The following is a 57,309-nucleotide window of genomic DNA, read 5'->3' on the forward strand; positions in this document are numbered from 1 at the left end:
CGTGGCGGCCCCCGGCTCCTGGGGGGTGGTATTCTTTACCGCGGGGGGCACCATTTCCCCCTCGGGGGGGGGACAATGGGTGGGCGGGGGGGACGCCCCCCGGGCCCACCCGCTACTCCCGCTACTTCCGCTACTTCCGCTACTTCCGCTACTTCCGCTACTTCCGCCGCTCCCGCCCGAGCAGGAACCCAGCCGCGCTCGTCAAAGGCGTCGGGGCGATCTGTTCCGTGCGGGCGGCCGCTACTCGGCAGGTGCGGCGGCCGGAGCCACCGACTCCTGCTCATCGATGTCCGCGGCCTCCGGCTCCGTGACGGGCGCCTGCCGGAACGCGGCGAGGCATACCGCGCTGACCAGCGCCATCGCGGCGAAGGCGATGGCGACGGGGGTCCATGAGTTCCCGGCGGCGCTGAACAGCCAGGTGGCCGCCGCCGGGGCCAGCGTGCCGATGAGCCCCGCCGTCTGGTAGCTCATGGACAGACCCGTGTAGCGCGCCCGAGGAGCGAACCAGCCGGATATGAGGGTGCCGATCGAGGCGTACGCGACGGTGCTGGCGAGCATCGGCAGGCACATCGCGAGCCAGAGTCCGGGCACGGAACGGGTGTCGGCGAGCCAGAACATCGGGAAGGCCACGACGAGGTGCAGCAGGATCCCGGTCAGCGTCACGCGGCGCAGCCCCAGGCGGTCGGCGACCAGCGCGGCCAGCGGGGTGCACACGATGACGACGACGGAGGCGGCCGTGCCGGCACCCGCCACCTGCGAGTCGGTGAAGCCGAGTTCGGTGACGGCGTACGTCGACATGAAGGTGACGACCACGTAGTAGCCGCCGACGGTGATGAGGAAGGCGCCGGAGGCGAGCAGCCAGGTCTTCCATGCGTCGCGGACGACGGCGACGAGCGGCGCAGCCTGCTTCTCCTCGGCCGCCTCGGCCCGGCGCGCCGCCTCGAACTCGGGCGACTCCTCGATGGAACTGCGGATCACAAGGCCGACCAGGACCAGAACCGCGGACAGCAGGAAGGGCAGGCGCCAGGCCCAGCCGACGAGCGCGTCGTGGCCCGCCAGAGCCGCCAGGGCGAAGACGCCGGTCGACATGAAGTAGCCGACCCCGTCGCCGACTTGGGGGAAGGAACCGAAGAACGCCCGGCGCCGCGGCGGGGCGTGTTCGACGGCGAACAGCACGGCGCCGCCCCACTCGCCGCCGACCGCGAGCGACTGGACCATGCGGATGAGGACGAGCAGGAGCGGCGCGGCGACGCCGATGGAGGCGTAGCCCGGGAGCAGGCCGATGCAGAAGGTGGCGCCGCCCATGAGGGTCATGGACCAGATCAGGGCGCGCTTACGGCCGTAGCGGTCGCCGATGTGCCCGAACACGACCGCGCCGAGCGGGCGTCCGAGGGATCCGACGAAGAGCGTCGCGAACGACATGAGCGTGCCGAGTGCCCGGTTCATCTCGGGGAAGAACAGCTCGGGGAAGACGAGCGCGGCGGCGGTGGCGTAGATGCCGAAGTCGTACCACTCGACGCTGGTGCCGATCATCGAGGCCCCGGCGACCTTCCACGGCCCGGATCGGCGCCGCGCCCCCGGGTCCGTAGCGCCACCTGCGACTGTGCTCATGTGCGTACTCCTTCACGGCCAACGATTGGGTTCGCCATGGACCCAAAAACGTGGGGGCGACGCTAAGGCGCTCATCAGGGGCTGTCAATAGGGTTCACACCAAGTCCAATATCATGGTCACTCGGGGCATGACGGGACGCGCGTGACCCGCGAGCTGGGAGAGGGCCCTTGAGCAACAGCGAGAGTCGTGACGAATGGACGACCGGAACGCGCCAGGCGGCATCGCACGCCGTGGTGGCCGAGGCGCTCCGGCAGCGCATCGCGCTCGGCGGCTTCGGACCGGGCGACCGGCTGCCCACCGAGCGGGAGCTGTCCGCGGCCTTCGGGGTGGGGCGCAACACCGTCAGGCAGGCGGTGCGTGAGCTGGCCGACGAAGGCCTGGTCACGACCACATTGGGGCGCAACGGCGGCACCCGCGTGGCGCCCACCCGGCCCGGCAAGGATGGTTCACGGGCCGCGATCACCGCGACGATCCGGGCCTCGCTGCGCGACTACATGGAGTACCGGCTCGCGATCGAGCCGTACGCGGCGCGCCTTGCCGCCGAGCGCGGGGCGGGCACGGCCCGCCGCGAACTGCTGGCGATGCTCGCCACCGACGTCGCCGACCTCGGCGAGTACCACCGCTGCGACACCGCGTTCCACCTCGGCATCGCGACCGCCGGCGGCAACGAGGTGCTCGCGGAGGCGGTGACGCGGGCCCGCGCCGAGATGTTCGTGGGCGGCAACGCGCTGTGGCTCGGCTCCGACTGGAGCCGCGTGTATCCGGCGGAGCGGGACTTCGGCTCCGCGTTCCGGGAGGAACACGAGGCCATCGCGCTCGCCGTACTGTCCGGCGACGGGGACGCGGCCGAGGCGCGGATGCGGGATCACCTGCACGACTCGCACCGCCAATTCCTGGCGCTGCTCGACCAGTTCGCCGCCCAGGACTGACCCCGGGCGCGCTCCCGCGCCCCACGCGGACGGGCCCGGCACCCGTACTCCGTGCGCCCGTCGATTGACGCGCGCCCCTGGCGACGCCTACTCTCCGAAATGGGTCCAGCTGAGACCCAAAAGGATTCCGCAGCGCGCGACAGGAGAGACGCCCCGTGCACTCTTACGACGAGGACCTCACTCAGCAGGTCATGGACCACCTGCTGCACCGACTCCGGCTCGACCCGCCGCCGCTCGGCCGCCTCGGCGACCACCAGGAACTGACCCTGGCGCTCAAGGACGCGATCGGACCCGCCCCGCAGCCCCCCGCCGACGTGCTGCGCACCTACACCGACTCCCTTGAGCCCACGGTCGTCTCGTGCGACCACCCGGCCTTCCTCGCGTTCATACCCGGCGCCCCCACGAAGGCCGCCGCGCTGTTCGACATGGTGCTCTCGGCGTCCTCGCTGCACGGCGTCTCCTGGCTGGAGGCGTCCGGCGCGGTCGCGGCGGAGAACCAGGTGCTGCGGCTGTTCGCCGACCTGGCCGGGCTGCCCGCCGCCGCCGGCGGCTGCTTCGTGAGCGGCGGCTCCGCCGGCAACCTCTCCGCCCTCGTCGTCGCCCGGGACACCGGCCGCCACCGGCGCGGCCTGGACGAGCACGCCCAGGTCCGCGTCGCGGTCAGCGACCAGGTCCACTCCTCGGTCGGCAACACGCTGCGCATCCTCGGCGTCGAGCCCCTCGTCGTGCCCACCTCCGACCACCGCCTCACGGGCGAAGCCCTGCGCGCCGCGCTGGACGCCGCCGAGCGGGACGGCGGTGCGCCCGTCGTCGCCGCCGTGGCGACCGCGGGCACCACCAACGCCGGCATCATCGACGACCTCGAGGGTGTCGCCGAGCAGACCCGCGCCCGTGACCTGTGGCTGCACATCGACGCCGCGTACGGCGGCGCGGCGCTGTTCGTACCGGAGCTGCGCGAGCGGCTGCGCGGCATCGAGCACGCCGACTCGCTCGTCGTCGACCCGCACAAGTGGATGTTCGCGCCCTTCGACTGCGGCGCGCTGCTCTACCGCGACCCGAAGCTGGCCCGCGCGGTCCACACCCAGGACGCCTCCTACCTCGACGCCATCCACGGGGCGGACGGCGCCGACGACGAGACCGAGTGGAACCCGAGCGACTACGCGTACCACCTCACGCGCCGCCCCCGCGGTCTGCCGCTGTGGTTCTCGCTGGCCGTGCACGGCACCGACGCCTACCGCGACGCCGTCGCCCGGGGCGCCGACATCGCCCGTCGCACCGCCCGCCTCGTCGAGCGGACCGAGGGTCTGGAGCTGCTGCGCGAGCCCGAGTTGACGGTGGTTCTGGTGCGTCGCACCGGCTGGCAGCCGGAGGACTACTACGCCTGGTCCAAGAGGCTGCTCGCCTCGGGGACCGCCTTCGTCACCCCGAGCGTCTGGGAGGGCGAGACGGTCGCCCGCCTCGCCTTCCTCCACCCGGACATCACCGAGGAGACCGTCCGCGCCATCCTCGACTCGCTCGTCGACGAGGGGTAGTTCGAGCGCAAGGCCTCACGGCCGCGGGGCGCGTCACCGGGCCGTACAGGCGTCGACACGTGGACCAGGGTTCGTCACCGTGCCGTACAGGGGTCGGCACGCAGACAGCGACGCGTCACCGTGTCGACGTCGCCGCCTCGACCGGCTCCTTGCCTGTGCGGCTGCGGGCCGCGCGGACCGTGGACGCCGGCGTGGGGGCCAGCGTCCGGTGCAGGTTGGTGCGCATGGTCGACGCGGCGTCGAGCACGTAGTTCTGCCGGACCTTCCACGGGCTGCGGTCGCCCTGCCGGGGGAACGCGTCGATGGAGCGCTTCACGTAGCCGGAGGCGAGGTCGAGCAGCGGGCGCTCGTTCAGGGCGCCCGTCGGCCTCGGCTCCACCGCCGCGTAGTCGTGGCGGCGCATGTGGTTGAGCACCTTGCACACCAGCCGCGAGGTGAGGTCGGCGCGCAGCGTCCAGGAGGCATTGGTGTAGCCGATGCACACGGCGAAGTTGGGTACGCCGGTCATCATCGCGCCGCGCCACACGAACTGCCGGTTCAGGGGGACGGGTTCACCGTCGACACGTGGCGCGATGCCGCCGAAGGCGAGGAGCTTGAGTCCGGTCGCGGACACGATGATGTCGGCCTCCACGACGCGGCCCGACTTCAGGCGGATGCCCTCGGGGACGAAACGGTCGATGTGGTCGGTGACGATGTCGGCGTCACCCGAGTTGAGGACCTTGAACAGGTCCGCGTCGGGCACCGCGCACAGCCGCTGGTCCCACGGGTCGTACGACGGTGTGAGGTGCTCGTCGACCAGTCGGTCGTCCTTGACGATGCGCTTGTTGAGCCCGGTGAGTACGCGCCGTGCCACCTTCGGGCTGCGCCGGCAGAACTGGTAGACGCCGATGGTGAACAGGATGTTCTTGGTGCGCACCACCCGGTGGGCCGCTCCCGCGGGCAGGGCGGCGCGGATGCCGTCGGCGAGTCTGTCGCGCGAGGGCAGCGAGCTGATCCAGGTCGGGGAGCGCTGGAGCATGGTGACGTGGGCGGCGCTCCGCGCCATCGCGGGGACCAGCGTGACGGCGGTGGCGCCGCTGCCGATGACGACGACGCGCTTGCCCGCGTAGTCCAGGCCCTCGGGCCAGAACTGCGGGTGCACGACCGTGCCGGAGAAGGAGCCGGCGCCCTCGAACTCGGGGGTGTGGCCCTTGTCGTAGTCGTAGTAGCCCGCGCAGGAGTAGAGGAAGTCGCAGGTGACGGTGGACAGCGTGCGCAGGCCGTCCTCGTCGGTGCGCTCCAGCGTCAGGGTCCAGCGCGCCGCCTCCGTCGACCAGTCGGCGGCGAGCACCTTGGTGCCGTAGCGGATCCGCCGGTCGATGCCGAACTCGGCCGCCGTCTCCTTGATGTAACTCAGGATGGACCCGCCGTCGGCGAGCACCTTGCGGTCGCGCCAGGGCTTGAACGGGTAGCCCAGCGTGAACATGTCGGAGTCCGAGCGCACGCCCGGGTAGCGGAACAGGTCCCAGGTCCCTCCCATGGACTGCCGCGCCTCGACGATCGCGTACGAGCGTTCCGGGCACTCGGCCTGGAGCCGGTACGCGGCCCCGACACCGGACAGGCCGGCGCCCACGATCACCACGTCGATGTGCTCGGCCGGGGCCCCGGAGCCGGCGGTGCTGGAGTCTGCGGTGTGCGTCATGTTTCCCAGTGTCGGGAAGCACACCCCTCAGGAATTGACCTGGGACGACAGATCTTTGACCCTGGACGACATGTCCGTGATCAGATCGGCGGGGCTGCGCGGCTTTCGCGCCACGGTGGCGGAGCTCGGCGGTGACGCCGACTTGTACGCCCGGCAGGCCGGTTGCCCACCGGCCGCGCTCGACGTGGACGACCTCCTGGTGCCGGAGGAGGCGATGGCGACGGTGCTCGAACTCGCCTCAGCGGACCTCGGCTGCGCCGACCTCGGGCTGCGCATCGCCGCACGGCAGGACCTGGGCATGCTCGGCGCCCTGGCCCTCGCCATCCAGAACTCCGACACCCTCGGCGACGCCCTGGAATGCACGACCCGCTACCTCTTCGTCCACGCCCGCTCGGTGAATCTCAGCCTCGAACCCGATCCGTACGGCACTCCGGGAATGGCCGCGCTGCGCTACGGCGTGCGCGAGGGGATCGTGGCACCGCCGCAGGGCATCGACCTCTCCCTCGGCTTCATACACCGCGCCATCGGATATCTGGTCGGCCCGTACGGACTGGGCTCCGTGGAACTCCCCCACCCCCTGCTCGCCCCGCTGTCCGTGTACGAGGACTTCTTCGGCGTACCCGTCAAAGCCGACCGCCCCGCGGCGCTGCTGCGCGTCCCCCTGAGCCTGGCCAACCGGTCGCTCGGCGGCAGCAACTCACATCTGCGCCACCTCGCGCTCGCCTACCTCGACGAGCAGCTGCCGAAGGAGCCGGCGGACGTCGTGGGCAGCGTCCGGGCCGTCGTCGAGCAGTCGCTCGGCACGTCGTCGCCCGAGATCGGGGCCGTCGCCGGCCTGCTCAACGTCCATCCGCGGACCCTCCAGCGGCGGCTGCGCGCCGCGGGCACGACGTTCGCCGAGGTCATCGACGAGGAGCGCCGAACCGCCGCCCACCGCTATCTCACCGGCACCGACCTCCCCCTCGGCCAGGTCGCCCTGCTCCTCGGCCTCTCCGAGCAGTCGGCCCTCAACCGCTGCTGCCGGCGCTGGTGGGGCGCCACACCGCGCGCCATACGCCTGGGCCGGCAGGGACAACCGACAGACCAGTGAGCGGCCCTCGGCCCCGTCCGGCCGACGCGGGCCTTGGGCCGACTGCCCCACTGCGCCAGCCACCCCTACCCCGTCCCACTTATGGTGCTTTACGAGGATGATCCGGCCGTGAGGACGTAGGGAGTGCGCATGCGGCGTCTCACGTGGGCGCGAGCCGTACTGGCAGTCGTCCTGGGGAGCGTCCTCGTCGCCGGAATGCAGGCACCCGCCGCCCACGCCGAGAGCCGTCGCGCGGAGTGCGGCACGGACGCCTACCCGTGCGCCGGGGTGAATTGGCTGTACGAGTACAACTTCAGCCTCGGGCTGCATCCGTTCACCACCCCGCACGACGTCCGGTCCCAGCTCACGCACCACTTCTGGCTGTTCCCCGTGGCCGGCAGCGGCTGCCGGGGGACGGTGCGGCGGGGCGATCAGTGTTCGCTGGTGGGCGACAATCCCGTGTCCGTCGAGCGCGTGGGGAAGACCTACTTCCAGATCACCACACTGCCGGGACACAGCCTCGGGGACGGTCTCCACATCCGGTTCTCCTTCTCGCGGACCCTCGGCATGCATTTCCTGACCGTGCGCGCCTGGTACGACGAGGCGACGACATGCACCAACGGCTGCGGCATGGTGAGCGGGCTGTTCGCCCTGGCGGTGTGGCAGGTCCTTTCGGACACACTGAAGATCTCGGCGTTCGCCGCGTGAGATCGTGGGCCACGCCCGCCCGTTGCTCACTGGAGTCCAAGGAGAAGCGTCGTGACCGGATCGGCACCGACCTCTGATCTCACCGGCTGGCAGAAGGCACCGTTCACGGGCGCCGGGCTGACCTACGACGTGTACGAGAAAGGCAGTGGTCCCGGTGTCGTGCTGATCCCGGAGATCCCCGGCATCACGCCCGCCGTGCTCGGCCTCGCCGACCATCTGGTGGCGCAGGGGTTCACGGTCGCGATCCCGTCCCCGTTCGGCGAGCCGGGCCGCGAGGAGTCCGTCGGCTACGCGCTCAAGATCATGGCCCGGCTCTGCGTCGCCTCCGAGTTCCGCGCCTTCGCCACGAACGCGCGCCGGCCCATCGCGGACTATCTGCGTGCGCTGGCCCGCGAACTCGCGGCGCGCACACCGGGTCCCGGGGTCGGCGTCATCGGCATGTGCTTCACCGGAGGCTTCGCGCTCGCGGCCGCGGTGGACGACGTCGTGCTCGCGCCCGTGCTCAGCCAGCCGTCGGTCCCGTTCCCGGTCAGCGGGGCGCGGCGCGTCGACCCGGGCCTGTCCCGCGCCGAGTTCGACACGGTCGTCAGCCGCTCCAAGGAGTCCGGCCTGTGCGTGCTCGGGCTGCGCTTCAGCGAGGACAGAGCGGTGCCCGAGCAGCGGTTCCGCACCCTGCGCGAGCACCTCGGCGACGCGTTCGAGGTCATCGAACTGGACTCGTCCCCGGGCAACGCGGGCGGCTTCGCCAAGACCGCGCACGCGGTGCTCACCGCGGAGGTGCGCGAGGAGCCGGGCAACCCGGCGCTAGCCGCCCGCGAACGCGTCGTGTCCTTCCTGCGCGAACGGCTGGTCCCCGAGGGTTCTTAGATCCCGGGGCCTGGCGCGGGGCGCAACCTTCCTGCAACGTAGCGGGGAGTTGACTGTGGCCCCGCGACACCGTCCTACGGAAGGAGCCCGCCGTGAGTGACGAGGCCCCGCGTGTGGAGCTGACCCCTGCGGCCGCCGATCTGCTGCGGCGGCTGCGTACGGCCCATGGGCCCCTGATGTTCCATCAGTCCGGCGGGTGCTGCGACGGCAGCGCTCCCATGTGCTACCCGGAGGGCGAGTTCCGTACGGGCGGCAGCGATGTGCGGCTCGCGTCCCTGACCGTGGAAGGCGTCGCGGAGCCGGTCGCGTTCTGGATGTCGAAGAGCCAGTTCGAGGTGTGGAGCCACACGCGGCTGATCGTCGACGTGGTCGAGGGCCGCGGCAGCGGCTTCTCCCTGGAAGCACCCGAAGGTGTACGTTTCCTGATCCGTTCCCGGCTGGTCGGCACCTAGCCATCGACGTGCCCCTCCACGTCTGGTGAACTCCCTTGTGACAGGGGTGAGTTACGCGGACAGCAGGGGGTCACGTGAGACATCGCGACGGACGCTACAGATCGGCCCTGGCGGCCTGTGCCGCATTCGGCGCGCTGGCCGGCACCGTCCTCGCCGGGGCGGCGCCGGCCAGTGGCGCGGAGGGCGGCGGCACGGCGATCGCCCCGGGCGTCACGTACGAGGAGTTCGACATCCCCGCGGCCAAGGGCCTCACGCACGCCCATGTGCTGAGCGTCGACCTGCGCGACGCGCGGGTGCGGGTCGACCTGCTGCACCCGGACGCGGTCGGCGCCCGGGCCACCGTCTCCTCGCTGGCCGACGCGAGCGGCGCGGTCGGCGGCGTCAACGGCGACTTCTTCAACATCACCGAGTCCCAGCACCCCGGCGTAGAGGCCACCGGCGCCTCCGTCGGTCCGGCCGTCGCGAGCGGCCGGACGCTCAAGTCCGCCGTGCCGAACGGCCAGCGCTTCGGCCCCGCGCTCCCGCCCGGCACCACCACCGAGGACGTGCTCGGTGTGGGCGTCGACCATCGCGTCCGGCTCGACCGCATGGCCCTTGACGGCTCGGTCAGCGCTGACGGCCGACGGCTGCCGCTCGGCGGCCTCAACCAGTACGCCCTGCCGGTCGGTTCGGTCGGCGCGTTCACCTCCGACTGGGGCGCCGTGTCGCGGGTGCGCGCCACCTGCGGCACCGACACGAACCGGGCCGCGCCGTGCAGCACCGACACATACGAGGTGACCGTGCGCCACGGCCGCGTCATGTCATCGGCCGACACTCCCGGCAGCGGGCCCATAGCGTCCGGCACCACCGTCCTCGTCGGGCGCGAGGCGGGCGCGCAGGAGCTGCGGAAGCTGTCCGAGGGTGACCGCGTCCGGATCACGCACCGCCTGGTGGCGGCGACGTCGCACATTCCCTACCAGTTCGCGATCGGCGGCTACCCCGTACTGCGGGACGGCGCACCGCTGCCCGGCCTCGACGCCAAGACGGCCGCGGTCCGCACCGCCGCGGGCACCACGGCCGACGGCCGCCGCCTGTACCTCCTGGCTCTCGACGGCGCCCCGCAGTACCGCACCGGTCTGACCATCGCGGAAGTCGCCGACGCCATGAGCAAATTGGGCGCGGACGATGCCTCCAGCCTGGACGGCGGCGGCTCGTCGACCCTGGTCACGAGGGACCCGGGCGCCGCGACGACCACCGTGAGAAACCACCCGACGGACACCCCTGAGCGGGCCGTAGCGAATGGGATCGGGGTCTTCTCGCGGCGCTGACCGCCGCGCCCTACCCGGCCAGGATCTCGCCCCGGAGCGCCGCCCACCGAAGGGAGTCACGGATGCCGTCGGCGACCGAGTGCCGGGGCTGCCACCCGAGCAGCTCCTTCGCCCGGTCGCTGCGCGTATAGGCCCCCACGACGTCACCGGGCCTGCGCGCGGTGTCGACGGACGCGATCGGTGCGTCCGTCACGCTGTTGAAGGCGTCGAGGAGTTCACGCACGGTGGTGCCCGTGCCGGTGCCGAGGTTGACGGCCGTGGACGTGGTCGCCCCGGCGAGGAGGGTGTCGAAGGTCCCCAGGGCGGCCACATGGGCGGCGGCCAGGTCCCAGACATGCACGTAGTCCCGGATCCCGGAGCCGTCGCGGGTGGGATAGTCGGTGCCGGTGACCCGGAACGGCACGCCGTCCTCCTGGGCCAGGATCATCTGGCCCAGGGCATGGCTGGGGCGCGGCAGTTGCAGGCCCGTGCGCATCTTGGGGTCGGCGCCGATCGGGTTGAAGTAGCGCAGGGACAGTACGCGGATGGGCCGGGTGGCGGCGATGTCGGCGAACATCGCCTCGCACACGGCCTTGGTGCGGGCGTAGGGGCTCAGCGGCTCGACGGCGGACTCCTCGTCCACGGTCAGGTCGTCGTTCGCGCGGTAGATCGAGGCGGAGGAGCTGAAGATCATTCGGGGGCAGCCGTTGCGCAGGAGATGGCCGACGAAGTCGAGGCTCTTCGCCACGTTCGCCTCGTAGTAGCCCACCGGATCCGCGACCGAGTCCGGCACCACGATCAGGGCCGCGCACTGGATGACCGTATCGATGTCGGGATGCTCGGCGAAGACCCGGTCCACGAGCGTGCCGTCCGCGATGTCACCCTCGTAGAACACGCGCCCTTCGGTGAACTCCCGCCTCCCTGTCACCAGGCTGTCGAGGATGACCGGGGTGATCCCGGCGTCCAGACAGGCCGAGGCGATCGTGCTTCCGATGAATCCGGCGCCTCCGGCGATCAATACCTTCACAGCGAGCTCCTCCGTCGACCGATGCGTTCGGTTCTGTTGGATTCTGTTGAGAGGAGCCTACCCGGAGCGCGCCGCGCGTCTCATTTGCCGTCCCGCACCGCCACAAGCCCGTTGAAGACCCCCACGTACGCGGTGCCGTCCGGGCCGAGTGTGACCGGGGCCCAGTTGTTGTCGTAGGCGATTCCCGTGCCCGCCAGTTGCTTCCAGCGGGGCTCGCCTGTGCGGAAGTCGACTGCCGTGAGGTACCAGGCGTCTATGCCCAGGGAGTTGGGGTCCTTCGTGTAGAAGTACAGGAGGCCGTTCGCGGTGGAGAGTTTGGGGACCGTGGAGGGGGAACGGACCTTGCTCTCCCACACCGTGTCGCAGCCCGAGCCGTCCTTCCGTACGTCGACCCGGGTCACGCCACCGACCACGGAGCGGCCGAAGGTGAGCGAGGTGATGTTCTCGTAGCCGTAGTTGTTCTCGACGACGAGGCTGTTGCCGTAGCTGATCAGGGAGTTGTCGGTCGTGGAGGCGCCGGAGCCGAAGACGGGGACCTTGCAGACGAGACGCCGGCCGTCGGGGACGTCGCGGCCGCGACGGTAGACCAGGATGTTCATGCGGTCGTCCGCGTTGTCGGTGATCGCGACGTAGTCCTCGCCCACGCCGAACAGGTCGGGCGTGGTGCCCGAACCCTGGTTCACCGAGCCTGGCTTGGTGCCCGTGCCGCGGTCGTACGTCTGGCGCCACACGGCCTTGGGAGTGCCGTCCGGCGCCGCTTCGAAGCTGTAGAGCGCGTGGTCGGAGACGATCGAGACGCCGTCCTTTGCCACCGAGAAGGAGTTCTGGATCTCCTCCCCCGGCAGCTGCACGGACTTGATGGTGCCGTCGGCCGGATCGACCGTACCGACGCGCCCCTGCCGCGTCACCCACCAGATGCGGCCCTGCCAGTCGGGCATCACCGAGGTCACCGGGTCGCACGTGCCGCTCGGGTAGAGGTTCGTCCAGCTCACGCAGTCGTGCGGCACCCGTCCCGTCAGATCCCAGTCGTCGCTCACGCGGAAGCTCCAACTGCCGTCCGCCGCCTGCTCGTGCACGAGTCTGACGATGTGCTGCCGCGAGTCGGCGAGCACGAGCCGGTCCTCGTTGTCGAGGTACGAGTAGGCGCCGCCCGAGGTGTCCTTGAAGATCTTCGAGAAGTCGAGCCGGGTGATGGCCTCGACGGTGGACGGGCGCTGCGGGAGCTTGTACTCGGCGAGGGTCTCGAGGGTGTGCGGGTCGAGCAGTTTCACGAGGAAGCCGGTGAAGGTGCCGCAGACGGTGACGATGCGGCCGTCCTTGTCGAAGGTCACCGTCGCGCATTCACCGCCGAGCGCGGCCATCTTCTCGCTGCTCGCCGTGGGCGCGTTCCCCAGCGGTCCGCTCCAAGGGTACGTGCCGCTGCCGGCCGCGTCCGCGTGCATGCCACTGCGGCCGTTCGCCGCGAGATACGGGTGCTGCGGCGGCCCCTGCCCGGGCACGGGACGCGCCTCGGCGGGTGCGCCCGCGTACTGCTCGACGAGCCGGTGACCGGGCGCCTTGGGGATGTCGTCGGCCTGGGCGGGGTACGCGACGCCGGCCGCAGCGATCGTCATGATCAGGGCGAGGGCACGGCTCAGGGCTCTGCTCGTCATGGCGCGAAGCTAGGGCCACACCCTTGAAGTGTCCATGCACACAGGGGTGTTGTTCATGAACCCGAAACGATCACTCACCGCGTGGATGGCAGTGGAACGATCACGGATGCAGGCCGCTCACGATCCCCGCCGTCGCCGTCAGGCCGTTTTGCAGCGTGGGCGCCATACTTGTGCCGGCCAGCAGGAATCCCAGCAGCACGCAGACCATCGCGTGCGAGATCTTCATCGCGCCGTTGCGCAGGAAGACCACCGCCAGGATCAGAAGCAGCAGCACGACCGAAATCGACAGGGACATCGCCGAACCTCCTCCGCCACGCCAACACCGCGGCTTTCGGCCGCAAGTGTGGCGTAGCGGAGGCTGCGCCCGGGCGAGTGACGTGTCCCCCGAACGGGTGATGTGGCGGTGGCCGCCTACTTCTCGTGGGCGTCGAGGAACACTTCCAGGCCCGCGAGGTCGTCCGTGTTGAGGTGGTCCACGCCCGCGGCGAGCAGCTCGCCCCACACGGCGTCGCGCTCCGGACCCGCCACGTCGGGCGTGGCCCAGAAGCGGACACGGCGGCCCTCCCGGTGGGCGGCCGACACGATGGAGCGCAGCTTCTCGCGCTCGGCGGCCGGGAACGGTCCCGCGCCCTGCCAGGTGAAGTTGTTCGTCCAGTTGTCACTGATGAGCGGGGTGAAGGAGGCGGGCGCGGCGGCGCCGAGGTCGGTGAGGCGGCCGTCGTAGAACGCGCTGCGCACCCGCTGCCGCTCCATGGGCTCGCGGGCGGCGCGGTCCCCGGAGATCACGGCGGTCACCGCGCCGCTGCGGACCCGGCCGTGAGCGTAGGTGGTGAACAGGTTGCGGTGGTCGCGCAGTTGGCGGTCGAGTTCGAGGTAGGTGGCCGCGCCCTCGGTCTTGATGTCGACGAGGAGCTGGAGCGGCGTGCGGTAACCCCGGTACACGGAGCCGTGGTTGGCCTTGACGCGGGCCGCGAGCGGTTCCAGGTAGAGCGCCGCGAGGGTGCGCTTCGGGTCGAGGTCGACCGGGTCGTGGGCGACGAGGAGCTGACCTTCGACGAGGTAGATGTCCGCCTCGACGCTGGCGAAGCGGTGGTCGAGGGCGTCGAGGAGAGGCCGGGGATGCTCGTAGTCGTTGTGCGCGTGGGCGCGCAGCAGAGGGCGGGGGCCGCGTCCCCGCTCGGTCGCCTGCGCGTACCCGGGCACGGCGGCGGTCGCAGTGACCGCCGCGGCGAGGGTGGTGAGGGCTCTGCGACGGGTGAGGTGGGCCATGTTTTCCTCCCGGGGAGTGCCGTACGGGGCCTCAGCGAGTATGAGGTCCCATAGGTGTCAATGGGCAGGTCCGGGGCGGGAGTTGGCCGGACCTGCATGCCGCGTTCACCTGCCTGCTCAGGGTGAACGGCGGGCTGCCGGGCGGGGGCCGGCCCGGCACTCCCTCACCTGCCGTCTCCGGCGGAGCCCAGCGCGTCCCACTCCACCGTCCGGCCGCACCAGCGCTTCAGCAGGCGCCGGTCGTGGCCCACGGCCAGCAGTCCCGCGCCGGTCTCGGCGCGATAGCCCTCCACGGCGCCCACCAGGGACGCGGTCGTGGACGCGTCGAGCATCGCGGTCATCTCGTCGCAGATCAGCCAGCGGGGGCGCAGGGCCAGGGCGCGGGCGAGGCAGGCGCGTTGCAGCTGACCGTCGCTGACCTCGTGGGGGCGCCGTGACAGGAGGTCGGTGCCCAGGCCGACGGTCGCGGCCAGCTCGCCGACACGATCGTCCGGTTTCAGGCCGGAGGCCCGCAGCGGTTCGGCAATGAGGTCGGCGAGGCGCAGCCGTGGGTCGGCCGACATGCGCGGCTGCTGGAAGACCAGGCCGAACGCGGTGCGCTGCTCACGGGGCGCGCGGTGGCGCCAGCCGCGGGCCGGCTCACCGTCGATGACGACGCGGCCGGAGTCGGGGTGGTGGAGCAGAGCGGCGACGCGGGCAAGAGTGGACTTGCCGCAGCCGCTGGGCCCGAGGAGCCCGACGGCCTCTCCGGTGGCGATGGTCAGGCCGGCGTTCCGCACGACGGGGTTGCCGCGCTCGTACCCGGCGGTGACGGAGATCAGTTCAAGCACGCGGCGCCTCCAGCGGGACGGTCGAGGGATGGTGGCAGGCCACGCCGTCCGCGAGTGCGGGGCGGGTCCCGCAGATGTCGGTGGCGCGATGGCAGCGCGCGGCGAACGCGCAGGCCGCCGGGAGCGCGCCCAGTTCGGGCGGCATTCCTGGGATGGGCGTGAACTCCCTCTCCGGCAGGGCGTCGAGGAGGCCGCGGGCATACGGGTGCCGGGGCCCGGGGCTGCCGAAGAAGTCGGCGGCGTCGGCGAGTTCGACGATGCGGCTCGCGTACATCACGGCCACCCGGTCGGCGATCCGCTCGGCCGCCGCGAGGTCGTGCGTGATGAGCAGGAGCGCGCGCTCCGCCCCGATGTGGCGGCGCAGTTCGTCGACGGTGCGCTCCACGAGGTCGCGGTCGAGTCCGGTCGTGGGTTCGTCGGCGAGGAGCAGGGGCGCGTCGCCGACCAGGGCCAGCGCGGTCGCGGCCCGCTGGGCGAGCCCGCCGGACAGTTCGTGCGGGTGCCGGTCGAGATGCCCGGCGGGGAACGCGGCGCGCTCCGCAGCCTCCTCGGCGGCGGCCCGCAGCCTGGGCCCACGTCGTACACCGGTCAACTCGCCTACTGTTTCCTCCAGTTGGGAGCGGACGGTGCGTACGGGTGTGAGGTGTGCGGCGGGGCTCTGCGGTACGAGGCCGACGCGGCGGCCGCGGACGGTGCGGGCCAGGGTGCGCTCGTCGGCGGCGAGCAGGTCGAGGTCACCGATGTACGCGGACCCGGCGGTCTCCGCGTTGCCCGGCAGGAGCCCGAGGAGGGCCGACGCGAGCACCGACTTGCCGCAGCCGCTCTCGCCGACGAGGGCCAGGCACTCGCCGGCCGCGAGGTCGAAGCGTGCGCCGCTGACGGCCTGGACGTACGCGCCGTCGCGCATGCGGAAGCGTACGGACAAGTCCCTTACGGACAGCACGGGTTGGGGCCCGGTCACAACATGAGCTCCGATCGGCGTCGGGGGTTGAGGCGTTCTCGCCAGGCGCCCGCGAGGCCCGCGATCGCCAGGGTGGGCACGATGATGAACAGGCCGGGGAAGAGCGTCGGCCACCAGCCCCCGGCGAGCAGCGAACCCCGCGCGGACTGGACGAGGGTGCCCAGGCTCGCCTGGTGCGCGGGCAGGCCGAGGCCGAGGAAGGAGAGGGCGGACTCGTGCCAGATGGCGTGCGGCACCATCAGGACGGCGGCGAGCGCGGCCTGCGGCAGAACGCCCGGCAGCAGGTGGCGCACGGCGATCCGCCACCGCGACGAGCCCCCGGACACGGCCGCGTCGATGTACGGCCGTGAGCGCAGGGAGAGCACTTCGGCGCGCACGATACGGGCCGTGGACAGCCAGTGCGTGAGCGCCACGGAGACGACGACCGGCCAGATGCCCGGCCGGAACATGGCGACGACGAAGATGCCGAGGAGCAGGTGCGGCACCGACGAGAAGACGTCCACGAGCCGCATGACGACCCGGTCCGTCCAGCCGCCGACGGCGCCCGCGAGCGCCCCCACGGCCGTGCCGATGACGGTCGCCACGACGGCGGCGACGACCCCGACGAGGAGGGAGACGCGCAGCCCGTAAACGCAGCGCAGCATCAGGTCGCGGCCCACGTCGTCGGTGCCGAACGGGTGGACCCACGAGGGCGGTTGAAGTTTGGCGGCGAGGTCGACGGCCTGTTCGTCGAGGTGCGCGAGGGGCGGCACGACGAGGACGGCGAGGACGACCGCCGCGACCAGGACGGCGGACGTGCGCACCCGCCATGCGCGCGTGGAGCGGCGCGCGCCGCCGTAGGCGCGCCAGGTGAGCTCAGCCATCGAATCCCACTCTCGGGTCGGCGAGGCCGTACAGGAGGTCGGAGGCCAGGTTGCCGAGGAGCACGGCGAGCGTGGCGAGGACGGTCAGCGCGGCGAGCAGCGGGAAGTCCACGGACGTCGCGGCCTGCACGGTCGCCGCGGCGATCCCCGGCCAGCTGAACACGGTCTCCACCAGGAGCGCGCCGGTGATCAGTTCGGGTACGCGCGAGCCGATGAGGGTCAGAACGGGCAGCATTCCGGAGCGCAGGGCGTGGCCGATCAGGACGGTGCGCGGGGCGAGTCCGCGTGCGCGCGCCCCACGGACGCGGTCCTCCTCGAGGGCGTCGCCGACGCCCTGGCGTACGTACAGGACGAACCAGGGAAGTTGCGAGACGGCGAGGACGGCGGCGGGGAGCACCAGGTGCGAGGCGACCTGCCCGGCCGTGATCGTGGTGCTGGCGGTGTCGGTGAGTCCGCCGGCCGGGAGTACGCCGAATTTGAGGGCGAACAGCCATATGGCGAGCAGGCCGAGCCAGAACGGGGGCGCGGCTTCGAGGGTGTAGGCGACCGCGCTCACGGTCCGGTCGAGCCATCCGCCCTGGCGGCGCGCGGCGAGGACGCCGAGTGCCGTGCCGAGCAGGACGGCGGCGAGGAAGGCGGTGGCGGCGAGCAGGACGGACCAGCCGATGCGTTCGCCGACGACGTCGGCGACGGGCTGTCGCAGTACGGCGGAGTCGCCCAGGTCGCCCCGGAGGGCGGAGGTCAGCCAGTCCCACCAGCGGGTGACGAGGGGCCGGTCGACTCCGAGGTTGGCGCGGAGCTGGTCGAGGTTGTCCTGCGAGGCGGTGAGGCCCGCCGTGCCCGCGTAGGCCTTGACGGGGTCGAAGGGGGACGCGGCGGCGATCGCGAAGACGCCGAAGGTCACGGCGGCAAGGACCGGGACGGCGAACAGGATCCGCCGTCCCGTCAGGCGCGCCATCGGCCCCCAGGGCAGCCGCCCCTTCACGAGGCCGGCTGCCACTTCTCGACGTTCCACCAGGGGCCCGAGGCGAGCCCGTGGTCGTGCGGCTCGACCTGGGTGGTGAGGTCGCCGAACCGGTCGCCGACGACGTAGAGGTGGTCGATATGGGTGAGGAAGGTGTAGCCGGGGTTCTTCACGAGTTCGCGCTGCACGGTGTCGTAGGCGCCCTTGCGCCTGTCGCGGTCGTCGGTCCTGCGGGCCGCGTCGAGGGCCTTGTCGACACGCGCGTTGTCGTACCAGGCCATGTTGTTGAAGCCGTCGCCCGCGAGGGAGGACTTGAGGAGCGTGTACTGGTCGAAGTCGGGGTCCGCCGGGGAGCCGCCGCCCGCGAGGACCGCGTCCTTGGGCATGCGCGGCTCGATGACCTCCCAGGTACCGGACTCGACCTTGATCCGGATGCCGAGCTTCTTGGCGTCGGAGGCGTAGGCGAGGGCGTGGTCCTGGCGGAGCTTGTCGCCGGTCAGATACCAGAGCGGGAAGGAGGCGCGGACGCCGTTCCTGGCCCGGATCCCGTCCTTGCCGGTCTTCCAGCCCGCGTCGTCGAGGATCTTTCCGGCCTTCGCGAGGTCGTGGGTGCGCTCGGTGCCCTCGGTGAACCATGGGCTGTCGGTCGGGACCGGCCCGTACGCCTCCTTGCCGGCGCCGTAGAGGATCGAGTCGACCATGGCCTTGCGGTCGACGCCGATGTCGAGCGCGCGCCTGACGGCGGCGTCCCCGGCGACCTTGTTGCCGGTGGGCAGGGTCACGACGCGGTAGTCGAAGGTGCGGGCGGCGTACGTCTTCTTGTCGCCGTCGCTCTTGAACGTCGCAGCGAGGGCGGGTGGCAGGATGGCGCCGTCGAGGTCGCCGGAGCGCAGCCGGGTGGCGCGCACGTCGTCGTCCTTGATGATGGCCATGGTGAAGTTCCTGACCTTCGGCTCTCCGCCCCAGTAGCGGGGGTTGGCCTTGAAGGTGAGCTTCTCGCCCTTGGACCACTTCACGAGCGTGTACGGCCCGGTGCCGACCGGCTTCGTGGTGAAGTCGCCGGTGTTGACGTCCTGCTTGCCCGCTATGTGCTCGGGCGCGACGGGTAGGACGGTGCGCTCGGCGAACGGGGCGTAGGGGTACTTGAGGCGGAAGACGACGGTGTCGTCCCCCTTGGCCTCGACCGTGTCGACGGCGTCGAGCTCCGTCTTGGAGGCGTTGTTGGTCTTCTTGTCGAGGATCGTCTCGTAGGTGAAGACGACGTCCTTCGCCGAGAAGGGCTTCCCGTCGCTGAACCGCACGCCGTCGCGCAGCTCGTACGTGTACGTGCGGCCGTCGGCGCTCACCTTCGGCAGCGCGGCGGCGAGCGCGGGCTTCAGCTCCATGTCCGCGTCGTGGGTGAGCAGCCCGTCGAAGATCTTGGAGTTGCCGTCCTTGCCGTAGCCCAGGAGCGGGCTGAGCGTGTCCGGTTCATAGGCGATGCCCACGACCGCGCTCGACCCTGCCCGCCCCTTGCCGCCCCCGCCCGAGCCGCCGGGCGCCGAACAGGCCGCGGCGGTCACCGACAATGCGGCGACCGCCGCCACCGCTGTCGCACCTCGTGCCGGCCTGACCATCATGCCCACCCCTATTGAAGATCAACTCTTATTGCGAACAAGTCGCAATAGTGCCATCTCGTCAAGGGAAGGTAAAACCCGGCGTCGGACCCGGTGTCAGGGCGCCCGGAGGTCGACCAGCTCGGCCAGCTCCTCCCGGTGCCTGCCCGCGGAACCCAGGGCGATCGAGTCGGCCTTGGCCCGCTTGAGGTAGAGGTGGACGGGGTGCTCCCAGGTCATGCCGATGCCACCGTGCAGCTGGAGCGCCTCCTCCGCCGCACGGACGGCCGCGGGTCCCGCGTACGCCTGGGCGACGGCCACCGCGACATCGGCGTCGTCGCTCCCGGCGGCGAGGGTGTCCGCCGCGCTGCGGGCCGCGGCGCGGACGCCGACGACCTCCAGCCACACCTGGGCGAGCCGGTGCTTGAGCGCCTGGAACGAGCCGACGGGCCGGTTGAACTGGTGACGTTCGCGCGTGTAGCGGACCGTTTCGGTCAAGCACCACTCGGCGAGGCCGAGTTGCTCGGACGCGAGAAGTCCCGCTCCGGCCCGCAGCGCGCGGCGGACGGCCGGAACGGCGTTGCCGGTCAGCACCCGCGCGCGTGCACCGGCGAAGGTCACCGTGGCGACGGGCCGGGTGGGGTCGAGGGACGTCCGCGCCTCGACGGTGACGCCGTCGTCGGTCACGTCGACCGCGTACAGACCACTGCTCGTCGGTACGAGGAGCACATCGGCCGCCGCAGCGTCGGCGACTCCGGTGACCTGCCCCTCCAGCCGGCCGCCCTCCTCGCGTACGCCGCTGAAGGCCTGACCGGGCGCGGCCGACAGGGGCACGGCGAGCACGCCCACCGTGCGGCCCGACGCGAGCGCGCCGAGCAGCGCGGAGGCCTCGTCGCCCGCGCAGTCGAGGAGCGCCTCGGTCGCGACGACCGCGCTGGTGAGATAGGGGACGGGGGCGACGGAACGCCCCAACTCCTCCAGGACCACGGCCACTTCACGGTGCGTCGCGCCCTGGCCGCCGAGCTCCTCGGGGACCAGCAGACCCGCGAGCCCCATGCCCTCGGCCAGGGACTTCCACAGCGCGCGGTCGTGCGGCTCGTCCGTCTCGACGCGGGCGAGCACCGAGGCGGCGTCACAGTGGGCGGCGAGAAGGCCGCGCACGGCGGACCGCAGCGCCTCTTCCTCCTCCGTGTACAGCAGATCGCTCATCGCGCGAGGTCCTTCCAGGCGACGTCCTTGTCGGTGCGCGGCTCGGACGGCAGCCCGAGGACGCGTTCGGCGACGATGTTGAGCAGTACCTCGCTCGTCCCGCCCTCGATGCTGTTGCCCTTGGCGCGCAGATAGCGGTATCCGGCGTCACGGGCCAGGAAGTCCACGACGGCCGGCCGACGCATGGTCCAGTCGTCGTACAACAGGCCATCGTCGCCGAGGAGTTCGATCTCCAGGCCGCTGATCTCCTGGTTGAGGCGGGCGAAGCCGAGCTTCATGCCGGAGCCCTCGGGGCCCGGCTGGCCCGCGGCGAGCTGCTGGCGCAGGCGCTCGCCGGTGAGGCGGGCGACCTCGGCCTCGACCCACAGCTTCAGGAGCCGCTGGTGCAGGTCGTGGGTGCGCAGCTCGGGGCGCTCGCGCCACGTCTTCGCGACCGCGGAGATCATGCCGCCCTCGCGCGGGATGCGGGAGCCACCGATCGACACACGCTCGTTCATCAGCGTGGTCTGCGCGACCTTCCAGCCGTCGCCGACCTCGCCGAGGCGGTGCGCGTCGGGGATGCGGACGTCGGTGAGGAACACCTCGTTGAACTCGGCCTCGCCGGTGATCTGGCGCAGCGGCCGTACCTCGACGCCGGGGTCGGTCATGTCGCAGATGAAATACGTGATGCCGCGGTGCTTGGGCACGTCCGGATCGGTGCGGGCGATGAGGATGGCCCAGCGGGCGGTGTGGGCGCCGGACGTCCACACCTTCTGGCCGTTGATCACCCAGTCGCCGGTGGCCTCGTCGCGTACGGCGCGGGTGCCGAGCGCCGCGAGGTCGGAGCCCGCGCCGGGCTCGCTGAAGAGCTGGCACCACACCTCCTCGCCGATCCACAGCGGGCGCAGGAAGCGCTGCTTCTGCTCGTCGGTGCCGAAGCCGAGCACCGTCGGGGCGGCCATGCCGAGGCCGATGCCGATGCGGCGCGGATCGTTGTCCGGGGCGTCCGCCGCGGCGAGTTCGGCGTCCACGACGGCCTGGAGCGAGCGCGGCAGACCGAGCCCACCGAGGCCCTGCGGGTAGTGCACCCAAGAAAGACCGGCGTCGAAGCGGGCCTTCAGGAAGTCGGCACGGTCCGTGGTCGCGGGCGGATACGCGGCCAGCAACTCCTGGGTGCGGCGGCGCAGTTCGGTGGCGTCGGTCATGCGCCCGCCCCCTCGTGGCCGGGCACCACGGCGACACGGCCGGTGGTGACACCGTCGGCTACGCGCTGGACCGCCGCCGCCGCGCCGGCCAGCGGCACGCGCTCACTAATCAGCGGCTTGATCGCGCCGCGCGCCGCGAGCTCGGTGAGCTGCTCGTGGCAGTGGGCGACCAGCTTCGGGTCCTTGGTGTTGTACAGGCCCCAGTGCAGGCCGAGGATCGCGTAGTTCTTCACCAGAGCGTGGTTGAGGCCAGGGCTGGGGATCGTGCCGCTCGCGAACCCGACGACGACGATCCGGCCCTCGAAGGCGACGACCTTCGTGGACTGCGTGTACGCGTCGCCGCCGACCGGGTCGTAGATGACGTCGGCGCCCCGGCCGCCGGTGGCCTCCTTCACGGCGGCGATGACGTCCTGCGCGCGGCGGTCGATGACGACGTCGCAGCCGAGGTCGCGGGCCACCTTCGCCTTCTCCTCGCCCCCGACGACGCCGATGACGGTGGCGCCGGCGGCCTTGCCGAGCTGGACGGCGGCGCTGCCGACGCCGCCGGCCGCCGCGTGCACGAGGAGCGTCTCGCCCGCCTGGAGGTGCGCCCTGCGGTGCAGGCCGAACCAGCCCGTCTGGTAGCCGATGTGCAGGGCCGCGGCCTCGGCGTCGTCGAGCGCGTCGGGCGCGGGCAGCAGGGCGGCGGCGTCCGCCACGGCGTACTCGGCGAAGCCGCCGTGCGGCAACGCGGGGTTGGCCAGGACGCGCCGGCCGTCCTCGGTCTCGCCGCAGATCTCCACACCGGGCGTGAACGGCATCGGCGGCCGCACCTGGTACTGGCCCCGGCACATCAGCGCGTCCGGGAAGTTGATGTTCGCCGCGCGCACCCTGAGCAGGACCTGCCCGTCCCCGGGGACGGGCCGCTCGACGTCGGCGAGCTCCATCACCTCGCTCGGCTCGCCGTTCCGGTGCACTTGCCATGCCTGCATGCGGGGCCTCCACGGGACTTCTTCGTCTTACCGGGCTCGCTCGCATACTAAGCGGTCGCTTGGATATCTGGGAACAGGCCGGGGACCCTTTTTCGCGCACGCCGTCGCGGGCTTGTCCCAGGCGACGCCCCAGGCGATGTCGCAGGCATGGAGCTTTCGGCGCCCACGCGGTATCGATACGGCATGACGGACTCGACCGGCCCCGCCCGCGCGACGACACCGGGTCTACCCGCTCCTCCCCCGGCCGGCACGACGGCACTCCCCCCGGGAACGTACCGGGGAAGCCTGGTCCTGGTCACCGGTGGCGGGACCGGGCTCGGGAAGGCCGTCGCCGCCGAGTTCGCGCGGCTCGGCGCGGACGTCATGATCGTGAGCCGCAGGGCCGCACACCTCGAGCCCGCGCTGGAGGAACTCGCGGGGCTCAGCCGCGACGGCGGATCGGTGACCGCCGCGGTCTGCGACATCAGGGACCCCGACCGCATCGCGGAGGTCTTCGACGCGGCGGAGGCGTCCCACGGGCGGGCCCCCGACGTCCTGGTCAACAACGCGGCGGCCAACTTCCCCGTACCCGCGGAGGACATGAGCCCGAACGCCTGGCGCACCGTCGTCGACATCACCCTCAACGGCACCTTCTACATGACCCGCGAGTTCGGCCGCAGACATCTCGCGGCCGGCACGCCGGGCTCGGTGATCGCCGTCGGCGCCTCCTACGCATGGACGGGCGGCCCCGGCTTCGCCCACAGCGCGGCGGCCAAGGCGGGCGTGAAGAACCTGGTGGAGACGCTGGCCGTGGAGTGGGGCCCGTACGGGATCCAGGTCAACGGCCTTGTGCCGGGCCTCATGCCGCACGAGGACATGACGGGGGACATCCGCGCCAACCTCAGCCTGGAGGCGGGTCACGGTGAGTATGACGCCCGGCAGCCCGCCCTGCGCGTCGGCGCGCCCCGCGAACTGGGCTGGGCCGCCACCTTCCTCGCCTCCCCCTACGCCCGCTTCATCAGCGGCCACACACTCGTCGTGGACGGGGCGAACTGGCAGCGGCGCGGACTGGTGAGCCCGCCCGTGGTGACCGTGCGGGAACAGATGGGGAGGGGGCCGTTCCGGGAGGGACCGTGAAGGGCTGCCCTCAAGCCAGCTCTACATCCCGTCCAAGCCCTACTCCCCGTCCACGCCCTACTTCCCGTCGAACCGCGGCTCGCGCCGCTCCGCCTTCGCCGTGTACCCCTCCCTGATGTCCTCCGAGGTGAGCGTGAGCGCCGCGCTCATCGCCACTCGGTCGAGCGCTGCCCCCATACCAGCGTCCGCGAAGGTGTCGATGTCCCGCTTGACGGTCTGCACGGCGAGCGGCGCGTTGGCCGCGATCTCCGCGGCGACCGAGTGAGCGGCCCCCTCCAACTCGCCTGTCCCGGTGACCTGTTGGACGAGTTGCAGCCGGTGCGCCGTCCCCGCGTCGATGCGGCGACCCGTCAGCGCGAGGAACTTGGCCCAGCCCGCGCCCGCCTCGCGCGCGATCCGCAGATCGCCGCCCGCGTCGACGGCGACCCCGAGCCGCGTCTCCGGCAGCGCGAACACCGCGTCGTCGGCCGCGATCCGCACATCGGCCATCAGCGCCAGCTCGAACCCGACGCCGAGGCAGTAGCCCTGTACGGCCGCGACGACGGGCTGCGGCAGGCCGGCGAACGCGCGGAACCGCTCATGGACCCAGCGGATGCCCTCGTAGTAGTTGCGCGTCCGCTCGGACCCCGAGCGCCCCGTGATCCCGCCGCCGGGCGCCTTGATGTCGATGCCCGCACAGAAGGCGCGCCCCTCGGCCCGCAGCAGCACCACCCGGATCGTGTCGTCGAAGCGGATCCGGTCGGCGAGCAGGCCGAGTTGACGGCTCGACTCCCAGCTCCAGGCGTTCAGCTTCTCCGGCCGGCACAGGGTGAGGACGCCGATGCCGCCCTCCTCGACGTGCAGCCGGAGCCGCCGTGCGCCGTCGCCGTCGCCTTCGCCGTCACCGGGGAGTTCGTTGCTCGTCGTGTCGATCATCTCGCCACCGCCCCCACTTTCCTGACGTGCCATCAGAAGGAGCAGGGTAGGCGACGGGCTCTACCGACTGAAGAGTTCGAACGGAACGGCCGGTGTGCCGCCGAAGCGCTCCGCGGTGGCCTCGACGTTGCCGGTGAGGAACGAGCGGCAGTAGGCCTCGGGGTCCTCGTCCGTCAACACCTCGATGTACGTGCGGTGTTCGAGCAGGGAGTGCACGGCCCGTTCGATACCGGGTGTCGCGTCGACCGCGTGCGTGGGCGACGACGAGCCCGCGACGGCGACCCAGCGCACGCCGTTCCACGGCTCAAGGCCCTGCTCGGTCAGTTCGGGGAAGATCCAGCGGTTGCCGGCGTCCGCCGCCGCGTCGAGGGTGGCGCGGCCGACGGCGACATGGTCGGGGGTGTTCCAGGCGACGCCGCCCCAGGTGTCGCGGTGGTTGAGCGTGATGAGGAGTTCGGGCCGGTGCCTGCGGATCGCGGCGGCGATGTCGCGGCGCAGCGCGGTCCCGTACTCGACGACGCCGTCCTTGTGGTCGAGGAACTCGACGGTGTCCACGCCGACGACGGCGGCGCTCGCGCGCTGCTCCTGCTCGCGCAGCGGCGCGCACTTGGCGGGTTCGAGGGTGTCGATGCCCGCCTCTCCGCGGGTGGCGAGGACGTACGCGACCTGGTGTCCGCCGTCGGTCCAGCCGGCGATCGCCGCGGAGCAGCCGTATTCGAGGTCGTCCGGGTGCGCCACGACGGCGAGGGCGCGCTGCCAGTCCTCGGGCATGGGCAGCAGCTGGTCGGGGGCGGCGGTCTGGATCTTCGGCTCGGTCATGGCCGCACCCTAGTGCGGCGCTGTCCGCGATGCGGGGGTGTTCGCCGGGCGGGGAAGGCCGTCTCGCCTCCCCCGCCCGTGCCCTCTCAGACGTCTCCGCGCAGCATCGCGAGCAGCCGGTCGAGGACACGCGGCGCTCCGGCCCGCAGTCCGTCGTGCTCGAACTCGTCGGTGACCCATGTGCGCAGGCCCTTGACGGTGCGGGCCGTGCGCAGGGCGTGGGCCGTGTCGACGTACATGTCGTCGTGGTAGACGGCGGCGACGGCCGGCACCTCGTTCACGGCCAGGCGCGCGGGGTCGTAGAGCGGGGCCCAGTCGGTACGAGCGGCGAGGAGTTCCGCGGTCTCGCGCAGGGGGCGCAGGGCCGGGTCGCAGTCGAACATCCACGGGTGCACGGACTCACCCGTGAAGAGCAGGGGCGCGTCACCGGCGAGGGTCTTCGCGGCGTCGAACTGGGGGAACTCGCCGCGTACGCGCTCGGCCGACCAGTTCGTGGGCCGGGCGCCCTGCCCGTAGATGGCCTCGTGAACGAGCGCGTAGAGCGGGTGTCCGGCGTAGGAGAGCGTGGCCTGTACGTCCTCCTGGAATGCGTCGGACAGTTCGACGCCGGCGGGCGTGCGGACGAAGGCGTCCTCGAGGAGGTAGTGCAGGCGGTCGCTGCCGCCGGTCCCGCCGAGCAGGATGCCCAGGGACTGGAACGCCTCGACGGTCAGCTGGTACCCGCCGTTCAGTACGGGCTCGTGCTCGGCCAGGTACTCGGCGATGCGGCGGGCGCGTTCGACGTCCTGCGGGTAGCGCGCGTAGTGGGCGGCGACCTTACGTTCGATGCGCGGGTACGCGGCACGGTAGACGTCGTCCGCGTGGCCGTCGAGCGTGGGCAGGCCGCCGGTGATGACAGCGGCGGTGAGGCCCTCGGGGGCCGTCGACAGGTAGTGGGTGGCGCAGAATCCGCCGAAGCTCTGGCCGAGAACGGTCCAGGGGGCGCCGCCGGTCACGTCGCCGCGGATCGCCTCGCAGTCGCGGACGATCGAGTCGGCGCGGAAGTGCGCGAGGTAGTCGGCCTGTTCGCGCGGGCCGCCGCGCAGCGGGAGCGTCTGCCGGTTGGCCGGGGTGGAGCTGCCGGTACCGCGCTGGTCGAGGAGGAGCACCCGGTGGTCCTGGAGCGCCCGGCCGAGCCAGGCCTGCTTGCCGGAGAACCGGTTGGCGCCGAATCCGGGGCCGCCCTGGAGGTAGAGGAGCCAGGGGAGGTTCGCGTGTTCCTTGCCGATGGCCACCGCCTCGCGGGCGAACAGCTCGATGCTCTCGCCTTCGGGGTGGTCGTGGTCGAGCGGCACTGAGAAGCGGCGGTCGGTGAGGACGACACCGGGCTGGCGGTATGTGGCGGTCGTCAAGGAGGCTCCTGAGCGGCGTACGGAATGCGGTGTGTGGTGTCCGCTCAGTTCAGCACATGTCAGCGCGAGCCCAGACTCGACCCCCTTACGACGAGCTCGGGCTGGAGGACGACCCTGCGGTGGCGGTGGGGCTCGCCGCTCGCGGGTTCCGTCTCCTCCAGGAGAAGTTCGGCGGCCATCGCTCCCATGGTGACGGCGGGCTGGCGCACCGAGGTCAGGGGCACGGTGGCGGCCGACGCGAACTCGATGTCGTCGTATCCAACGATAGCGATGTCCTCGGGGACCCGTACACCGGCCGCGTACATCGCCTGGAGGACGCCGAGGGCGAGCAGGTCGTTGGCGCAGAACGCGGCGGTCGGGCGATCGGCGAGGCCGAGCAGGCGGGCGCCGGCGTCGCGTCCCGCCGCGACGTCGAGCCGCTCGGTGGGCAGTTCGCGCAGCGCTCCGGCCGGGAGGCCCGCCTCGGCCAGGGCCTGGAGGGCGCCGGTGCGGCGGTCCTTGACCTGGTTGAGCGCGGGCGGTCCGCTGACGTAGGCGATGCTGCGGTGTCCGGCGTCGACGAGGTGACGCACGGCGAGCGCGCCGCCGGTGACGTCGTCCACGGACACGGAGCACTCCGAGGTGCCCTCGGCGACACGGTCGACGAGCACGAACGGGATGCCGTGCCGGCGGAAGCTCTCGATGTTGCGGCCGCTCGCCTCGGCCGGGGTGAGGAGCACGCCCCGCACGCGCTGCTCGGCGAACAGGGAGAGGTACTCGGCCTCCTCGGAGGGGTTCTGCGCGCTGTTGCACACCATGACGCCGAGCCCGGCCTCGCGCGCGGCACGCTCGGCGCCGCGCGCGACGTCCACGAAGAACGGGTTGCCCATGTCGAGCACGAGCAGCCCCATGATGCGGCTGCGGCCGGCGCGCAGCTGGCGCGCCGACTCGCTGCGTACGTAGCCGAGCCGGTCGATGGCCGACAGCACCCGGGCCCTGGTGTCGGAGGCGACGGAGTCCGGGCGGTTGATGACGTTCGAGACCGTGCCGACGGAGACTCCGGCGGCGCGGGCGACGTCCTTGATACCCACCGACTGGGCCATCGGGCGGGGACCTCCATGGGGCGATGAGCGACGGGAATGGTTCAGATTACCCGTGAATGCGCTGGTGGCTGTGGGGACGGGGGACTCAGAGGACGACGGCCTCAGAAGTGGTAGTCGTCGATGTTCTTCCGGTCGAAGACGGTGGGCTTGCCGAGGTCGATCACACCGTCCTTGCCGATGGTGAAGGTGCCCATGGCGCCGGCCTTGAAGGTCTCGCCCTCCTTGCCGGTGATCTGCCCGGAGGACAGTGCGACGGCGGTGCGGGCGGCGAGCTCGCCGAGCTTGGCCGGGTCCCACAGCTCGAAGCCCTCGACGGTGCCGTTCTTGACGTACTTGCGCATGTCGTTGGGGGTGCCGAGGCCGGTCAGGGCGACCTTGCCCTTGTACTTGGAGCCGGACAGGTACTGGGCGGCGGCCTTGATGCCGACGGTGGTCGGGGAGATGATCCCGGCGAGCTTGGGGTGTTCCTGGAGGAGGCCCTGGGTCTGCTGGAAGGACTGCTGGGCGTCGTCGTTGCCGTACGCGACCTTCACCAGCTTCATGTCCTTGTACTTGGGCTTCTTCAGCTCGTCCTTCATGAAGTCGATCCAGGTGTTCTGGTTCGTCGCGGTCTGCGCGGCGGACAGGATCGCGATCTCGCCCTTGTAGCCGGTCTGTTCGCCCAGGAGCTGGACCTGGGTGCGGCCGAGCGCCTCGGCGCTCGCCTGCGAGACGAAGGCGTTGCGGCACTCGGGCTTGGTGTCCGAGTCGTACGTGACGACCTTGATCCCGTTCTTCATGGCCTGCTTGAGGGCGGTGCACAGCGCGCCGGGGTCCTGAGCGGAGACGGCCATCGCGTCGACCTGCTGCTGGGTGAGCGTGTTGACGTAACTGACCTGCCCGCTGGTGTCGGTGGCGCTGTTGGGGCCGGTCTCCTTGTACGTCGAGCCGAGCTCGGTGACAGCCTTCTCACCGCCCTTGTCGGCGGTGGTGAAGTACGGGTTGTTGACCTGCTTGGGCAGGAAGGCGACTTTCAGGCCCTTCTTGGTCGCGGCTCCCGGGTCGGCCTTGGCGTGGGAGGACGTGCCGGCGTCGTCGTCCTTCGCCGAGTCCTTGGTGGTGCCGCCGCACGCGGTGGCGGCTAGCGCGAGGGAGGTGACGGCGGCGAGCGCCAGGCAGGCTCGGCGGAGTGCGGGTGCGGACATCGTGGGCCCCTTTCGGGCGGTACGTGAGGTCAGTGCGAGGGGGTGGTGGCCTGGCGGCCCGCTCGGGCGGTCGCCATCTGCCGGGCGACGCGGGGTCCGAGCACGGAGACGACCAGCAGGACGCCGGTGACGACGATCTGCGACTGGGCGGAGACGTTGAGCAGGCTCATCGCGTTCTGGAGGGCGCCGAGCAGGAACACTCCGGCGATCGCGCCGCCGAGTGTGCCCCTGCCACCGTCGAAGTCGATGCCGCCGAGCAGCACGGCGGCGACGACGGAGAGTTCGAGCCCGGTGGCGTTGTCGTAGCGGGCGCTGGCGTAATGCAGGGCCCAGAACACACCGGTCAGGGAGGCCATGAGGCCGGTGGCTACGAACAGCCACAGTTTGTGCCGCCGGACGCGGATCCCGGCGAAGCGTGCCGCCTCCTCGTTGGCGCCGATCGCGAAGAGCGAGCGGCCGAACGGCGTCGCGTGCAGGATGACGACCGCGATCGCGAGCAGCGCGAGGAAGGGCAGGAACGCGTACGGCAGGAAGGTGTCGCCGATGCGTCCCGCCGCGAAGTCCAGGTACTGCGAGGGGAAGTCGGTGACCGCGTCGGAGCCGAGGATGATCTGGGCGATGCCGCGGTAGGCGGCCATGGTGCCGATCGTAACGGCGAGGGAGGGCAGGCCGAGGCGGGTCACCAGGAGGCCGTTGACGAGCCCGCAGACCACTCCGAGGACGAGGCACAGCGGGATGATCGTCTCGATGGCCATGCCCGCGTTCCACAGGGAGCCCATCACGGCCCCCGACAGGCCGGCCGTCGAGGCGACGGAGAGGTCGATCTCGCCGGCGACCACCAGGAGGGTCATCGGGAGCGCGATCAGCGCGATGGGCAGTGCGTTGCCGAGCAGGAACGACAGGTTGAGCGCGTTGCCGAAGCCGTCGACGAACGAGAACGACGCCAGGAGGAGCACCACCAGGAGGGCGCCCACCACGGTGTCCCACCGGACGGCACGGGCGAGGGGGAGATCAGCCATGGCGGGCGTTCCTCTTCTTCAGTGCCTTGGCGACGCGCAGGGCGACGACCCGGTCGACGGCGATGGCGAGGACCAGCAGGACGCCGTTGATGGCGAGTACCCACACCGAGCTGACGCCCAGGGCGGGCAGCACGCTGTTGATCGAGGTCAGCAGGAGGGCGCCGAGCGCCGCGCCGTAGACGCTGCCGGAGCCGCCGGTGAAGGCGACGCCGCCGACCACGACGGCGCTGACGACGGTGAGTTCGTAGCCGTTGCCGGTGGCGGAGTCGACGTTGCCGAAGCGGGCCAGGTACAGGGCGCCCGCGAGCCCGGCGAGTGCTCCGCACGCGGTGTACGCGGCGAGGATCCGCCGGCGCACGGGGATACCGGCGAGGCGCGCGGCCTCCGGGTTGGAGCCGAGCGCGTACAGCTCGCGCCCGCCGCCGAAGTGGCGCAGGTAGTACGCCACCGCGATCAGGACGGCGAGGGCGATCAGCGCGAGATACGGCACCGCGGAGATGCCGCCGGAGCCGAAGTCGACGTATCCGCCCGGCAGATCGGACGCGGTGATCTGCCGCGAGCCGACCCAGATCGAGTCGATGCCGCGGATGACGTAGAGCGTGCCGAGGGTGACGACGAGGGCCGGTACCTGGCCGAGGCTGACGAGGGCGCCGTTGAGGAGCCCGCAGCCGACGCCGAGGGCGACGGCGAGCACGATCGCGACGACGGAGTTGCCGCCGCCGTGGAGGAAGTCACCGGCGGCGAAGGCGGTGATGCCGAGCGTCGAGCCGACGGACAGGTCGACGTTCCTCGTGATGACGACCAGCGCCTGCCCGGTGGCGACGAGGACGAGGATGGTGGCGTTGAGGAGCAGGTCCTTGATGCCCTGCTCCGAGAGGAACTCGGTGTTGCCGGCCTGGGTGACGCCGATCATCACCAGGAAGACCAGCAGGATGGCGAGTTCACGCATCTTGAAGACCCGGTCGACGAGCCGGGTACCGCCGGCCTTGTCGGGGTCGACGGCGGGCGCGGGCGGCTGCGCGGTGACGGTCATGGGGTCCTCCTTCCGGGGCTTCCGGGGTTCGCTTCGCTCGGGCCACGCATCACGCCGCCCTCCCCGTCGCCGCCGCCATCACGGACTCCTCCGTCGCCTCGGCGCGCGGGATCTCCGCCGTGAGGCGGCCCTCGTGCATGACGAGTACGCGGTCGGCCATGCCGAGGATCTCCGGCAGGTCGGACGAGATCATCAGCACCGCGACGCCGTCCGCGGCGAGTCCGGACAGCAGCCGGTGCACCTCGGCCTTGGTGCCGACGTCGATGCCGCGCGTCGGCTCGTCGACGATCAGCACGCGGGGGCCGGTGGCGAGCCACTTCGCCAGGACGACCTTCTGCTGGTTGCCGCCGGACAGGGTGCCGACCGCGTCGGCGATCCGCGCGTACTTGACCTGGAGCTTCACGGCCCAGTCCAGTGAGCGGCTGCGCTCGGCCCTGCGGTCCATGAGCCCGGCCCGCGCGGTCGTGCGCAGCCCCGTGAGCCCGATGTTGCGTTCGATCGACATGCCCATCACGAGGCCCTGGGCGCGCCGGTCCTCGGGCACGAGGGCGAGTCCGGCGGCCATGGCGGTGCTGGGGGCGCCGTTGACGAGCGCACGGCCGTCGACCTCGACGGTGCCCGCGTCCCGGCGGTCGATGCCGAAGACCGCACGGGCGACCTCGCTGCGGCCGGCCCCGACGAGCCCCGCGAGGCCGACGATCTCGCCGCGCCGCACGTCGAACGACACGTCGGTGAAGACGCCTTCGCGGGTCAGCCGGCGCACGCTCAGGGCGACCGCGCCGATGTCGGTGGCCTGCTTGGGGTAGAGCTCGTCGAGGTCGCGGCCGACCATGCGGCGTACGAGGTCGTCCTCGGTGAGGCCCTCGACGGGTTCGCTCGCGATCAGGGCGCCGTCGCGCAGCGTCGTGACGCGCTGGCAGAGCCCGAAGATCTCCTCCAGACGGTGGGAGATGAAGAGGATGGCGGAGCCCTGTTCGCGCAGGGTGCGCACCACGGTGAAGAGGCGGGCCACTTCGCTGCCGGTGAGCGCGGCGGTCGGCTCGTCCATGATCAGGACCCGGGCGTCGAAGGAGAGCGCCTTGGCGATCTCCACGATCTGCTGGTCGGCGATGGACAGGCCGCGCGCGGGCTGCTCGGGGTCGAGGTCGACGCCGAGGCGCGCGAAGAGCGCGGCGGCCGCGGCGTTGACCGCCTTGTGGTCGATCCGGCCGAGGGAGCGGCGGGGCTGGCGCCCCATGAAGATGTTCTCGGCGACGGAGAGGTCCGGAAAGAGCGTGGGCTCCTGGTAGATGACCGCGATCCCGGCGTCGCGGGCGTCGGCGGGTCCGTGCAGGGTGACGGGCTCGCCGTCGATGAGCACGGTGCCGGCGTCGGGCCGGTGGACCCCGGCGAGCGTCTTGATGAGGGTGGACTTCCCCGCACCGTTCTCTCCGGCGAGGGCGTGCGCCTCTCCGGCGTGGAGCTGCAGGGACACGCCGTGGAGGGCGCGCACGGCACCGAAGGACTTGTCGAGTCCCTCTATGGCCAGGACGGGGGGCTCTCTCATGGGAATGGCACCGATCGGGTGTGAAGAGCTGACTATGAAAGGTTTCAAACAGATTGCACGGAAGCTAGCCCCGCACCAACAGCGGCGTCAATGGTGGGGACTTGGAAATCTCTCGGAGCCTGCGCGTCAACCTTGACCGGATCAAAGTGCGCGCCAGGCAGCGGGCGCCCGACCGGCGATCAGCCGCAGGCGCCCGGGCCATCATGACGCTGCGGCAAACCCTTGACAGGTCACTTTCGCCACTCTAGTTTCCCTCCCTGAAACGATTCATAGCCGAGTCGTATGGAGCCGAGTGTGATCAGCAGAAGACGACTGCTCAGCACGACCGCGACAGCCGCCCTGGGGACGGCCATCGCCTCCGCCGCACCGGGAGCCGCACAGGCCGCCCCTCCCCCGAAAGCCGCCGGAGGGGCTCGGGCCGCGAAGTCCGTGCGTGTGAGCGCACCCACCGTCGAGTACGTGAGCCACCCGCTCGGCCTCGACGTATCTCACCCCAGGCTGAGTTGGCCCCTGGAGTCGGACGAGCCGGGCCGGGCCCAGAGCGCCTATCAGATACGGGTCGCCACCGCCGCGAGCCGCCTCACCGACCCCGACGTGTGGGACAGCGGCAAGATCGCGTCCCCCGAGTCCACCCTCGTCGCCTACGCGGGCCCCGCCCTGGCCGCGCGTACCCGCTACTACTGGTCGGTCCGCGTCTGGGACACCACGGGCCGCGCCTCGGAGTGGAGCGAGCCGTCCTGGTGGGAGACCGGCCTGACCGCCGCGTCCGACTGGTCCGCCCGGTGGATCGGCGCGCCCGCGGCGCTGATCGGAACGCCCGCGCTCGACGACGCCTCCTGGATCTGGTTCCCCGAGGGCGACCCGGCCACCGGCGCCCCGGCGGGAACCCGCTACTTCCGCGGCCGTGCCGACATCCCGGAAGGCCTGACCCGGGCCCGCCTGGTGATGACCGCCGACGACGGCTACACCGCGTACGTGAACGGCACCGAGGTGGCGCACACTGATCCGGACGGCCCGGCGGAGAACTGGCGCCGCCCGGCCGTCGTCGACGTGACCGCCCAACTCCACGCCGGGACGGCCGTGTTGGCCGTCTCCGCAGTCAACGCCACCGACAGCCCCGCCGGCCTGCTCGGCCTGCTGGAACTGACGACGGCCGACGGGGTGAGGACCTTCGTCACCGGCGCCGACTGGAAGGCCGCCGACCAGGAGCCCACCGGTGACTGGAAGTCGGCCGGGTTCGACGACACTTCGTGGAAGCCGGCGAAGGCCCTCGCGAAGTGGGGCTCGGGCCCCTGGGGCAAGGTCTCACCATCGCACGCCCCCGCCGCCCAGCTGCGCCACGAGTTCCGGCTCAAGGGCCGGTCGGTCGCGCGGGCGCGCCTCTACGCGTCGGCGCTCGGTCTGTACGAGGCCCACATCAACGGCGAGCGGGTCGGCGAGGACCGGCTCGCGCCGGGCTGGACGGATTACCGCAAGCGCGTCCAGTACCAGACGTACGACGTGACGAAGCTGGTGAAGTCCGGGGCCAACGCGCTCGGGGCGACTGTCGCCGCGGGCTGGTACGCCGGGAACATCGCCTGGTTCGGTCCGCATCAGTACGGCGAACGGCCCGCGTTCCTGGCCCAGTTGGAGGTCACGTACACCGACGGATCGACCGAGCGGGTACTGTCCGGCACCGACTGGCGCGCCTCGACCGGGCCCGTCACCGAGGCCGACCTCATGGCGGGCGAGGCCTACGACGCACGCCTGGAGACCGACGGCTGGACGCGCGCCGGGTTCGACGACTCCCGCTGGGTCGCGGCCACCGCCGTCGACAAGGTGAGCGCCACCCTGGTGGCCGAGGCAGGCGGCCCCACCCGCCTCGAACGCGAGCTGCCCGCACAGAAGATGACCGAGCCGAAGCCCGGCGTGTTCGTCTACGACCTCGGCCAGAACATGGTCGGGGCGGTCCGCCTCACCGTCGCCGGGAAGGCCGGCACCACCGTACGGCTGCGGCACGCCGAGGTCCTCAACCCGGACGGCACGATCTATACCGCCAACCTCCGGACGGCGAAGGCCACCGACACGTACACCCTCAAGGGCGGTGACAAGGAGACGTACGAGCCGCGCTTCACCTTCCACGGCTTCCGCTACGTCGAGGTGACCGGCTACCCCGGCAAGCCGCCGCTCAACGCAGTCGTGGGGCGGGTCATCCATACGTCGGCGCCCTTCACGATGGACTTCTCGACCAACGTGCCGATGCTCAACCAGCTGCACCAGAACATCACTTGGGGGCAGCGCGGCAACTTCGTCTCCATCCCCACCGACACCCCGGCGCGTGACGAGCGGCTCGGCTGGACCGGCGACATCAACGTCTTCGCGCCGACGGCCGCGTACAACATGGAGTCGGCCCGCTTCCTCACCAAGTGGCTGGGCGACCTGCGCGACGGCCAGAGCGACGAGGGCGCCTTCACGAACGTGGCCCCCGACATGCCCGGCGTCGGCGACGGCGTCGCGGGCTGGGGCGACGCGGGCGTGACCGTCCCGTGGGCGCTGTACCAGGCCTACGGCGACACGCGCGTCCTCGAGGAGTCGTGGCCGTCGATGCTGAAGTGGCTCGACTACCTGGAGAAGCACAGCAGCGGATTCCTGCGCCCGGCCGAGGGCTTCGGGGACTGGCTCAACCTCCAGGACGAGACGCCCAAGGATGTCATCGGTACGGCCTACTTCGCCCACGCCACCGACCTCGTGGCCCAAGCGGCGAAGGCGCTGGGCAAGGACCCGGCGCCGTACACGTCGCTGTTCGGCAGTGTGCGCGACGCGTTCCGCGCGGCGTACGTCTCGGACGGCGGCAAGGTGAAGGGCGACACGCAGACCGCTTACGTGCTCGCGCTGTCGATGGACCTGCTGACAGAGGCGGACCGGGGCCCTGCCGCCGACCGTCTCGTCGCTCTCGTCAAGGCCAAGGACTGGCACCTGTCGACGGGGTTCCTCGGCACACCGCGCCTGCTGCCGGTCCTCACCGCGGCCGGTCACACCGACGTCGCCTACCGGCTGCTCGTTCAGCGGTCCTTCCCCAGCTGGGGGTACCAGATCGACAAGGGCGCGACGACGATGTGGGAGCGCTGGGACTCCATCAAGCCGGACGGCAGCTTCCAGGACGCCGGGATGAACTCCTTCAACCACTACGCGTACGGCTCGGTCGGCGAGTGGATGTACGCGAACATCGCCGGTATCGCACCGGCCGAGCCGGGTTTCCGCAAGATCCTCGTGCGGCCACGGCCCGGGGGCGGGATCACACGGGCACAGGGACGCTACGACTCCGTCCAGGGGCCGATCAGCACCAAGTGGTCGGTGGACTCGGGCGGGTTCCGGCTCACGCTCACCGTGCCGGCCAACACGACCGCCGAGGTTTGGATCCCCGCGTCCGACGCGGCCCAAGTGGCCCACGGGGCCGCGAAGTTCCTCCGCATGGACGACGGCTGTGCCGTCTTCTCCGCGGCGTCCGGCACCCACCGCTTCTCCAACTGACGGACCGCGAGGCCGAGATGAGCCCATGCCTAGATCGATTCACTCCTGCGCGGTCCCGGCGCGGGCAGACGGAGGCACACAGACGTGAAGGATGACGTGAAGACAGCACAGGGGCCCGACAGGCGCGCCGTGCTCGGAGCGGGTGTGGGCGGGGCGGTGCTGGCCGCGGCCGGGCTGCCCCTCCTGGGCGCGGGAACGGCCGCGGCAGCGACAGCGGTTCAGGGCCCGGCTCCCGGACAGGTCCCGGACGCGGCCTGGCACCGCTACGTCCAGGCGCCGTCCGGCCGCACGGTGCGGCCGGTGCGGATCGTCCGGTCGGCCGGAGACGTGACGCGTCCCGACGCCCTCCTCAAGCCCGGCGGCCAGGTGACCGTCCTGCGCCGCCCCGAACCTCCGGCGCCACCGCGCTGGCCCGACGGCACCACCGCGGAGGGATCCACCACCCACGCCGGTAACAACGGAGGCGACGGCCGACCGCGCACGTACGACGCGCAGCACTCCGTCGACGGTGACCTCGACACCTTCTGGAACGACGACACCGAGCGCGCCTTCCCCGACACCCTGACGGTGACGGCGCCCGAAGCGCTCACGCTCTCGGGCCTGACCGTGGTGTCCGACACGGACGGCGTTCCCACGGACTTCACGGTGGACGCCTGGGTGGACTCGGACTGGCGGAAGGTCGCCGCCGTCACCGGCAACAGCGAGGTGCAGCGCGCCGTCCGCTTCGACGCGCCGGTGTCCACGGCGCGGGTGCGGATCACGGTCACCTCGGCCCAGGACCTCGGGCAGGGCGTGTTCACGCGGATCAACGAGGTCTGGCCCGAGGCCGTGGACCCGGTCGTCGCGCCGAGCGTGACGCTCGACTTCGGCAAGGTCGTCGTCGGCTACCCGAAGGTCACCTTCGCCTCTGCGTCCGGCAACAGCCCCGGGGTGCGCCTCGCCTTCTCCGAGACACTCCAGTTCCTCACCGAACGCTCCGACTTCACCCGCAACGACCAGGCGGGCGGCGCCTCGAAGGGAACCGACCAGTACGCCGTGCCCGCGGGCGGCGCCAAGTGGACGGACAAGAAGGGCTACGCCTCGGGCGGCGACAAGGTGTACGCGGACGGCCTGCACGGCTTCCGCTATCTCAAGATCACGCTGGACGCGCTGCCGTCCGACGCGCCCGCCGCGCAGCCGTGGGGGACCGTCGCCGTGGACGCGGTGTCGCTCGACTTCACGGCGTATCTCGGCACACCGGAATCGTATCGCGGCTGGTTCCTCTGCTCCGACGAGGAGCTGAACCGCTACTGGTACGGCGCCTCGTACACGAACGAGCTGGTCGTCGACACCTTCCGCGCGGACGACGTGGACCCGCGGGGCGCCTTCAGCGCGTCGCTCGACGGGAAGCTCGTCCTGCACGACGGCGCGAAGCGGGACCGGGATCCTTACGTCGGTGACGTGGCGGTGGCGGGCCGCACCCTCTATCTCACGCACGACGACGCGGCCGAGGCCGCGCGCAACGTGCTGGCGGACCTCGCCGAGCACCAGCGGGCCGACGGCTGGATCCCGCCGGCCTCCATCAACCAGTACACGCTCCCGCTGTTCGACTACCCGCTGTGGTGGGTGACGTGCAGCTGGGACTACGTCCTGTACACCGGCGACAAGGACTACGCCGAGCGCTACTACCCGCAGCTCGTCAAGGTCCTCGACACGTGGTACCCGAGCGTGACGGACGACGCGGGCCTGCTGAGCAAGGGCCTCAACGGCACGTCGGGGTACGGGGATTACGCGTTCCTCGGGCGCACGGGCCGGATCACGTACTACAACGCCAACTATGTGCAGGCCCTGAGGGACGCGGCCCGTATCGCGGAGCACGTGGGTCATGACGCGGACGCGGGGCGGTGGCGGGAGCGGGCGGACAAGGTCGCCCAGGCGGTCAACACGCATCTGTGGGACGAGGCGGCGGGCGCCTATCTGGACTCCGCGACCGGCGCCGTCCGGCACGCGCAGGACGGCAACGCGATCGCCATCACGTCGGGCGTCGCGGGTGCGGAGCGGGCGGCGTCGGCGCTCGCCCACCTGGACGCGACGACGAAACTCCGGTACGGCAACGCCTTCATGGACAACGACACCCTCTTCGGTGGCGCTTCCCAGCGGGTGTACGCCTTCACCTCGTACCCGGAGTTCGTGGCACGCTTCGAGAGCGGCCTCGCCGACTCGGCGATCGACCAGATCAAGCGCACCTACGGATGGATGGAGAGCCACGACCCCGGCATCACGCACTGGGAGGGCATCGGTCCGAACGGCTCGTTGTACGAGGGCGCGTACACGAGCATGGCGCACGGGTGGTCCACAGGAGTGCTGCCCGCGCTCACCCATCAGCTGCTCGGCGCGAAGCCGACGTCGCCGGGGTACGCCGCCTGGGAGGTGCGTCCGTTCACCGGCTCGGTGCGCTGGGCCCGGGGTGAACTGCCCACACCTCATGGGCCGTTGAGTGTGGAGTGGGAGCGTCAGGGCGGCACGTTCACGTTGACCGTACGTGCGCCGCGGGGCACTCGGGGGGTCGTCGCGCTGCCCACGGACGGCCGGGGCGCGACGGTGCGCTCGGGCGGGCGGACGCTCTGGCAGGACGGCAGATCCGCGGCGTCCGGGGTGCGCCTGGACGCCGGACGCGTGACGGTCTCCGCTCTCACCCCGGGCACCCACCGCTTCACGCTGACGCACGAGGGCTGAACTGTGCCTGCGGCCTGGGAGATCGGGCCGCGGGCATCGTCACCGACAAGGCCGTGCGGGGCCGTTGACACGCCCCGCACGGCCCTTTAGCGTCAGGCTTTGAATCGTTTCACAACGATCGTTCGTTCACAGGAGAGACATGACCGGGTCCACAGCACACGAGGCGCGGACAGCGGCCGCCAAGGCCGTCCTGAAGCGCCAGTCGATCGAGACACCGTCCTGGGCTTACGGAAACTCGGGCACCCGCTTCAAGGTGTTCGCCCAGGCCGGCGTGCCCCGCACCCCGCGGGAGAAGCTCGACGACGCCGCGCAGGTCCACGCGTTCACAGGGGCCGCGCCGACCGTGGCGCTGCACATACCGTGGGACCGCGTCGAGGGCGGACCCGAGGGATACGCGAAGCTCGCCGCGTACGCCGAGGAGCGCGGTGTGAAGCTGGGCGCGGTCAACTCCAATGTCTTCCAGGACGACGACTACAAGCTGGGCAGCGTGACCAACCCGGACCCCGCGGTGCGCCGCAAGGCCGTCGGCCACCTCCTGGAGTGCGTCGACATCATGGACGCCACCGGCTCGCGCGATCTGAAGCTGTGGTTCTCCGACGGCACCAACTACCCCGGCCAGGACGACCTCCGGGACCGCCAGGACCGGCTCGCGGAGGCGCTGCGGACCGTGTACGACCGGCTGGGCGACGACCAGCGCATGGTGCTCGAGTACAAGCTCTTCGAGCCCGCCTTCTACGCCACCGACGTACCGGACTGGGGCACGTCGTACGCGCACTGCCTCAAGCTCGGCGAGAAGGCGCAGGTGTGCGTGGACACCGGGCATCACGCGCCGGGCACCAACATCGAGTTCATCGTCGCGTTCCTGCTGCGGGAGGGACGCCTCGGCGCGTTCGACTTCAACTCGCGCTTCTACGCGGACGACGACCTGATGGTCGGCGCGGCGGACCCCTTCCAGCTGTTCCGGATCCTGTACGAGGTGCGGCGGGGCGGCGGTCTGGAGGCCGACTCCGGGATCGCGTTCATGCTCGACCAGTGCCACAACATCGAGGCCAAGATCCCCGCGATCATCCGATCGGTGATGAACGTCCAGGAGGCCACGGCCAAGGCGCTGCTCGTCGACGCCGAGGCGCTCGCCGCGGCCCAGCGGGAGGGCGATGTGCTGGCGGCCAACGGGGCGCTGATGGACGCGTACAACACGGACGTGCGTCCCCTACTGGAGGAGGTCAGGGAAGAGCTGGGGCTGGACCCGGATCCCATGGGGGCCTACCGGCGGTCAGGATGGCAGGAGCGGATCGTGAAGGACCGCGTCGGAGGCGTACAGGCCGGATGGGGGGCATGAGCGACATGACGGAGCAGCACACGTGCGTGAGCGAACTCCTGGCCCGTTCGCACCGGTTGGGCGCGGATCCGCGCAATACGAACTACGCGGGGGGCAACACCTCGGCGAAGGGCACGTCGACCGACCCGGTGACGGGCGGTGACGTCGAGCTGATGTGGGTCAAGGGCTCGGGCGGCGACCTGGGGACGCTCACGGCCGACGGGCTCGCGGCCCTGCGCCTGGACCGGCTGCGCGCCCTGGAGGGCGTGTATCCGGGGGTGGAGCGCGAGGACGAGATGGTCGCCGCGTTCGACTACTGCCTGCACGGCAGGGGCGGCGCCGCGCCGTCCATCGACACCGCGATGCACGGCCTCGTGGACGCGGCGCACGTGGACCACCTGCACCCCGACTCCGGGATCGCGCTCGCCTGCGCCGCGGACGGCGAGAAGCTGACCGCCGAGTGCTTCGGCGACGCAGTGGTGTGGGTGCCGTGGCGCAGGCCCGGATTCCAGCTCGGCCTGGACATCGCGGCGGTCAAGAAGGCCAACCCGCGGGCGATCGGCTGCGTCCTCGGCGGTCACGGCATCACGGCGTGGGGCGACACGGCACAGGAGTGCGAGCGGCGCTCCCTGCACATCATCCGTACCGCGGAGGCGTTCCTCGCCGAGCGGGGCAGGGCCGAGCCGTTCGGCCCACTGCTCGCGGGGTACACCGGCGCCGGTCCGGCCGGCCGCCGGGAGCGGGCCGCCGCCCTCGCCCCGTTCATCAGGGCGCTCGCCTCCCAGGACCGGCCCCAGGTGGGCCACTTCGACGACGCGGACGTCGTGCTCGACTTCCTGTCGCGCACCGAGCACCCGCGCCTGGCGGCCCTCGGCACGTCCTGCCCCGACCACTTCCTCCGCACGAAGGTCAGGCCCCTGGTCCTCGACCTGCCGCCCACGGCTCCCCTGGACGAGGCGGTCGCACGCCTGAGGCAGCTGCACGCCGAGTACCGCGAGGAGTACGCGGCCTACTACGCGCGGCACGCGGGCCATGACTCGCCGGCGATGCGGGGCGCCGATCCGGCGATCGTGCTCGTCCCAGGGGTCGGCATGTTCAGCTTCGGCAAGGACAAACAGACGGCGCGCGTCGCGGGCGAGTTCTACGTCAACGCCATCAATGTGATGCGCGGCGCCGAGGCCGTGTCGGCCTACGCGCCGATCGAGGAGCCGGAGAAGTTCCGCATCGAGTACTGGTCCCTGGAGGAGGCCAAGCTCCGCCGGATGCCGAAGCCCAAGCCGCTCGCCACGCGGGTCGCGCTCGTGACGGGCGCGGGCAGCGGGATCGGGAAGGCGATCGCCCGCAGACTCGTGGCGGAGGGCGCGTGCGTGGTGGTCGCGGATCTGAACGGGGGCAACGCGGCCGCGGTGGCCGAGGAGTTGGGCGGTCCCGACAAGGCGGTGGCCGTCACGGTCGATGTGACGTCGGAGGAGCAGATCATCGACGCGTTCGGGGCGGCAGTCCTGGCGTTCGGCGGGGTCGACCTCGTGGTGAACAACGCGGGCATCTCCATCTCGAAGCCGCTCCTGGAGACCACGGCCCGGGACTGGGACCTGCAGCACGACATCATGGCGCGCGGCTCCTTCCTCGTGTCGCGCGAGGCCGCCCGAGTCATGCGGACGCAGGGCCTCGGCGGCGACATCGTGTACATCGCCTCGAAGAACGCGGTGTTCGCGGGCCCGAACAACATCGCGTACTCCGCGACCAAGGCCGACCAGGCACATCAAGTCCGCCTCCTTGCAGCCGAGTTGGGCGAACACGGCATCCGGGTCAACGGCGTGAATCCGGACGGTGTGGTGCGCGGCTCCGGGATCTTCGCGGGCGGCTGGGGCGCGCAGCGCGCGGCGACGTACGGGATCGGAGAGGACAAGCTCGGCGAGTTCTACGCGCAGCGGACCATCCTCAAGCGCGAGGTACTGCCCGAGCATGTCGCGAACGCGGTGTTCGCCTTGACGGGCGGGGACCTCACGCACACGACGGGGCTGCACATACCCGTGGACGCCGGCGTCGCCGCGGCCTTCCTGCGGTGAGCGCGGCCTTGGCGAATCCGGTTCCCGCCCGGACGGGCGCGTTCGCCGCGGTCGACCTGGGCGCCTCCAGCGGGCGCGTCATGGTCGGCCGGGTCGGCCCCGGCACCCTCGACCTGGCGGAGGCCCACCGCTTTCCCAACCGTCCGGTGCGGCTTCCGGAGGGGCTGCGCTGGGACGTGCTCGGCCTGTACGCGGGCGTGCTGGACGGGCTGCGCGCCGCCGGCGCCACGGCGGGCGGACGGATCGCGTCCGTCGGCATCGACAGCTGGGCCGTGGACTACGGCCTCCTCGACGCGGACGGCGCGCTGCTCGGCCACCCCGTGCACTACCGCGACGGGCGTACCGAGGGTGTGGCGGACAAGGTGTGGGCAAGCGTGCCGGCGGCGGAACTGTACGCGGCGACGGGGCTCCAGTACGCGCCGTTCAACACCCTCTACCAGCTGGTGGCGGCACAAGGATCGACTCAACTGGCCTCTGCACGACGCCTGTTGCTGATCCCCGATCTGATCTCGTACTGGCTGACCGGCGAACAGGGCACGGAGGTGACCAATGCCTCGACCACCCAGCTGATCGACCCGCGCACCGGTGACTGGGCGTCCTCGGTCGCCGAGCGCCTCGGGGTCGATCTCGGGCTCTTCCCGCCGCTGCGGCGCCCCGGGGACCCGGCGGGGCAGCTGCTCCCGGAGGTACTGGAGGAGACGGGACTGACGGGTCCGGTTCCGATGACGGCCGTCGGCTCGCACGACACGGCGTCCGCGGTGGCCGCCGTCCCGGCCGCACCCGGCGAACGGTTCGCCTATATCTGCACCGGCACCTGGTCGCTGGCCGGTCTCGAACTCGACGCCCCCGTCCTGAGCGAGGCAAGCCGCGCCGCGAACTTCACGAACGAGCTGGGTCTGGACGGCACCGTCCGGTATCTGCGCAACATCATGGGCCTGTGGCTGCTCCAGGAGTGCCTGCGCGCCTGGGGGGATCCCGAACTGGGGGCGCTGCTGCGGGAGGCGGGGGACGTGGCGCCGCTGCGGTCGGTGGTGGACGCGGGTGACGCCGTGTTCCTCGCCCCGGGCAGGATGCCCGAGCGCATCGCGGAGGCCTGCCGGGCCACGGGCCGGCCCGTGCCGCGCACCCCCGCCGAGACGACCCGGTGCATCCTCGATTCCCTGGCGCTCGCGCACCGGCGGGCGATCGCCGACGCGGCACGCCTGGCCGACCACCCGGTCGACGTCGTGCACATCGTGGGCGGAGGCGCTCGTAACGCGCTGCTGTGCCAGTTGACCGCCGACGCCTGCGGTCTCCCGGTCGTGGCGGGCCCCGCCGAGGCGGCGGCCCTGGGCAACGTACTCGTGCAGGCCCGCGCCCACGGCCTCGTCGGCGACCGGGCGGCGATACGCGAACTCCTCGCCCGCACCCAGCCCCTGACCCGGTACGAGCCGCGGGGGAACCACACCGCGTGGCGGGCCGCCGAGCAGCGCCTCGCCGAACGGTGACGCCAGGTGTCTCCCCTCCGGGCCGCCCGCCGCGTACCCTGCACCCATCCGATGATCGATACGAAGGGGCCGCGATGCGCGTCGCACTGTTCCTGACGTGTGTCAACGACACGCTCTATCCGGACACCGGCCGTGCGGTGGTGAAACTGCTGACCAGACTGGGTGTCGACATCGACTTCCCGATGGGGCAGACGTGTTGCGGGCAGGCGCACTACAACACCGGCTATCGCCATGAGGCGGAGCCGCTCGCCCGGAAGTTCTCCGATGTATTCGGTGAGTACGACGCGATCGTGACGCCGTCGGGGTCGTGCGGGGCGATGGTGCGCGAGCTGTACCCGCGCATGGGCGAGCGGGCCCGCGCGGAGGGCCGGGGCGACGGGCTCGCGGAGACGCTGGCACCGGTGATCCCGAAGACGTACGAGCTGACGGAGTTCCTGCTCGACGTGCTGGGGGTGACGGACGTGGGTGCGTACTACCCGCACACCGTCACCTACCACCCGACGTGCCACGGCCTGCGCTCCCTCGGGCTCGGCGACCGCCCGACTCAACTCCTCAAGGCGGTCAAGGGACTCGACCTCAAGGAGCTGCCGGGTGCGCAGGAGTGCTGCGGCTTCGGCGGCACCTTCGCCGTGAAGAACTCCGATGTCTCGGCGGCCATGGGCACCGACAAGGTCCGCAACGCCGCCTCGACCGGGGCCGACGTCCTGTGCGCGGCGGACAACTCGTGCCTGATGCACCTCGGCGGCACGATGTCCCGCCTGCACACCGCGATGCGCCCCGTCCACATCGCGGAGATCCTGGCGAGCACGGAAGAGGAGCCCCTGTCATGAGCGGCACATTTGTCGGGATGCCGGCCTTCCCGAAGGCGGCCCACGACGCCGTCGGCAACGCGACCCTGCGCGCCAACCTGAAGCACGCCACACACACCATCCGCGACAAGCGGGCCAAGGCCGTCGCGGAGCTCGACGACTGGGCGCTCCTGCGCGAGGCCGGCAAGCAGATCAAGGACCACACCCTCCGCCATCTCGACACCTACCTCGTGCAGTTGGAGGAGGCCGTCACCGCGGCGGGCGGCATCGTCCACTGGGCCGCCGACGCCGACGAGGCCAACCGGATCGTCACCCGCCTGGCCAAGGAGACCGGCGAGTCGGAAGTGGTCAAGGTCAAGTCGATGGCCACCCAGGAGATCGGGCTCAACGAAGCACTCGAAGAAGCCGGGATCGCCGCCTACGAGACCGACCTCGCCGAACTGATCGTGCAGCTCGGCCACGACCGCCCCTCCCACATCCTCGTCCCGGCCATCCACCGCAACCGCGCCGAGATCCGCGACATCTTCGCCAAGGAGATGGGCCAGTGGGGCCGCCCCGCCCCCGAAGGCCTCACCGACACCCCCGCCGAGCTGGCCGAGGCCGCCCGCCTCCACCTGCGCGAGAAGTTCCTGCGCGCCAAGGTCGGCATCTCCGGGGCCAACTTCATGGTCGCCGAGACCGGCACCCTGGTCGTCGTCGAGTCCGAGGGCAACGGCCGCATGTGCCTCACTCTGCCCGAAACGCTGATCTCCGTCGTCGGCATCGAGAAGATCGTCCCCACCTGGCGCGACCTCGAGGTCTTCCTCCAGACACTCCCGCGCTCCTCGACGGCCGAGCGCATGAACCCGTACACCTCGATGTGGACCGGCACCACCGACACCGACGGCCCGCAGACGTTCCACCTCGTCCTGATCGACAACGGCCGCACCGACACCCTCGCCGACGAAGTCGGCCGCCAGGCCCTGCGCTGCATCCGCTGCTCCGCCTGCCTGAACGTATGCCCGGTCTACGAGCGGGCCGGCGGCCACGCATACGGATCCGTCTACCCCGGCCCCATCGGCGCCATCCTCACCCCCCAACTCCGCGGCACCGCAAGCGAGATCGACGCCTCACTCCCCTACGCCTCCAGCCTCTGCGGCGCCTGCTACGAAGTCTGCCCCGTCGCCATCGACATCCCCGAGGTGCTGGTCCACCTGCGCGAGCGGGTCGTACAGGGCGGACCGGCCACCCGGCAGGGCAACAGGGTGGTCCTGAAGCCGGCGAAGGGCCATGCGGCGGAGCGGGCGGCCATGCGCGCCGCCCGCTGGGCGTTCGTCCACCCCGGAGCGCTGCGCGCGGGCCAGCGCGTGGCCTCGCGCACCCGCCGCTTCCATCCCCGTACGCTCCCCGGTCCCGGCCGGGCCTGGAGCGCGACGCGGGATCTGCCGCAGATGCCGGCGGAGCCGTTCAGGGACTGGTGGCAGCGCACGCACGGCAAGAAGGAGAGCGGCAAGTGAGCAGCAGGGACATCATCCTGGGCCGGGTCCGGCGCGCGCTGGGCGAGGCGCCCCGGGGCGATGCACAGGCGTCGTACGAGACGGCCGTGGACCGAGAGTACCGGCGCGAGCACGGCTCCCGGACCACCGAGGAGACCGTCGACCTGCTCGCCGAGAACCTGGCGGACTACCGGGCGATCGTGCACCGCTGCCAGGACGAGGAGGAGCTCCCGTACCTGATCATGAGGCTGCTCGCCGCGCGGGGGCCGCAGTACGTGCTCGTGCCCCCAGGCCTGCCGCCCGAGTGGATGTCCGCTGCCGATCCCACCCGGGTGCACGACCGTGCCGTGAGCACCACGCACGACTTGGACAAGGTGGGGAGCGTGGTCACCGGCTGCGCGGTCGCCGTCGCCGAGACCGGCACCATCGTGCTCGACGGCTCGCCCGACCAGGGCCGCCGTCGCATCACGCTCATCCCCGATCACCACATCTGCGTCGTGCGCGTCCCGGACCAGGTCGTCTCCTCGGTCCCGCAGGCCCTGGAGCGGCTCGACCCGACGCGGCCCCTGACGTGGATCTCCGGTCCGTCCGCCACCAGTGACATCGAACTCGACCGGGTCGAGGGCGTGCACGGCCCGCGCGCCCTGGAGGTGGTGCTGGTGAGCGGGGAGTGACCGTCGCGGTTAGCGTGAGGGAATGATCCGGTTCGACCAAGTCACCAAGCGTTACGCGGACGGCACGACGGCCGTGGACGATCTGTCCTTCGAGGTCGGCGAGGGCGAACTGGTCACCCTGGTCGGCCCGTCGGGCTGCGGGAAGACCACCACGATGATGATGGTCAACCGTCTCATCGAACCCACGTCCGGCCGGATCTTCGTCGACGGCGAGGACATCTCGAACGTCGACCCGGTCAAGCTCCGCCGCCGCATCGGATACGTCATCCAGCAGGTCGGCCTCTTCCCGCACCGCACGATCCTCGACAACACGGCGACCGTGCCCGCGCTGATCGGCTGGAAGAAGTCCAAGGCGCGCGCTCGGGCCGCCGAACTGCTCGACCTGGTCGGACTAGACCCGAAGCTGTACGGCTCCCGCTACCCGGAACAGCTGTCGGGTGGCCAGCGCCAGCGCGTCGGTGTGGCCCGCGCGCTCGCCGCCGACCCGCCGGTGCTCCTGATGGACGAGCCGTTCGGCGCCGTCGACCCGGTGGTCCGCGAGCAGTTGCAGGACGAGTTCCTGCGGATGCAGGCCGCCGTGCGCAAGACGGTTCTCCTGGTCACGCACGACATCGAGGAGGCTGTCAGGCTGGGCGATCGGATCGCGGTGTACGGGCAGGGCCGTATCGAGCAGTTCGACACTCCGGGTGCGGTGCTCGGCACGCCCACGACGCCGTATGTCGCCGAGTTCGTCGGCGCCGACCGTGGTCTGAAGCGGCTCTCCGTGACCGAGATCGAGCCGGACGACCTGGACCAGCCCGCCGTGGCCCGCGCCGGCGAGCCCGCCCGGGAGGCCGCCGCTCGGCTGCGTGACGAGGACGCGCGCTGGGCCGTCGTCCTCGATGCGGACAGCGATCTGCACGGCTGGGTCGGCATCGACGAGTTGTCGCTCGCGGGCGAGGAGGGGCTGGTCGGCGACCTGGCCCACCGCATGAACGCCTGGGTGCCCGTCGGCGCCCCGCTCAAGCAGGCGTTCGGCGTGATGCTTCAGCACGACGCGGGCTGGGTCGCGGTCCTCGACGGCGCCCGCTTCCTCGGCGTGCTGACCCCGGCGAAACTCCACGAGGCGCTGCGTCGGTCGGTGGACGCGGACGCCCAGGGCGTGGCACGGGACGAGGTGAGTTTCGACTCGGTCGCCGACGCGTGACCGATGCACCCCCTCATAAAAGTTCAGGTCTTGAGCAGACCCTTCGACTCCAGGTACGAGCGCGCCACGTCCTGGGGGAGCCTGCGCCAGCTGTCCACCTGCTGGTTCATGGACGCCAGGTCCTGCGTGGTCAGTACGGAGTTCAGCGCGCCGAGGACCTCGGCGACGCGCTCGCTGCCCGCCCGCGCCCGGTTGACCACCGGCACGATGTAGTCGGCGTTCTGCAGATGCCTGTCGTCGGCGAGCAGCACGAGGCCGAAGTCGGACAGGGTCGCGTCGGTCGTCGTGGTGAGCATCATCTGGTCCTTGCCGTCCTGCACCGCTTTCTTCGATTGGGTAGTGCCGACGCCCTTGGGGTCGATGCCGGTGACGTCGATGCCGTACGTCTTCTTCAGGCCCGGCTCGCAGTACGGCCGTTGGACGCATTCGTCGCCCGCAGCGAGGCGTACCTTCAGGCCGGACGCGCCGAGGTCGCTGAGGGTCTTGAGGCGGTGCTGCTTCGCGTAGGCGGTGGTCACGGCGAAGGCGTTCTGGTCGACGGCCTTGCCGGGGTCGAGGACGGTGAGTCCGCGCGGGGCGGCGAGGCCGCGCAGGGCCTTCATGGTGGCGTCGAGATCGGGCGATCCGACGGGCGGGGCCTTGGCGCCGTTCGTCTTGGCGTTGAGCCAGTCGGCGAAGGTCGCCGCGTACTCGGGCACGACATCGATCTGGCCGGATTCCAGGGCGGGTTCGTACAGTTCGCGGTTGGCGACAGAAAGGATCTTGGTGCTGTATCCGGCCTGCTTCAGGAGCAGGGCGTACATCTGGGCGAGCAGGTCGCTCTCGGTGAAGCCGGCCGTGCCGATGGTGAGGTGCTTGCTGTCGCCGGGCGGGGCGGTGACCGCGCCCTGGTTCTCCAGGGAGGGTCCGCCGCCGCAGGCGGCGGCCATGAGGAGCGGCAGGAGTACGGCTGCCGCTGCGGCCCGTCGTCGTAAGGCCGCCATCAGGCCCTCCCCCGGGCCAGGGCGGGCGCGAACCGTTCGGCGAGCTCGAAGACGCCCTCGACGAGCAGGGCAAATACGGCGACGAGGACGGCGCCCGCGACGACCTGCGGGGTGCTCGCCAGGTTGAATCCGGCGGTGATGATCCGGCCGAGGCCGCCGCCTCCCGCGAGGGCCGCGATCGTCGCGGTGGCGACGAGCTGCACCGCGGCGATCCGCACCCCGTTCATGATCATCGGCAGGGCGAGGGGGACCTCGACCTGGAACAGCATCTGCCGTCCCGTCATCCCCATGCCGCGAGCGGCCTGGACGATGTCACGGTCGACGCCGCGCATCCCGACGTAGGCGTTCGTGAGCAGCGGCGGGACCGCGAATAGGACCAGGGCGACGACCGTGGGCCCCTCTCCGAACTTGCCGAGCGGGGTGAGCAGGAGCAGCACGAGGACCGCGAAGGTGGGGACGGCGCGGCCGACGTTGGAGATGTTCACGGCGAGCGCGCCGCCCTTGCCGAGGTGGCCGAGGACGAGCGCGACGGGCAGGGCGATCAGGCAGCTGATGACCAGGCAGACGACGGTGAGGACGAGGTGCTGGGCGAGCCGGTGCCAGATGCCGTCGTCGCCGGACCAGTGCGAGGCGTCGGCGAGCCAGTCCCAGGCGTCGGTGAGGGTCTTCACGCGTGGCTCGCTCTCGTCCAGGGAGTGAGGATCCGCTGCACGCCGAGCAGCAGCAGGTCGGCGGCGACCGCGATGACGACGCACAGCACGGACGCGGTGAGGACCTGGGCCTTGAAGAACGTGTTCATGCCCGCGTAGATGAGGTTGCCGAGGCCGCCGTAGCCGACGATGGCGCCCACCGTGACGAGGGAGACGGCGGAGACCATGGCGATGCGCAGGCCCGCCATCGCGGCCGGCAGGGCGAGGGGCAGCTCCACCGTGAGCAGCAGCCTGATTGGCCCGAATCCCATGCCGCGCGCGGCCTGCCGGGTGTCTTGGGGGACCGCGCGCAGGCCCGCGAGGATGTTCCGCACGAGGAGCGTGAGCGAGTACAGGACGAGCCCTGCGACGACGAGGGACGCGGACAGGCCGTACGCGGGCAGCAGCAGCGAGAACATGGCGAGGGACGGGATCGTGTAGAGGATCGTCGTCAGGGCGAGGACCGGGCCCGACGCGAGGGACCAGCGGCGCGCGACGACGGCCAGCGGCACGGCGAGCACCAGCGCGATCAGGACGGCGAGCGCGGTGAGCTGGAGGTGTTGGACGACCGCGTCGAGGAGGATGTGACGGCGGGTGCTCAGGTACTCGCCGCAGATCCAGTCGTTGCGCGCCAGACAGTCGTCGGGCGGCGCGCTGCCGGGGCTCTGGGTGAGGGGTCCGCTCCATGGGGGCACTCGTCCATTGCAGTGGCAGGCGCGGACGACGGCGCGCTGGATGACCCGTACGGCGTACGGCCTTCGGTACCGGAGCGCGGTGAGGTCAGGTGTCCTTGAAGCCGATCGACGCGTGGGTGCCGTCGCAGAACGGCTTGTTGCGCGAGGCTCCGCAGCGGCACAGGGTCACGCGGTTGCGGACCTCGTACGGCGTGCCGTCGGCGGCGGTCACCGGAATGCCGCCGCGCACCCAGATCCCTCCGCTGACGCCCTCCTGCGGGTCGTCGATGATGCCGATGGACGGCGGGAGTTCGGGCTCGACGGGGCGCCGCTCGGCGGGGTTCCAGGCGACGAGGCGCCCTGAGGGACAGTCGCCCGTCTCCCGTTCCACCACGTCGGCGGTGCCCTTCTCCTCGACGAGGTTCCACACCTGCCCGTCCGCGTCGCAGAACCGCGCGAAGGCGCACAGGGGCTGGGCGTCGGTGAGGGTGAGCTCGGGTCCGTCCTGCTCGTCGGCCTGTTCCAGATAGGGCAGCCGACTCGCGGTCTCGGTGCCGTCGAACCCGACACGCTCATGACTGCGGTCGCAGAACGGCTTGTTCGCGGACTGCCCGCAGCGGCACAGCTCGTACGTCTCCTCGGTGTCGTACGTGCGCTGCTGCCACCACTCGACGGACTGGCCCCGCGCGTCGGTGACGATGACCAGCCGGGTGAGGGGGACTCCGCCGGTGACGAGGTACGGCCCGTTCTCCGAGACGCGTACGCCCCGCGCCGAGGCGGAGTGCGGCGGGGCGGAGTCCTTCGCGTCCGGCATGAGGGGCCCTTCCTGATCCGTGCGGCGGCCCCCTCTTCCAGCCTCGCGGAGGGGGTCGCCGGGCGCCACAGGAGAGGGCCCGCGCTCGTGGCCGCGCGCCTGTGTCGAGCCCTGTCGCGGCGTCCCCGTAGGATTCACGCCTTGCACCGGACACCAGCCCAGGGGGACCGTGAGCGGCGGCTCGCAGAGCACACGGGAGCGGACGGGGTCAGGGCACGGCCTCGGCGGCAGGAACCGGCCCGCGAAGGTGAGCATCTCCTTCGCGGGCTTCGGCGTCGCGTCGCTCGCCAACTTCTACCTTTGATCTTGGCCAGTGCTCTGCCTTCAGAGCGGGGGGTGAAGGCCATCTCAGAGCTGCTGTGCCCGTACTGTTCGTTCGGGTCCGCAGTGTTGTCCTCAGACCACGGGACGCTGCTGTTTTTCGATGTACTGCTTGACGATGGTCAGTGGTGCTCCGCCGCAGGATCCGGTGAAGTAGGAGCCGGACCATAAGTGTCCGCCCCACAGGTAACGGTGGACGTGCGTGCTGTACTCCTGGCGGAGCTTGCGGGAGGAGACGCTCTTGAGGGAGTTGACCAGTTTGGGGAGCTGGACTTTCGGCGGGTAGGGCACGAGCAGGTGTACATGGTCGTGCTCGCCGTTGAACTGCTTGAGTTCGGCCTCGAAGTCCCTGCAGACCGCGCGCATGATCTCCTCAGCGCGCGTCAGCATGGCATCGGTGAATGCGTTGCGCCGGTACTTGGTGACAAAAATCAAGTGGACGTGCAGGTTGTAGACGACGCGGCGACCAAAACGCACCTCGGGATTTTGGTTCCCTCTCGGCGACATGGGGTCCAACGTTATGGTGACCATGTGACTACGGAACGTGCGGAAGTTAAGCGGCAGTTCGGGCATCGTGCCCGGCTGGCGCTGACGCCTGCACAGGTCCGGCTCATGGACGACCAGGCGCACGCGGCCCGCACCATGTGGAACTGCCTGCACGACTGGTGGACGATGCTCCCCAAGGACAAGCGTTCCCTGGCCGCCGCCGATGCAGCGATCCGCCAGGCCCGCAGGGAGATCGACTGGCTCGGAGTGCTCCCCGCCCAGGCCGGGCAGGCAGTGCTGAAAACATACGTCCAGGCGTGGAAGAACTGCTGGGACCGGCGGGCGGACGAGCCGAACTTCAAAGCCCGTTTGCGCACCGTCATGTCCGTCGACATCCCGCAGGGCCGCGATCTCCAGATCAAGCGGGTGCACCGCCGATGGGGCATGGTCAACATCCCCAAGGCCGGACGTGTCCGCTTCCGCTGGACCATGGATCTCCCGGTCGGCAAGCTCGCCAACAGGGAGAATCGGATCACCGGGGCGCGGTTGGTCAAAGACGGACTCGGATGGCATATCGCCTTCCGCGTCCAGACTCTGGAATCAAAGCCTGAGCCGCACATCGGCCCTGAGATCGGCATCGACGCCGGGGTCAACCTTCCCCTTGCCCTGTCCGATGGCAACCATCAAGATCACGGACGACCCGCCCGGCTCCCAGATGGCACCGCCGACCGGGACAAGTGGCTGAACCCGGAGGAAAAGGCCAAGCTGCTCCGCCTCGAACAACGGGCCGCGCACCGCAAGTCCTTCCGCAAGCCGAAGGAGCGCAGCTCCAACCGGCTGAACCGCACCTACGACCAGATCAAGCAGCTCCGCGCAAGAGCCACGCGCCGAGTCGTTGACTGGCAGCACAAGACCACAACGAACCTCGCCCGCACCTACGGCACGGTCGTGGTCGAACAACTCACCATCACGAACATGGTCAAGTCGGCCAAGGGCACCATCGAGAAACCCGGGACGAACGTCGCGCAGAAGTCCGGCCTGAACCGCTCCATCAGCCAAGAGGCATGGGGCCGCACCGTGGCGATGCTGACGTACAAGACCGGCCGCTATGGCAGCACCCTGCACAAAGTTCCCGCCCCTGGCACCTCCCTGCGCTGTTCAGCCTGTGGGTTGACCACAGCGGGCAGCCGGGAGGACCAGGCCACGTTCGTGTGCAAGAACCCAGACTGCGGCTGGTCCGGCAACGCCGACTGGAACGCGGCCAGAAACATCTTGCACCTGTACCGGATCGGCCTCGTGGCGATCCCGGCTGCCGGGAGGGCAGTCGTCAGGCGCACCCGTGGCGCCAAGCCCGCCGCCGCAAGGTAGGTGGGAATCTCCTCCCTGAGCTTGCGAAGGGAGGAGAGCACTTCAAACCGGCATCGCCTGGCTGAACCAACCCCGGCATCTTTGTCGGCATGGCCGTGTTGAGCGCCCTGATCGCCGTCCCGGCCGGCCACGTCGGCCGCTTCCGCGGGCGCCACTTCGACGGCGAGGGGCGCGGGACGGCGCTCCTCGGCATCGTGGTCGGCTGGCTGCTGCTGTTCGTGTGCGCCCTGGCCGTGCTGGCCTACATCGGCCTGGTCGCGGGTCTGGCGTTCCTCGCGGACGCGTTCTGACCCTGCTCCCGGCGCCGGGCGCGGGTCACTGGCGTCCTGCCTGGAGGGGGTAGTGGTCCGACAGGTTGGTGTACGTGTAGCTCGTGCCCCAACTGCTCACGGTCCAGGGCGCAGTGGTCTCCTTGACCACGTTGTTGACCCATCCCGTCGGCCGCGCGTGGCCCTGGACGTGCAGGACGTAGTCCAGGTCCTCCTTGGGTTCGCCCGGGTAGCGGTAGCTCGCGATCGAGTTCGTCTCGGTGTCGAACGAGTACGGGTGCCCGGTCCGCGAGTCGGCCCCGACGAATCCGCCGTCGGCGAGCATGGAGGCGTACTCCCCGCCGTGCGAGTCGACGTTGAGGTCGCCCGCCACCATGACCTGCTCGCCGGCCGGGATGTGCTTGGCGTCCAGGAACGACTTGACGGCCTTGAACTGGAGGCTGCGGTCCTTGACCGCCTCACCCGCCCCGCACCCGGAGTCGGTGGACTGGGTGTGCGTCCCGACCACGTGCACCTTCGCGCCGTTCACGTCGAGGACGGCGTAGACGAAGCCCTTGTTGGACCACCAGTCGGAGCCGCACGCGTCCTTGTAGACGTACTGCTCCTTGTGCACGATCGGCCACTTGCTGAGCAGCGTCACGCCTCCGTCCTCGGGCGTCGTCGACGAGTAGGAGCCGCCGGTGGCGTCCCAGCCGTCCTTGGACCGCCCCACGACGGGGGTCTGGTAGGGGTACTGCGCCGCCGCGTTGCTCTTCAGCGCGTCCGACGTGGTGTTGTCGAACGCCTCCTGGAGCACGACGACGTCGTTGCCCTGGAAGAACGGCGCGGCCGGGATGGCCGCCGCCCGGTGCGCCTGGCCCCAGTTGGGGTAGAGATTGGTACTCATCAGGAACGTGTTGTACGTCAGGACCTTGAGCCTGGGCGTGTCGGCGGATGCCGCCGCCGACGCCTGCGGGGCGGTCAGGACCGCGGAGGCGGCGGCGAGGGTGACGGCGAGGGCGGAACCGGTCGTGCGGCGGGCAACGCGGGACACGTGGCCTCCCGTTTCTTGTGGGGATGCTGTGAGGGACGTGAGCACGCCACATCAAAGCAGCCGCAGTTACTTCCGGGTAACCACCGGGTGGCCACTTTCTGCCGATCCCTTCATCTGAATGCCCTTGCCCGAAGTCCCTTGTCGGCGGCGGACGTTGACCCTAGAGGACCGTGAGCTAGGCCTCGCGCCGCAGCCGTGCCGACAGGTGGTGCTGGAGCGGCATGCCGACGGCTTCGAGGTCGTGGGTGAACGTGAGCGTGCCGTCCTCGGCCAGCGCGTAGCGGCGGCGCGTGGCCTTGACCTCCTTGGCGGTGGGGGTGAGCGCCACCTGGTCGGTGGCGAGGTCGACCGTGTTGCCGTCCGCGGTACCGACGGCGATCTCCGCGATGCCGGTCGGCTGCGTGATCAGCGCCTCCACCCGGCCCTCGGGCTGGAGCCGCCACCACCCGCTCTCCCGGGCCGACGGCCGCAGCGGCGCACCGTCGGCGTCGAGCAGCCAGGCCCGGGTCTCGAAGCGGAGGAACGGCCGGCCGTCGTGGCTGAAGACGACCTCCTGCCCGTACGTGAAGTCCCCCTCGAGCGTGGGGTATCCGCCCTGTCCGCGGCCGCGCCAGGTGCCGAGGAGGCCCAGCACGGGCGCCAGCAGCGGGTGCGGGGCAGGGGCCTCCTTTGGGCTGGTGCTGTCGGGGTACGGGTGGGCCGGTGCGGGGTCGTACACGGTGCGCGCTCCTGAGGTCGTGGCCTGTGCCTCGTGAAGCCTAGGGCGTCCCCCCGGGTGAGGCCCGGACCCGTCCATCGGACGTTTGTCGTCGACGTGTTTGATCTTCTGACGCACACGGAACGGGGGGAAGGACGCGTGCTCGACGAGACGGCTTTCCGGAGTGAGGAAGTGCCGGCGGCGAACCGTCTGGCGTACTGGGCGGAGGGGTTGGGGCAGACCCACGCGCCGGTGCGGATGACCAGCGATCGCGCCCATGATTTCCGGGCCACCCAGCGGGTCCTCGACCTCGGTGCCGTGTCCGTGTGGCCGGCCACGTTCCAGCAGCTGGCCATCCAGCGCGCGCCTCGGCTCATCCGCCGCTCCGACCCGGAGCTGTTCCACCTCTCGCTGCTGGTGGGCGGGACGGGGACCGGCAGCTGGGACGGCCAGGAGGCCGTGTACCGGCCGTCCGGCCTGCGCTCCTCCCCCGTCCACGCCGTCGCGGCCCGCTGGGGCTTCCCCCGCGCGGCCGAGTTCAGCCGCGCGTCCGCACGGCGTACGACATCACGCCGACGGAGTACCGGTGCCGGGCCGCCGCCGCGGACACGTCGCCACGCTGCTGAGCGGGCCATGGCTCCTTGTCGCCAAGTCGACTGTGCCCCGCTCGGCCCAATCGCCCGCGCACCCTGTTCGAGTCGGCCGGCTCCAGGCATGATCGTCACCGTCGCCCACCCGTCGGCGGTGACCGGGGCCGACGGGATTCCCGGACCCGGAGCCCCTCTTGCGCCAGCCCAATGTCGTACTGATCTGTGTGGACCAGTGGAGAGGCGACTGCCTCTCCGCCGCGGGCCACCCCGACGTCCACACCCCTCACCTGGACGAACTCGCGGGCGAAGGCGTGCGTTTCGACCGCGCCTACTCCGCGACGCCGACCTGTGTCCCCGCCCGCGTGGCCCTCTTCACCGGCCAGTCGCAGGAGCGGCACGGCAGGGTCGGCTATCGCGAGGGGGTGCCCTTCGAGGAGGTCCACCCGGTGACGCTGCCCGGCGAGTTCCGGCGCGGCGGCTACCAGACGCAGGCCGTCGGCAAGATGCACGTCTTCCCGGAGCGCGCCCGCCTCGGCTTCGACGACGTACGGCTGCACGACGGCTATCTGCACTACGCGCGCAGGCGTCACAGCCGTAACTTCGAGTTCTTCGACGACTACGTGCCCTGGCTGCGCCGCCAGCCGGGGATGACGCCGGCCGCCGACTACGCGGACCACGGCGTCAGCTGCAACTCCATCGTCGCGCGCCCCTGGGACAAGCCCGAGGCGCTCCATCCGACGACGTGGGCGGTGACCGAGGCGATCGAGTGGCTGCCGCGCCGGGACCCCACCAAGCCGTTCTTCCTCTACCTGTCGTTCCACCGGCCGCACCATCCGTACGACCCGCCCGAGTGGGCCTTCGACCAGTACATGGCGCTCGACCCGTACGAACCCGTGGTCGGTGACTGGGTCGACGACTATGCGCCGTACCGCAAGGACGGCTACCACGAGGCCGCCGTCGGCGTGATCGATCCGCGTCTGGTCCACCGGGCGCGGGCGGGCTACTACGGGCACATGGCGCATATCGACCTGCAGATCAAGCGGTTTCGCGAGGCGCTGGTCGAGGCGGGTCTCGGTGACGACACGATGTTCTGCTTCGTGTCGGACCACGGCGAGATGATGGGCGATCACCACATGTTCCGTAAGGCACTCGGATTCGAGGGATCGGCGCGGGTTCCGATCCTGATGAACCTCGCGCCGTCGATGCGGGGCGACGCGGGCGGTTCGGTGGCCGACGAGGTCGTGGAACTGCGCGACGTGATGCCTACGCTGCTGGAGGCGGCGGGACTACCGGTGCCGGACAGTGTCGACGGGCGCAGCCTGCTGCCGTTCCTGCGCGGTGAACGCCCGGACGACTGGCGGGAGTATCTGCACGGC

Annotated in this window: 50 protein-coding genes and 1 pseudogene (1 of these 51 running past the window's edge); 22 read left to right on the plus strand and 29 right to left on the minus strand. The window is 71.1% G+C overall.

What is annotated here, in order from left to right:
* Positions 1–240: 240 nt before the first annotated feature.
* The gene (locus tag ACWFR4_RS37445; protein WP_453656278.1) at positions 241–1,611 is read right to left on the minus strand and encodes an MFS transporter; all 1,371 of its coding nucleotides are present in this window, start codon (positions 1,609–1,611) and stop codon (positions 241–243) included.
* Between the two features lie 168 nt (positions 1,612–1,779).
* On the opposite strand from ACWFR4_RS37445, the gene ACWFR4_RS37450 reads away from it, so the two are divergent.
* Together ACWFR4_RS37450 and ACWFR4_RS37455 are read left to right on the plus strand one after the other, a co-directional pair.
* Positions 1,780–2,541, plus strand: coding sequence for a FadR/GntR family transcriptional regulator (locus ACWFR4_RS37450; protein ID WP_453469394.1), 762 nt, complete (start codon positions 1,780–1,782; stop codon positions 2,539–2,541).
* 155 nt (positions 2,542–2,696) lie between these two features.
* Positions 2,697–4,073 (plus strand): pyridoxal phosphate-dependent decarboxylase family protein, encoded by a 1,377-nt coding sequence (locus ACWFR4_RS37455; protein ID WP_453656279.1) that lies wholly within the window; start codon positions 2,697–2,699, stop codon positions 4,071–4,073.
* A 115-nt stretch (positions 4,074–4,188) separates the two neighbouring features.
* Here ACWFR4_RS37455 and ACWFR4_RS37460 read toward each other — a convergent pair whose 3' ends face one another.
* Positions 4,189–5,754, minus strand: coding sequence for a flavin-containing monooxygenase (locus tag ACWFR4_RS37460; protein WP_453656280.1), 1,566 nt, complete (start codon positions 5,752–5,754; stop codon positions 4,189–4,191).
* Between the two features lie 70 nt (positions 5,755–5,824).
* Between ACWFR4_RS37460 and ACWFR4_RS37465 the strand changes: the two genes are divergently transcribed.
* The 5 genes from ACWFR4_RS37465 (at position 5,825) to ACWFR4_RS37485 (ending at position 10,157) form a co-directional block, all read left to right on the plus strand.
* Positions 5,825–6,844, plus strand: a complete 1,020-nt coding sequence (locus ACWFR4_RS37465) for an AraC family transcriptional regulator (protein ID WP_453468796.1) — start codon at positions 5,825–5,827, stop codon at positions 6,842–6,844.
* Between the two features lie 129 nt (positions 6,845–6,973).
* A complete protein-coding gene (locus tag ACWFR4_RS37470) occupies positions 6,974–7,531 on the plus strand; it encodes a hypothetical protein (RefSeq protein ID WP_453468797.1) in 558 nt (185 codons plus the stop codon).
* Positions 7,532–7,582: 51 nt separating this feature from the next.
* Positions 7,583–8,398: a dienelactone hydrolase family protein gene (locus ACWFR4_RS37475; RefSeq protein WP_453468798.1), complete on the plus strand. Its 816-nt coding sequence runs from the start codon at positions 7,583–7,585 to the stop codon at positions 8,396–8,398.
* Positions 8,399–8,490: 92 nt separating this feature from the next.
* Entirely contained in the window at positions 8,491–8,850 is a 360-nt protein-coding gene (locus ACWFR4_RS37480) for a DUF779 domain-containing protein (RefSeq protein ID WP_453468799.1), read from the plus strand.
* A gap of 74 nt (positions 8,851–8,924) precedes the next feature.
* A complete protein-coding gene (locus ACWFR4_RS37485; protein WP_453656281.1) occupies positions 8,925–10,157 on the plus strand; it encodes a phosphodiester glycosidase family protein in 1,233 nt (410 codons plus the stop codon).
* A gap of 10 nt (positions 10,158–10,167) precedes the next feature.
* On the opposite strand, the gene galE is transcribed toward ACWFR4_RS37485, so the two are convergent.
* From galE to ACWFR4_RS37545, 12 genes are all read right to left on the minus strand, one after another.
* Entirely contained in the window at positions 10,168–11,163 is a 996-nt protein-coding gene (galE, locus tag ACWFR4_RS37490) for a UDP-glucose 4-epimerase GalE (protein ID WP_453468401.1), read from the minus strand.
* Between the two features lie 80 nt (positions 11,164–11,243).
* Positions 11,244–12,815 carry a hypothetical protein gene (locus ACWFR4_RS37495; protein WP_453656282.1) on the minus strand — a complete coding sequence of 524 codons (1,572 nt, stop codon included), beginning with the start codon at positions 12,813–12,815 and terminating at the stop codon, positions 11,244–11,246.
* A 100-nt stretch (positions 12,816–12,915) separates the two neighbouring features.
* Positions 12,916–13,110, minus strand: a complete 195-nt coding sequence (locus ACWFR4_RS37500) for a hypothetical protein (protein WP_266556035.1) — start codon at positions 13,108–13,110, stop codon at positions 12,916–12,918.
* 116 nt (positions 13,111–13,226) lie between these two features.
* Complete coding sequence (locus ACWFR4_RS37505) at positions 13,227–14,084, minus strand: phosphatidylinositol-specific phospholipase C/glycerophosphodiester phosphodiesterase family protein (RefSeq protein ID WP_453656283.1); 858 nt, start codon at positions 14,082–14,084, stop codon at positions 13,227–13,229.
* A 164-nt stretch (positions 14,085–14,248) separates the two neighbouring features.
* A complete protein-coding gene (locus tag ACWFR4_RS37510; protein WP_453656284.1) occupies positions 14,249–14,914 on the minus strand; it encodes an ABC transporter ATP-binding protein in 666 nt (221 codons plus the stop codon).
* Complete coding sequence (locus ACWFR4_RS37515; RefSeq protein WP_453656285.1) at positions 14,907–15,875, minus strand: ABC transporter ATP-binding protein; 969 nt, start codon at positions 15,873–15,875, stop codon at positions 14,907–14,909. The genes ACWFR4_RS37510 and ACWFR4_RS37515 overlap by 8 nt, the downstream gene beginning before the upstream one ends.
* Positions 15,872–16,738, minus strand: a complete 867-nt coding sequence (locus ACWFR4_RS37520; RefSeq protein WP_453468406.1) for an ABC transporter permease — start codon at positions 16,736–16,738, stop codon at positions 15,872–15,874. Before ACWFR4_RS37520 ends, ACWFR4_RS37515 begins: the two co-directional genes overlap by 4 nt.
* Entirely contained in the window at positions 16,731–17,696 is a 966-nt protein-coding gene (locus tag ACWFR4_RS37525; protein ID WP_453656327.1) for an ABC transporter permease, read from the minus strand. The genes ACWFR4_RS37520 and ACWFR4_RS37525 overlap by 8 nt, the downstream gene beginning before the upstream one ends.
* A gap of 23 nt (positions 17,697–17,719) precedes the next feature.
* Positions 17,720–19,321 (minus strand): ABC transporter substrate-binding protein, encoded by a 1,602-nt coding sequence (locus tag ACWFR4_RS37530; RefSeq protein WP_453656286.1) that lies wholly within the window; start codon positions 19,319–19,321, stop codon positions 17,720–17,722.
* Between the two features lie 93 nt (positions 19,322–19,414).
* A complete protein-coding gene (locus ACWFR4_RS37535; protein WP_453656287.1) occupies positions 19,415–20,506 on the minus strand; it encodes an acyl-CoA dehydrogenase family protein in 1,092 nt (363 codons plus the stop codon).
* Entirely contained in the window at positions 20,503–21,690 is a 1,188-nt protein-coding gene (locus tag ACWFR4_RS37540; protein ID WP_453656288.1) for an acyl-CoA dehydrogenase family protein, read from the minus strand. Before ACWFR4_RS37540 ends, ACWFR4_RS37535 begins: the two co-directional genes overlap by 4 nt.
* Positions 21,687–22,661 carry an NADPH:quinone oxidoreductase family protein gene (locus tag ACWFR4_RS37545; protein WP_453656289.1) on the minus strand — a complete coding sequence of 325 codons (975 nt, stop codon included), beginning with the start codon at positions 22,659–22,661 and terminating at the stop codon, positions 21,687–21,689. Before ACWFR4_RS37545 ends, ACWFR4_RS37540 begins: the two co-directional genes overlap by 4 nt.
* Before the next feature lie 183 nt (positions 22,662–22,844).
* Here ACWFR4_RS37545 and ACWFR4_RS37550 point away from each other — a divergent pair, with 183 nt between their 5' ends.
* Entirely contained in the window at positions 22,845–23,777 is a 933-nt protein-coding gene (locus tag ACWFR4_RS37550) for an SDR family oxidoreductase (protein WP_453656290.1), read from the plus strand.
* A gap of 57 nt (positions 23,778–23,834) precedes the next feature.
* Here the strand turns inward: ACWFR4_RS37550 and ACWFR4_RS37555 are convergent, their stop codons facing one another.
* The 8 genes from ACWFR4_RS37555 to ACWFR4_RS37590 all read right to left on the minus strand — a co-directional run bounded on the left by ACWFR4_RS37555 (position 23,835) and on the right by ACWFR4_RS37590 (position 32,766).
* Entirely contained in the window at positions 23,835–24,725 is an 891-nt protein-coding gene (locus ACWFR4_RS37555) for an enoyl-CoA hydratase/isomerase family protein (protein WP_453656291.1), read from the minus strand.
* Positions 24,726–24,752: 27 nt separating this feature from the next.
* Positions 24,753–25,511, minus strand: coding sequence for a PIG-L deacetylase family protein (locus ACWFR4_RS37560; protein ID WP_453468556.1), 759 nt, complete (start codon positions 25,509–25,511; stop codon positions 24,753–24,755).
* 86 nt (positions 25,512–25,597) lie between these two features.
* A complete protein-coding gene (locus ACWFR4_RS37565) occupies positions 25,598–26,902 on the minus strand; it encodes an alpha/beta fold hydrolase (RefSeq protein ID WP_453468557.1) in 1,305 nt (434 codons plus the stop codon).
* 59 nt (positions 26,903–26,961) lie between these two features.
* Positions 26,962–27,984: a LacI family DNA-binding transcriptional regulator gene (locus tag ACWFR4_RS37570; RefSeq protein ID WP_453656292.1), complete on the minus strand. Its 1,023-nt coding sequence runs from the start codon at positions 27,982–27,984 to the stop codon at positions 26,962–26,964.
* Positions 27,985–28,085: 101 nt separating this feature from the next.
* Positions 28,086–29,168, minus strand: a complete 1,083-nt coding sequence (gene rhaS, locus ACWFR4_RS37575) for a rhamnose ABC transporter substrate-binding protein (protein WP_385410545.1) — start codon at positions 29,166–29,168, stop codon at positions 28,086–28,088.
* Positions 29,169–29,197: 29 nt separating this feature from the next.
* Positions 29,198–30,187 (minus strand): ABC transporter permease, encoded by a 990-nt coding sequence (locus tag ACWFR4_RS37580; RefSeq protein ID WP_453468807.1) that lies wholly within the window; start codon positions 30,185–30,187, stop codon positions 29,198–29,200.
* Positions 30,180–31,220, minus strand: coding sequence for an ABC transporter permease (locus ACWFR4_RS37585; RefSeq protein WP_227299001.1), 1,041 nt, complete (start codon positions 31,218–31,220; stop codon positions 30,180–30,182). The genes ACWFR4_RS37580 and ACWFR4_RS37585 overlap by 8 nt, the downstream gene beginning before the upstream one ends.
* 49 nt (positions 31,221–31,269) lie before the next feature.
* Entirely contained in the window at positions 31,270–32,766 is a 1,497-nt protein-coding gene (locus ACWFR4_RS37590) for a sugar ABC transporter ATP-binding protein (RefSeq protein WP_453656293.1), read from the minus strand.
* A 294-nt stretch (positions 32,767–33,060) separates the two neighbouring features.
* Between ACWFR4_RS37590 and ACWFR4_RS37595 the strand changes: the two genes are divergently transcribed.
* From ACWFR4_RS37595 to ACWFR4_RS37635, 9 genes are all read left to right on the plus strand, one after another.
* Positions 33,061–36,276 (plus strand): alpha-L-rhamnosidase, encoded by a 3,216-nt coding sequence (locus tag ACWFR4_RS37595; protein WP_453656294.1) that lies wholly within the window; start codon positions 33,061–33,063, stop codon positions 36,274–36,276.
* Positions 36,277–36,360: 84 nt separating this feature from the next.
* Positions 36,361–38,991, plus strand: coding sequence for an alpha-L-rhamnosidase-related protein (locus ACWFR4_RS37600; protein WP_453656295.1), 2,631 nt, complete (start codon positions 36,361–36,363; stop codon positions 38,989–38,991).
* A 139-nt stretch (positions 38,992–39,130) separates the two neighbouring features.
* On the plus strand, positions 39,131–40,330 hold the full coding sequence (gene rhaI / locus ACWFR4_RS37605) for an L-rhamnose isomerase (protein ID WP_453468175.1): 1,200 nt from the start codon (positions 39,131–39,133) through the stop codon (positions 40,328–40,330).
* 5 nt (positions 40,331–40,335) lie between these two features.
* Entirely contained in the window at positions 40,336–42,378 is a 2,043-nt protein-coding gene (locus ACWFR4_RS37610) for a bifunctional aldolase/short-chain dehydrogenase (RefSeq protein ID WP_453468177.1), read from the plus strand.
* 80 nt (positions 42,379–42,458) lie between these two features.
* Positions 42,459–43,865 carry a rhamnulokinase gene (locus ACWFR4_RS37615; protein WP_453468178.1) on the plus strand — a complete coding sequence of 469 codons (1,407 nt, stop codon included), beginning with the start codon at positions 42,459–42,461 and terminating at the stop codon, positions 43,863–43,865.
* A 74-nt stretch (positions 43,866–43,939) separates the two neighbouring features.
* Positions 43,940–44,695, plus strand: coding sequence for a (Fe-S)-binding protein (locus ACWFR4_RS37620; RefSeq protein WP_453656296.1), 756 nt, complete (start codon positions 43,940–43,942; stop codon positions 44,693–44,695).
* Complete coding sequence (locus tag ACWFR4_RS37625; RefSeq protein ID WP_453656297.1) at positions 44,692–46,170, plus strand: LutB/LldF family L-lactate oxidation iron-sulfur protein; 1,479 nt, start codon at positions 44,692–44,694, stop codon at positions 46,168–46,170. Before ACWFR4_RS37620 ends, ACWFR4_RS37625 begins: the two co-directional genes overlap by 4 nt.
* Positions 46,167–46,823: a LutC/YkgG family protein gene (locus ACWFR4_RS37630; RefSeq protein ID WP_453468036.1), complete on the plus strand. Its 657-nt coding sequence runs from the start codon at positions 46,167–46,169 to the stop codon at positions 46,821–46,823. The genes ACWFR4_RS37625 and ACWFR4_RS37630 overlap by 4 nt, the downstream gene beginning before the upstream one ends.
* A gap of 22 nt (positions 46,824–46,845) precedes the next feature.
* The gene (locus tag ACWFR4_RS37635; protein ID WP_453468038.1) at positions 46,846–48,009 is read left to right on the plus strand and encodes an ABC transporter ATP-binding protein; all 1,164 of its coding nucleotides are present in this window, start codon (positions 46,846–46,848) and stop codon (positions 48,007–48,009) included.
* A gap of 23 nt (positions 48,010–48,032) precedes the next feature.
* On the opposite strand, the gene ACWFR4_RS37640 is transcribed toward ACWFR4_RS37635, so the two are convergent.
* The 4 genes from ACWFR4_RS37640 to ACWFR4_RS37655 form a co-directional block, all read right to left on the minus strand.
* Positions 48,033–48,992: an ABC transporter substrate-binding protein gene (locus ACWFR4_RS37640; RefSeq protein ID WP_453468040.1), complete on the minus strand. Its 960-nt coding sequence runs from the start codon at positions 48,990–48,992 to the stop codon at positions 48,033–48,035.
* Positions 48,992–49,663 (minus strand): ABC transporter permease, encoded by a 672-nt coding sequence (locus tag ACWFR4_RS37645; protein ID WP_453468042.1) that lies wholly within the window; start codon positions 49,661–49,663, stop codon positions 48,992–48,994. Before ACWFR4_RS37645 ends, ACWFR4_RS37640 begins: the two co-directional genes overlap by 1 nt.
* Positions 49,660–50,376, minus strand: coding sequence for an ABC transporter permease (locus ACWFR4_RS37650; protein ID WP_453468044.1), 717 nt, complete (start codon positions 50,374–50,376; stop codon positions 49,660–49,662). The genes ACWFR4_RS37645 and ACWFR4_RS37650 overlap by 4 nt, the downstream gene beginning before the upstream one ends.
* Positions 50,377–50,461: 85 nt before the next feature.
* On the minus strand, positions 50,462–51,169 hold the full coding sequence (locus ACWFR4_RS37655; protein ID WP_453468046.1) for a CDGSH iron-sulfur domain-containing protein: 708 nt from the start codon (positions 51,167–51,169) through the stop codon (positions 50,462–50,464).
* A 169-nt stretch (positions 51,170–51,338) separates the two neighbouring features.
* Here ACWFR4_RS37655 and ACWFR4_RS37660 point away from each other — a divergent pair, with 169 nt between their 5' ends.
* Entirely contained in the window at positions 51,339–51,473 is a 135-nt protein-coding gene (locus ACWFR4_RS37660) for a hypothetical protein (protein ID WP_453656298.1), read from the plus strand.
* 92 nt (positions 51,474–51,565) lie between these two features.
* Here ACWFR4_RS37660 and tnpA read toward each other — a convergent pair whose 3' ends face one another.
* Complete coding sequence (tnpA, locus tag ACWFR4_RS37665; protein ID WP_453656299.1) at positions 51,566–51,997, minus strand: IS200/IS605 family transposase; 432 nt, start codon at positions 51,995–51,997, stop codon at positions 51,566–51,568.
* A 24-nt stretch (positions 51,998–52,021) separates the two neighbouring features.
* Between tnpA and ACWFR4_RS37670 the strand changes: the two genes are divergently transcribed.
* Both ACWFR4_RS37670 and ACWFR4_RS37675 read left to right on the plus strand, forming a co-directional pair.
* Entirely contained in the window at positions 52,022–53,344 is a 1,323-nt protein-coding gene (locus ACWFR4_RS37670) for an RNA-guided endonuclease InsQ/TnpB family protein (RefSeq protein ID WP_453656300.1), read from the plus strand.
* A gap of 89 nt (positions 53,345–53,433) precedes the next feature.
* Positions 53,434–53,634, plus strand: coding sequence for a hypothetical protein (locus ACWFR4_RS37675; protein WP_453656301.1), 201 nt, complete (start codon positions 53,434–53,436; stop codon positions 53,632–53,634).
* A 25-nt stretch (positions 53,635–53,659) separates the two neighbouring features.
* On the opposite strand, the gene sph is transcribed toward ACWFR4_RS37675, so the two are convergent.
* On the minus strand, positions 53,660–54,646 hold the full coding sequence (gene sph / locus ACWFR4_RS37680) for a sphingomyelin phosphodiesterase (RefSeq protein WP_453656302.1): 987 nt from the start codon (positions 54,644–54,646) through the stop codon (positions 53,660–53,662).
* 175 nt (positions 54,647–54,821) lie between these two features.
* A complete protein-coding gene (locus tag ACWFR4_RS37685; RefSeq protein WP_453656303.1) occupies positions 54,822–55,364 on the minus strand; it encodes an FABP family protein in 543 nt (180 codons plus the stop codon).
* A gap of 237 nt (positions 55,365–55,601) precedes the next feature.
* Between ACWFR4_RS37685 and ACWFR4_RS37690 the strand changes: the two are divergent.
* Positions 55,602–55,757 (plus strand): annotated as a pseudogene (locus ACWFR4_RS37690) (hypothetical protein); the annotation flags it as partial.
* 370 nt (positions 55,758–56,127) lie between these two features.
* Positions 56,128–57,309 carry the 5' portion of an arylsulfatase gene (locus ACWFR4_RS37695; RefSeq protein WP_453656304.1) on the plus strand. It continues 306 nt past the right edge of the window, so the window shows 1,182 of its 1,488 coding nt (coding positions 1–1,182); it begins with the start codon at positions 56,128–56,130; its stop codon lies beyond the right edge, outside the window.

It is taken from the genome of Streptomyces sp. NPDC055140, assembly GCF_053607285.1.

Coding starts and splice junctions, on each gene's coding strand:
- ACWFR4_RS37640 (WP_453468040.1), bottom strand. CDS start 48,992: ATGGCGGCCTTACGACGACGGGCCGCAGCGGCAGCCGTACTCCTGCCG.
- ACWFR4_RS37470 (WP_453468797.1), top strand. CDS start 6,974: ATGCGGCGTCTCACGTGGGCGCGAGCCGTACTGGCAGTCGTCCTGGGG.
- ACWFR4_RS37505 (WP_453656283.1), bottom strand. CDS start 14,084: ATGGCCCACCTCACCCGTCGCAGAGCCCTCACCACCCTCGCCGCGGCG.
- ACWFR4_RS37570 (WP_453656292.1), bottom strand. CDS start 27,984: ATGGCCCAGTCGGTGGGTATCAAGGACGTCGCCCGCGCCGCCGGAGTC.
- ACWFR4_RS37500 (WP_266556035.1), bottom strand. CDS start 13,110: ATGTCCCTGTCGATTTCGGTCGTGCTGCTGCTTCTGATCCTGGCGGTG.
- ACWFR4_RS37585 (WP_227299001.1), bottom strand. CDS start 31,220: ATGACCGTCACCGCGCAGCCGCCCGCGCCCGCCGTCGACCCCGACAAG.
- rhaS (WP_385410545.1), bottom strand. CDS start 29,168: ATGTCCGCACCCGCACTCCGCCGAGCCTGCCTGGCGCTCGCCGCCGTC.
- ACWFR4_RS37465 (WP_453468796.1), top strand. CDS start 5,825: ATGTCCGTGATCAGATCGGCGGGGCTGCGCGGCTTTCGCGCCACGGTG.
- ACWFR4_RS37655 (WP_453468046.1), bottom strand. CDS start 51,169: ATGCCGGACGCGAAGGACTCCGCCCCGCCGCACTCCGCCTCGGCGCGG.
- ACWFR4_RS37460 (WP_453656280.1), bottom strand. CDS start 5,754: ATGACGCACACCGCAGACTCCAGCACCGCCGGCTCCGGGGCCCCGGCC.
- ACWFR4_RS37495 (WP_453656282.1), bottom strand. CDS start 12,815: ATGACGAGCAGAGCCCTGAGCCGTGCCCTCGCCCTGATCATGACGATC.
- ACWFR4_RS37615 (WP_453468178.1), top strand. CDS start 42,459: ATGGTCGGCCGGGTCGGCCCCGGCACCCTCGACCTGGCGGAGGCCCAC.
- ACWFR4_RS37625 (WP_453656297.1), top strand. CDS start 44,692: ATGAGCGGCACATTTGTCGGGATGCCGGCCTTCCCGAAGGCGGCCCAC.
- ACWFR4_RS37535 (WP_453656287.1), bottom strand. CDS start 20,506: ATGAGCGATCTGCTGTACACGGAGGAGGAAGAGGCGCTGCGGTCCGCC.
- ACWFR4_RS37520 (WP_453468406.1), bottom strand. CDS start 16,738: ATGGCTGAGCTCACCTGGCGCGCCTACGGCGGCGCGCGCCGCTCCACG.
- tnpA (WP_453656299.1), bottom strand. CDS start 51,997: ATGTCGCCGAGAGGGAACCAAAATCCCGAGGTGCGTTTTGGTCGCCGC.
- ACWFR4_RS37545 (WP_453656289.1), bottom strand. CDS start 22,661: ATGCAGGCATGGCAAGTGCACCGGAACGGCGAGCCGAGCGAGGTGATG.
- ACWFR4_RS37555 (WP_453656291.1), bottom strand. CDS start 24,725: ATGGCACGTCAGGAAAGTGGGGGCGGTGGCGAGATGATCGACACGACG.
- ACWFR4_RS37530 (WP_453656286.1), bottom strand. CDS start 19,321: ATGATGGTCAGGCCGGCACGAGGTGCGACAGCGGTGGCGGCGGTCGCC.
- ACWFR4_RS37610 (WP_453468177.1), top strand. CDS start 40,336: ATGACGGAGCAGCACACGTGCGTGAGCGAACTCCTGGCCCGTTCGCAC.
- ACWFR4_RS37560 (WP_453468556.1), bottom strand. CDS start 25,511: ATGACCGAGCCGAAGATCCAGACCGCCGCCCCCGACCAGCTGCTGCCC.
- ACWFR4_RS37445 (WP_453656278.1), bottom strand. CDS start 1,611: ATGAGCACAGTCGCAGGTGGCGCTACGGACCCGGGGGCGCGGCGCCGA.
- rhaI (WP_453468175.1), top strand. CDS start 39,131: ATGACCGGGTCCACAGCACACGAGGCGCGGACAGCGGCCGCCAAGGCC.
- ACWFR4_RS37525 (WP_453656327.1), bottom strand. CDS start 17,696: ATGGCGCGCCTGACGGGACGGCGGATCCTGTTCGCCGTCCCGGTCCTT.
- ACWFR4_RS37635 (WP_453468038.1), top strand. CDS start 46,846: ATGATCCGGTTCGACCAAGTCACCAAGCGTTACGCGGACGGCACGACG.
- ACWFR4_RS37620 (WP_453656296.1), top strand. CDS start 43,940: ATGCGCGTCGCACTGTTCCTGACGTGTGTCAACGACACGCTCTATCCG.
- ACWFR4_RS37590 (WP_453656293.1), bottom strand. CDS start 32,766: ATGAGAGAGCCCCCCGTCCTGGCCATAGAGGGACTCGACAAGTCCTTC.
- ACWFR4_RS37540 (WP_453656288.1), bottom strand. CDS start 21,690: ATGACCGACGCCACCGAACTGCGCCGCCGCACCCAGGAGTTGCTGGCC.
- ACWFR4_RS37675 (WP_453656301.1), top strand. CDS start 53,434: ATGGCCGTGTTGAGCGCCCTGATCGCCGTCCCGGCCGGCCACGTCGGC.
- ACWFR4_RS37550 (WP_453656290.1), top strand. CDS start 22,845: ATGACGGACTCGACCGGCCCCGCCCGCGCGACGACACCGGGTCTACCC.
- ACWFR4_RS37580 (WP_453468807.1), bottom strand. CDS start 30,187: ATGGCTGATCTCCCCCTCGCCCGTGCCGTCCGGTGGGACACCGTGGTG.